This window comes from Paraburkholderia sp. (genome assembly GCF_024281035.1).
Classification (GTDB): Bacteria; Pseudomonadota; Gammaproteobacteria; order Burkholderiales; family Burkholderiaceae; genus Paraburkholderia.
In genome coordinates this window covers 1-53,565 of the sequence record NZ_JAMXLH010000047.1, presented here as the reverse complement: position 1 = coordinate 53,565, position 53,565 = coordinate 1, and the positions used below count along the sequence as shown (strand labels likewise).

Genomic DNA, 53,565 nt, shown 5'->3' with positions numbered 1-53,565 from the left:
GAGATTATGAAGAATCTTTTTCGCTTCGTCAACCCCTTTTTTGCATCGCTGCTCAAAAGCTGCTGACTGCGCGCCGCCCGTTTCTGCGGCGGCCTCCGCCGTCCGGACGCCTGTTTCATCACGTCCGCACTGCGAAGGGGGCGAATCTTACCCCTCACCACCGCCCTCGCGCAAGGGGGGCGCGTAGAAAAATTTTCTACCGGCTTCCCGTGAGCGCCGCCAGCGGCACAGCCTCCGCTATCGCCGCAGCGCAACCCGATGCCGCGCACGGAACAGTCTAGAATATGAGGCTCTCCGCATTCCAATACATAGATTTATGCGCTCGCGAATCGCCAAACGCCTCCCTCCGGACGCCGACAAACTTGTCGGCCTGTCGCTCGCCCTGTTCGCCTCGGGCAGCCGCACCGAAGACCGCTTCTGGGAAGCCAAGCTCGACACGCTGCTAGCGAAGGTCGTGCGCAACGGCAATCAAACGACCCTCGACGCCGCGCTCGATCACCTGCAGCAAAATCATCCGGACGCATACGGCGCGCTCGCCGACATGGCCGAAACGCACAGCGAATCGTTCGTCGTCGAACACGACGGTACGCAATTTGAGGCACTGCTCGTCGCCGCGCCGGTGCTTGCTTGGACACGCTATGTCATTCCCGCAGGCCCGCTGAAGGCCGACAATGCCGACGCCCTGCGCACGCACCTGCAGGCACACGTGCTCGCAAGCGGTACGCGCGTTGCGATGGCCCCCTACCTGTACAGCATCGATCAGTTGCCGCGCCATCACGTCGAAACCTGGCGTCTCGCACAGCAACTCGCGCAGGCTGCGCTGAGCGGCAGCGCCGCGAAGATCAGCTCGAGCGAATTGCCCGAAACGTCGCCCATCCTCGCCGATCCGCGCTTCCTGCTCACCGTCGTAGCAGCACCCGTCGGCGAGCCGCTCTTTCGCTGGCAAGAGGAGGAGCATGGCTCGCGCATCGAGCGCAGCCAGTGCCTCGAACAATGGGCGACGCAGGGCGGCGCCAATCTCGCAGTCGTGATGCCCGGCTGCGAGTTCGAGTGCCTGCTGCCTGACGCGTACTACTCGGCCTGCCGCGACGCCGACGAACGTGTGCGCCCGCATACGATCCGCACCGCCGTCCGTTATCTGATCGACACCACCGGCGCCTCCGCGCAGGACCTGCGCGCCGTGGTTGCGGGCTTCGGCGAGCGGCGCGTCGACGAATACCGGATCGGCTTCACACGGCGCGGCAGCAACGATGTCCTCTATGGCGTCGTCTGGCCGCTGTATGGCCGCGAGAATGGCGACGCGGACATCGACGAAGAACCGACCGAAGAAAATGGCGGCAACGGTCCGCTCGAAGAGATCGTCGCGCTGCTCAAGGAGTCGGGCATCACCGAAATCCGCCGTCACGCCGGCCGTTTCGAGCCAGAGTATTGCGATGATTGCGGCGTGCCGCTCTACGCAGACCCGCTCGGCGAAATCGTCCACGCCGAAATGCCGGAAGATTCCGAGCCCGTCCAGCCGCACTTCCACTGAGTCGCGCGTCAGATTCCTACCCAGTCCCGCCTTCGCGCGGGACTTTTTTTGCGCGGTAAGTCTTACACCTTCTGGACAGTCCACGCGATGCAAGCTTTTTGTCATCATGGCGCTGTTGGTCCAATTCCGCAGGCGAGTACAACGTGCGCGCCACGCATCCATTCGAGAGGTCGTCAGTCACAGGAGGGTATTTCATGCGGTTCGCAGTATTCAATCCGGACGCCGAAAGGCGCGAAGGACTCAAGGCACTGCTAAGACAGATCGATCGGCGCGCGCGCTTCAACGACGCTCCCGACTGGCGCAGCGCCGAACGCGTGATGCAACGCTTCACCCCGAATCTGTTCGTGATCGACTGGCATCACGGCATCCGCGCCGGCGAACTGAAGAATTTTGCGAACCACCACCGTACCCTGCCCATCGCCGTGCTCGTGGATAGTGCGGAGCCGCCCTCGGGCGTGCAGGCGCTGCTCGACGAAGGCGCACGCGGCATTATCCGGCGCACCACCGACTCGATCCTCATCGTCAAGCTGCTCGAACTCATTCTGCTAGGCGGCGATCACCTGCCCGCCGACGTCCTTCGCGAGCCGTGGCGCTCTCCGCCCTCTCTGCCCTCTCCGGCCCCACCGCGGCATCCGGGCAGGAGCGACACACTGGTGCGCGGCCGGCGCGCTGTCGTGCGCCTGTCACCCCGTCAGGAGCAGATCCTCCGCTGCGTCCACATGGGCAGCACGAACAAGATGATCGCCCGCGCGCTCGGTATCAGCGAAGGAACGGTCAAGATCCATCTGACGAGCATCTTCCAGCAGCTCGGCGCACCCAACCGCGCAGCGGCCGTCGCGATCTACAACGGCCTGCTGTCGAATCAGCTGGAGGTGTTGCGCGCCCAGGGCGAGCCGGCGCCAAAGCCCGTGCATGGGCATCACGGCGTGGTGCCGCTGCGGCCGCGCGACGCAGAGCCGTTCCGCTATCCGTTGCTGGCAGGCGACAGCGTCGAGACGCTACCTGCGCTACCAATAGCCGCAGAACCCAGCTGCCCGTGGGGCACATCCGGTCTCGCACAGTGCGCCGAGGCATCCGCCAGCAGCGCAAACGCCGAGGAGGATCCGCCCGCGACACCCCGTGCACACGTTTCGCCGCCCAACGAGTAATATTGAGACATGGGGTTCCTATATACGCCGCTGCCGTTATGGTTCGTAGTCGCCGGGTGGATTGTCGCCCTCGGCGTGCTCGCGCTCGCGTTGTGGAACAACCCGTTCAAGCGGCTTCAGGACGCGACGCTGCAGCACGTGTGGCTTGCGATCATCGTGGCCGTGGCCGTACTGTGGGCCAGCAACGCCTGGCTCGAAGACGGCACCGTGCTGCACCTGATCGGCGCCACGCTCGTCGTGACGCTCTTCGACTGGGGCCTCGCGCTCGTCGCCATGGCCGTGGTCGTCGCACTCGCGGCGCTCGTCTTCGATACACCCTGGGACGGCGTCGCGCTGACGTTCCTTCTGTTCGGCGCCGTCCCGGTCGCCATCTCCGCGCTGCTGCAGCGAGCGTGCACGGCCTGGCTGCCGCGCAACCTCCTCATGTTCATCGTCGGGCAGGGCTTCATTTCGCCCGCCATCGCCGTTTCGATCACCGCGTATCTGGCACTCGGCACCCATATCGCACTCACTGGCGGCTCGATGCTCGTCGTGCCGGCAAGCTACGCGTTCAGCGTATTTCTGCTGGCATCCGGCGAAGCATGGTTTACCGGTATGGCGACCGCGCTTATCGCCGTCTATCGGCCCGCATGGGTCACGACCTACGACGTGCGCCGATATCGACTGGGTGGCCCGCGCACTTGAGAGTCCGCTCCACGGAATCGCTGCCCACCTACGCTAAAATGCTGCTCCGACAGAACTCGCGCGACCTCGTGTCGTAGCGGGGTGGCCCGTACCACTCGCGGCAAGCCAGCGAGTCAAAGGCCAGGAAAATTATTTCAGGATTGAACTCTCCGGCACGTCGCAAGCTCTTACCGTGTCTCACGTCACACCGCACTCCTACACCAAGATGGACCGCAACTCTGCATCCCACCGGCTGCTGGTCACAGCCGGACGGCTTGCTGCATGCACCGCGAGCCTCGTGTTCGCCTTCGCACAGCCAGCCCGTGCCGATCAACTCGATCAGCACAACGACCTCGTCAACTCCTTCGTCAACCAGATGCACGCCGATCCGCTGGTCGCCGACTGCGCCGCGCACGGCCATTTCGTCGCCAGCACATCGACAGCGCTCGATCACGTGGAATTTCCGCCCACCTCGTTCGACAGCGCCCATTCGAGCGTCACGCCCTGGAACGACTCGTTCGACAACGGCAAGCAGCGCGTCAAAGTCGACACGATCGTGACCGTCGAGGGCGTCGGCATTCCGCAGAACAGCAATAACTCGCCGTACGATCTGAAATTCCGCTGCGGCTACGTCGGCAACCAGATGCTCGCGTTTAGCTGGAATGACCCGGTGCCGCCCGCGCGTGCGCACGGCGGCTCGCACGGCAAGGGCAAGCACGGAGCGAAGAAGTCGACCCACAAGGGTTCGAAGAAGGGTGTTTCGAAAAAATCGAGCCACAAGCCTGCGGCAACGAGCAGCGCCAAAAGCGGCTCGAAGCAAGCCAGGTCGGCGAAAAAGAAAACGACCAAGGCCTGATGCGCCGCATCGGCGCCGAGCGACAAAAAAGGGGAAGCGGTTCGCACCGCTTCCCCTTGTTCTTGCGTGCGTACGAGCTTACACGAACGTCTCCACGTGATGCAGGATAGCCTGCAGCATCGCGGCGCCGAGCGCGGCGCTGCGCTCGCCATTCCAGCCGACACGCTCGTCCGGCAGGTTGGCGTTGTCCTTGAACGGCATCTCCAGCGTCAGCGACAGGCACCCGTATTGGTGGCCGATGTACTTCGACGCGAGCTTGAGTGCGTCCTCGCGATAGCGGCTCGACTCGTAACCATGCTGATCCTGAAAATCGGGACTCGCGATCTTGAATGCCTCGATAAAGGCCTTTTGCTCGACGCGCTGCTGGTCGGTAAAGCCCGGCAGCATCTCCGAGCCTGCCACGAACACATAAGGCAGCGTTTCGTCGCCGTGGATGTCGAAGAAGAGATCGACGCCCGTCGCTTCGATCGCCTCGCGCACCACCAGCACTTCGGGGCTGCGCTGCGCGTCCGGCTCCATCCATTCGCGGTTCAGGTTCGCACCTGCGGCGTTGGTGCGCAGGTTGCCGTGCACGCTGCCGTCCGGATTCATGTTCGGGACGATGTGGAACACCGCACGGTCGTAGAGCTTGCGCGCGACCGGATCGCCCGCCCAGTCGCCCCAGCCCGCGAGACGCTTCACGAGCCCTTCGACGAACCATTCCGCCATCGACTCGCCCGGATGCTGGCGCGCGATGATCCAGACCGTCTTCTTCGGCTTGCCATCCGGCGTCGTGTCGCCCGCCGTGCCGAGCGTGAGCAGCGACATCGGCCGGCCCTCGACGGTCTGGCCGAGTTCAGTGAGCGTCGCGTGCGGCAGTTGCTGCAGCGCGCCGAGGAATTCTGCGTGACGCTCCTCGCTATAAGGCTCGAAATACGCGTAGTAGATGCTGTCGAAGTCCGGCGTGTGATCGATCGTGAGCTTCTGGCCGTCGTACGAAGTCGGCACGCGGAACCAGTTCACACGGTCGTAGCTCGCCGCGGCCTGGTAGCCGCGCCAGCCTTCCGCAAACGCGCAGGCCGCCGCGTTCTCGAACGTCATCACGCAACGCTCGCCGCGCGCGCCCGAGAGCCGGAAGTAGAACCATTGGGCGAACTCGGACTGATTGTCGGTGCGCACGCGCAGGCGGATATCGTCGGCGCGCTCGCACGACAGAACTTCGATCGCGCCCGCGTCGAACTGGCTGGTAATGGAAAGCGTCATGGCTGTTTTCCTCGCTTATTCGGCAATGCGCCGGCGAAATACGTAAGTCGAATCGTTCGATGCATCCGCAACGAACGTGTAACCTTCGGCGTCGAAGCCCTTGAGCCCTTGCGGCTCGGCGATGCGATGCTCGACCGCATAACGCGCCATCAGGCCGCGCGCGCGCTTCGCATGGAAGCTGATAATTTTGTACCGGCCGCCCTTCCAGTCCTCGAAGACCGGTGTGATCACGGGCGCCGCGAGCTGCTTCGGCTTGACCGACCTGAAATATTCGTTCGATGCGCAGTTCACGATCACGCGCGCGCTCTTCGCGTTGTGTTCGAGCTGCGCGTTGAGCGCATGCGTAATGCGCTCGCCCCAGAACGCATAGAGATCCTTGCCGCGCGCATTTTCGAAGCGCGTGCCCATTTCGAGGCGATACGGCTGCAGCAAATCGAGCGGACGCAGCACGCCATAGAGGCCCGAGAGCACGCGCACGTGCTGCTGCGCGTAGTCGAGGTCGGTGGCGGAGAGCGATCTGGCGTCGAAACCCTCATAGACGTCGCCATTGAAAGCGAGCACGGCCTGCTTCGCGTTGGCCTCGCTGAACTCTTTCGACCAGTCGGCATAGCGCTGGAAATTCAGGCGCGCGAGTTGATCGGAGATGCTCATGAGCGAGCCGATCTGCTGGGGTGACAAACGGCGCAGGCCGTCGATCAGTTCGGCTGCGTCTTCGACGAAAGCAGGGATCGTGTGGGTTTCGATGTGCGCCGGCGTGTCGTAATCGAGCGATTTAGCTGGCGACAGAACGATTATCATAGAGGCTTGCAGGCACGCAGTGCCGATGTTCAAGGCGAAAGCCCGATTGTAGCGAATGTCACGAATGACCGGTTTTCAGCCCCAGCCCTCCGCCACCGTACTGTCCGCGGTTCTCGATTCGAACGTGTGGCTCGACATCCTCGTGTTCGACGATCCACACACGCGCCCGATCCGCGCCGCGCTCGAAAGCGGCGCGCTACGCGCATTGATCGACGCGCGCTGTCTCGCCGAACTCACGCATGTTCTGGACTACCCGCACCTCGCGCAACGCGGGGTCGAAAAGGCCGATGCGCTCGCCAGCGTGTCGCGCCTCGCCGACCTGATCGTCCCGCCCGCCCTGCCCGACGACGCACGGCCGTTGCCGCTGTGCCGAGACCGCGACGACCAGAAGTTCCTCGAACTCGCGCGCGCAAGCGGCGCGGCATGGCTCGTCTCGAAGGATCGCGCGGTGCTCAAGCTCGCGAAGCGCATGGCACGCGACTTCGGCTTTCGCGTCGCGACACCGGGCGCTTTCATCGACGAAACCGGGCTCGCCGCCGCGCAATCCGCCTGCGCCTGATGCGCCTCGCGCACGGCAATCACGCGGGAACGCGCGGATTTGCCTGCATATGCCTACAATCAGGCTTTCCCGATTGAACGTCCACCGTCTGCCCGCGCCATGAACGCACCGCATTTGCCGCACGAATCTTCGTCCACGCCGCTCACGCCCTCATTCCCGTCGCGTCTGCCGAACGTCGGTACGACGATCTTCACCGTGATGAGCGCGCTCGCCGCAGAAAAAGGCGCCGTGAATCTGGGCCAGGGCTTTCCCGACTTCGACTGCGACGCGCGCATCGTCGACGCAGTCGCGCAGGCCATGCGCGAAGGCCACAACCAGTATCCGCCGATGGCCGGCGTGCCCGCGCTGCGCGAGGCGATCGCCGACAAGATCGCGCACGTCTACGGCCGCCGCTACGACGCGAACACCGAGATCACGGTGACGGCGGGCGCGACCCAGGCGCTGCTGACCGCGATCCTGTGCGCGGTCCATCCGGGCGACGAGGTGATCGTCGTCGAGCCGACCTACGACAGCTATCTGCCGTCCATCGAACTCGCGGGCGGCAAGCCCGTGTTCGTCACGCTGGAAGCACCCGATTACGCGATTCCGTTCGACCGGCTCGCTGCCGCGATCACGCCGAAGACGCGCCTCATCCTCATCAACACGCCGCACAACCCGACGGGTACGGTGTGGCGCGCCGAGGACATGCGCCAGCTCGAGGCGATCGTGCGCGGCACCAACGTGCTGATCCTCTCCGATGAGGTCTACGAGCACATGGTCTACGACGGCGCGCCGCACGAGAGCGTCGCGCGCTATCCGGAACTGGCGGCCCGCAGCTTCATCGTGTCGAGCTTCGGCAAGACGTATCACGTGACGGGCTGGAAAGTGGGCTACGTGGCCGCACCCGCGCCGCTCACGGCCGAATTCCGCAAGGTGCATCAGTTCAACGTGTTCACCGTGAACACGCCGATGCAAGTCGGTCTCGCGCACTATCTACGCGATCCGAAGCCGTATCTGGAACTGCCGGCGTTCTATCAGAAGAAACGCGACTTCTTCCGCGCGGGTCTCGCGAACACGCGCTTCAAGCTGCTGCCGTGCGAGGGCACCTATTTCCAGTGCGTCGATTATTCCGCGATCAGCGACCTGCCCGAAGCCGAGTTCTCGAAGTGGCTCACGACCGAGATCGGCGTGGCCGCGATTCCGGTCTCGGCGTTCTATCACGAGCCGCATGAATCGGGCGTCGTGCGCTTCTGTTTCGCGAAGCGCGAAAGCACGCTTGCCACCGCGCTCGAACGTCTCGCGCGACTCTGACGAAGCCGGCGCGATGCATCCGCGAACGACCCTGCGTTCCCGATCATCGCGCGAGGCCGCAGCGGAACGCGGCGGCATGTTGCGCATACTGCAAACGACGCCGCGCAATCGTCGCTTACGCGTTGGCCGCGATATACGCCTTGCGATCGGCGTTCACGCGCTGCGCCGAGGGCCGCTCGCCGATCAGCTTCAGGTACGCCTTCCAGTCGATCCCCGCCTCTGCCACGAGATCGACGCCATAGATCTTCTGCGTCGCCGACGCGACGAGCGGCAGGCTCACGAAGGTCGCCGCATCGGCCACGCCGAATTGCTCGCCCGCCACATACGGCGCGAACTTCGCGAGCCGCTTGAAAGCGGCGATATAGCGGCGCAGACGCTTTTGCGCCGTCGCCTTGACCTCGTCGCTCACCGTGCCGCCAAAAAACGCCTCGACGTAGAGTTCGCGCGCTTCGAGTTCCAGATGGGTTTCGACGAACGTGATGAGTTCGCGCTCCTTGGCGGCCTGCCACGGATCGGCCGAGAAAATGCGGTGCTCGGGAAAGCGCGCGTTCAGATACTCGACAATCACTTCCGATTCGCACAGAAAGCCGTTTTCAGTCTCGATGAACGGCACCTTGCCCGCGGGCGAATGCGCGCGCAGCGCCTCGTCGAGCGGCAGCTTGTCGATCACCTCCTCGAAGGCGATGCCGTACTCGAGCAGCACGAACTTGACCTTGTTGAAGTAGTTCGACAGCGCGAAACCGTGCAGCTTGATCATCCTCGTTTCTCCTTGAAGACAGCGCTGCTGCGAACAGCGCCGAAATCTGTTGCCATAGAAATGTACGACCGTGCTATTCTAGGACACTCATGGAGTGAAGTTTCCAATGACTTCCCATTATTTCTACATTGAGACAACCGGCATCGTAGTCGCGGCAGCAGCCGCGCGCGACAAACTTGCCGATACGTTCGCCCGCCTCGCAGCCGCCGGCAAGGCGCACGGCGCGTCGATCCTGCCTGGCGCCGCCCGGCGCAACGAACCGCGCGGCACACTGCGCAACCAACCAGACGAGGTCCGCGCATGAGTGCCGAACTCCGCAGCAGCCGGCCGCAAGGGCATGAATCGTCGCTCGTCCTCACGCTGTCGAACCCCGGCGCACGCAACGCGCTCCATCCCGACATGTACGCCGCCGCCATCGAAGCGCTCGACGCCGCCGAGCGCGACGCGTCGTTGCGCGCGATCGTGCTGACCGGCGCCGACAACTTCTTTTGCGCGGGCGGCAACCTCAATCGCCTGCTGGAGAACCGCGCGAAGGATCCATCGGTGCAGGCTGCCAGCATCGACATGCTCGCCGAGTGGGTCAACGCGATGCGCCAGTCGAGCAAGCCCGTGATCGCCGCGGTCGAAGGCGCTGCGGCAGGCGCAGGCTTCTCGCTCGCGCTTGCCGCCGATCTGCTGGTTGCCGCCGAGGACGCGAAATTCGTCATGTCGTATTCGCGCGTGGGCCTCACGCCCGACGGCGGCGGCTCGTGGTTTCTCTCCCGCGCGCTGCCGCGTGCGCTCGCCACCGAACTGATGCTCGAAGGCAAGCCGGTCGGCGCCGCACGGCTTGCCGAACTCGGCGTCGTCAATCGCCTCGTCAAGCCGCACACGGCGCTCGACGCCGCGCTCGCATGGGCCGACGATCTCGCCGCTGTCTCGCCGAATTCGGCTGCGCGGATCAAAGGTCTGGTCAATGTCGCCGACACGCAGCCGCTCGCCGATCACCTGATCGCCGAACGCGAGAATTTCGTCGCGTCGCTGCATCATCGCGACGCGCTCGAAGGCATCACCGCGTTCCTCGAAAAACGTCCACCGGTCTACAAGTAGATGAGCGATTTCCAGATGCCCGCGCGTCGCCGCATCTTTCTGATGCGCCACGGTGACGTCACCTACTTCGACGATTCGGGCCGCGCCATCGATCCCGATACCGTGCCGCTCAACGAGAACGGCCGCGCGCAGGCGAAGGCGGCAGGCCGCGCGTTCGCCTCGCAGGCGCGGCGCTTCGACCGTGTGATCGTGAGCGGCCTGCGCCGCACGGTCGAAACGGCGCAGCATGTGCTCGAAGAAACCGGCCAGCAGATCGAACTCGAAGTGCAGCCCGCGTGGGAAGAGATTCGCGGCGGCCGCCTCGCATCGATTCCGCCCGGCGACGTTGAGAACGCATTCCTGCGCGCGTTCGATGGCATCGTCGCCGAAGACACGCGCTTTCTCGGCGGCGAAACCATCGGCGAACTGCTCGACCGCGTGCTGCCCGCGCTCGCCGCGCTGCGCGCCGATCCGTCGTGGGACACCGCGTTGCTCGTGCTGCACGGCGGCGTGAACCGCGCGATTCTCTCGCACGCAATCACCGCAGGCGGGCGCACGTTCTTCGGCCATCTGGCGCAGGCGACGGGCTGCATCAACGCGCTCGACGTCGGCACGGCAAGCGGCGACTGGATCGTGCGCACACTCAACTATGCGCCGCCGTCGCCGCTCCATCACGAAACGCGTAACACGACCATGGAAATGCTTTACGCGCAATTCCTGCGCTTTCGCCCGCGCACCTAGCGCGCGGCATCCATAAACAAGAGGGGGAGACAAATATGGCGCAAGCCAGCCCGGATGGAGACACCCCGAAGCAGAAGTACAACCCGGCGCCGGCCCCGAGCGATTATTCGGCGTTCGAGGGCACGCGTCCCGTGGCAGAACGGCAGCGCTTCGACATCGAAGCGCTAACCGCCTGGCTCGCGGCGCACGTCGACGGGTTCGCCGGTCCGCTCACGGTCGAGCAGTTCGCGGGCGGCCAGTCGAACCCGACGTTCAAGCTCGTCACGCCGCAACGCACTTACGTGATGCGCGCCAAGCCTGGCCCGAAAGCGAAGCTGCTGCCGTCGGCGCACGCGATCGAACGCGAATACCGCGTGATGGATGCACTCGGCGCGACCGATGTCCCCGTCGCCAGGATGCTCGCGCTGTGCGAGGACGAAGCGGTGATCGGCCGGGCGTTCTACGTGATGGAGTTCGTCGAGGGCCGCGTGATGTGGGATCAGTCGCTGCCCGGCATGTCGCGCGAAGAACGCGCGGCGATCTACGACGAAATGAACCGCGTGATCGCAGCGCTGCATAACGTGTCGCCCGAAGCGATCGGCCTCGCCGACTACGGCAAGCCCGGCAATTATTTCGTACGTCAGATCGATCGCTGGAGCCGCCAGTATCAGGCGTCGCAAACCGAGCCGATCGACGCGATGAATCGCCTGATCGAATGGCTTCCGCAGCACGTGCCCGACAACGCGGGCGCGCGCATCTCGGTCGTGCACGGCGACTATCGCCTCGACAATCTCATCTTCCATCCGACCGAGCCGCGTGTGCTCGCGGTACTCGACTGGGAGCTTTCGACGCTCGGCGACCCGCTCGCCGACTTCTCGTATCACTGCATGGCCTGGCACGTCGATCCGGCGCAGTTCCGCGGCATCGGCGGACTCGACTGGGCCGCGCTCGGCATCCCCGACGAGCAGCACTACGTCGAGCGTTATTGCGCGCGCACCGGTCTCGAGATTCGCGGCGACTGGAACTTCTACCTTGCGTACAACATGTTCCGCATCGCCGCGATCCTGCAGGGCATCATGAAACGCGTCGTGGACGGCACAGCGGCCAGCGCCCAGGCCGTCGACGCAGGCGCTCGCGCACGGCCCATGGCGGAACTCGCGTGGCGTTACGCGCAAAAAGTCCGCTGAAGGTCCGAAGAAACACTATCCGCACGACAGCTATTTTCCCGGCGAGGTTATAGATGAACTTCGATTACACACCGAAAGTGCAGGCGCTGCGCGAGAAGTTGCTCGCGTTTTTCGACGAACATATTTACCCGAACGAGCACCTCTTCCATGAGGAAGTCGCACGCAATCGCGCGAACGGCAATGCATGGGTGCCCACCGAGATCGTCGAAAAACTGAAGCTCAAGGCACGCGAGGCGGGCTTGTGGAACCTGTTCCTGCCCGAGTCGACGCGCGGCGCGGGCCTCACGAACCTCGAATACGCACCGCTGTGCGAGATCATGGGCCGCGTGCACTGGGCACCCGAAGTGTTCAACTGCAGCGCGCCGGACACCGGCAACATGGAAACCATCGAGCGCTACGGCACCGAGGAGCACAAGCGCCAGTGGCTTGCGCCGCTGCTCGAAGGCCAGATCCGCTCGGCATTCCTGATGACGGAGCCCGATGTCGCTTCGTCGGATGCGACCAATATCCAGACGCGCATCACGCGCGACGGCGACGACTACGTGATCAACGGCGTCAAGTGGTGGTCCTCGGGCGCGGGCGATCCGCGTTGCGCGGTCTATATCGTCATGGGCAAGACCGATCCCGACGCACCGCGCCACGCGCAGCAGTCGATGATCCTCGTGCCCGCCAACGCCGAGGGCATCACGGTGCGCCGCCCGCTCACCGTGTTCGGCTACGACGACGCACCGCACGGCCACATGGAGATCACGCTCAAGAACGTGCGCGTGCCCGCGTCGAACGTCCTGCTCGGCGAAGGGCGCGGCTTCGAGATCGCCCAGGGGCGGCTCGGGCCGGGCCGCATTCACCACTGCATGCGCCTCATCGGCGTCGCCGAACGCGCGCTCGAATACATGACCCGACGCGCCCTCACGCGCGTGGCGTTCGGCAAGCAGATCTCGGCGCAGACGGTCACGCAGGAACGCATCGCCGAGGCGCGCTGCATGATCGAGCAGGCACGCCTGCTCACGCTCAAGGCCGCGTACATGATGGATACCGTCGGCAACAAGGGCGCGCGCGGCGAGATCGCGATGATCAAGGTCGTGGCGCCGAACGTGGCCTGCCAGGTGCTCGACTGGGCGATCCAGGTGCATGGCGGCGCGGGCGTGAGCGGCGACTTTCCGCTCGCCTATGCGTATGCGCACGCTCGCACGCTGCGCTTCGCCGACGGACCCGACGAGGTTCACCGCAACGCAATCGCCAAGCTCGAATACGGGCGCTACAAGGAACTCGACGCAGCTTCGCGGCGGTAAGTCCGCGTATGCGGGAGGGACGCGTGCTCACGTTCTGCATCCCTCATCGAACTGTGCTCTAATCTGCGCGAGTTGAGGCGCTGCGGCCGGGCCGCGGTGCTCCCCGTCCACAGTGCCATGGAGACACAATGATCGATGTCTATAGCTGGGCCACGCCGAACGGCCACAAAGTGCATATCATGCTCGAGGAAACCGGCCTCGAATACCGCGTTCATCCAGTCGATATCGGCGCGGGCGACCAGTTCCAGTCCGACTTTCTCGCCATCAGTCCGAACAACAAGATTCCCGCCATCGTCGATTCCGAAGGCCCGGTTCGCGCCGACGGCAAGCCGTTCTCGCTCTTCGAATCGGGCGCGATCCTGATTTATCTGGCGGCGAAAACCGGCCAGTTCATGCCGGAAGACCTCGCTGCGCGCTACGACGTGCTGCAGTGGACCATGTTCCAGATGGGCGGACTCGGGCCGATGCTCGGCCAGGCGCACCACTTCCGCATCTATGCGCCCGAAAAGATCCAGTACGCCGTCAACCGCTACACGAATGAAGCGAAGCGGCTCTACAACGTCATGGAAACGCAGCTCGGGAAGACCGAGTATCTCGCCGGCGACGAGTACACCATCGCCGACATCGCCGCATTCCCGTGGACGCGTTCGTGGCAGAACCAGGGCATCGATCTCGACAGCCTGCCGAACGTGAAGCGCTGGCACGAGACGATTGCGGAGCGGCCTGCGGTCAAGCGTGGCGTGGAGGTACTCGCCGCCGCGCGCAAGCCGATCAGCAGCGACAAGGAGCGCGAAATTCTGTTCGGCGCGACGCAGTACGCAAAGCACTGAGCGCACTCAAAGCGCAGCAAAAACGCTTGAAAAGCGCATAAAAGAAGGGGCGTCCGGCAACGCGTGCCGCACGCCCCTTCGATTCGATGGTGTTCCGATACGCGCCTGTGCCGATGCACAGGCGAACGCGATCAGAAGTAATGCCGCGTAATGAACTCGGCCACGCACGCGGGCCGTTCGCTGCCCTCGCACTCGATGGTCGCGTTCCACGTCACCTGCACGCTGCCGTCGGCGGCATCTTCCGCTTCCTTCACGCCAAAGCGCGCGCGCACCTTCGATCCGACCGGCACGGGTGACGTGAAGCGCACGCGATTGAGCCCGTAGTTCACCCCCATACGCTGATGGATCTTCACAGTCCGCGCGAGCAGCGCCGGCATCAGCGAAAGCGTGAGAAAACCGTGCGCGACGGGACCGCCGAACGGCGACTCGCGGCGCGCGCGCTCTGCATCGACGTGAATCCACTGGTGATCGCCGGTGGCTTCGGCGAAGTCGAGCACCTGCGGCTCACCCACCTCGATCCAGCCGCTCACGAACGGCGTGCCGCCCGCGAGCGCGCGCAGCGTCGCCACGTCGGCAATCTGGACAATGCCGCTCTCGCTCATGATGCGCTCCCCGGATGCCGCAGCCCGAACAGGGCCTTCGAACGCACCGTGACGATGGTTTCGCCGTGCTGGTTCACGCCGTCCCAGCGCGTTTCGACGATGCCGCGATCGGGCTTGCTCGACGACACGCGCTTGCTGACGATGGTGTTCGTCATGGTGAGCGTGTCGCCGACGCGCGTCGGCTTGAGCCAGCGGATCTCATCGACGCCGGGCGAGCCCATCGAGGTCGAATCGCCCAGGAAGTTGCGCACGAGCATGCCCATCATGACCGAACACGTATGCCAGCCGCTCGCGACGAGCCCGCCGAACATCGACGCTTCGGCGGCCTCCTCGCTCATATGGAACGGCTGCGGATCGAACTGCCCGGCGAACTGCACGATCTCCTCGCGCGTGAACGTATGCGAGCCGACCGTGTACGACCTGCCGACTTCGAGATCTTCGTAACTCACAGTCATCGTTGCTTTCCTCGATGTGGCCGCGCTCGTGCAGCCGCTTGTACAACCGCTTATGCAGCCGCTTGCGCGAAGCCCGGCAGCGCGGTGAAGCGCTCCAGATGATGATCGACATCGCCAAGCGTCGTTTCGATGATCGCGAGGCGCTTGAACAGGTGAGCCGCCGCGACCTCGTTGGTGACGCCCATGCCGCCATGCAATTGCACGGCCTGCTGGCCGACGTAACGCGCCGCCTGCCCCACGCGCGCTTTCGCGGCGGAGATCGCACGACGGCGCTGGTCAGGCGACTCGCTACTGTAGCGCGCCGCGGCGAGGTACGTGATCGAACGGGCCTGCTCGGCGTGAATCAGCATGTCGGCCATGCGGTGCTGCAGCGCCTGAAAACGCGCGATCGGCACGCCGAACTGCTGGCGCGTCTTCGTGTATTCGACGGTCGCACTCGTGAGCGCGTCAATCGCACCGAGCGCTTCCGCGCACAGCAGGAAGGTCGCGTAATCGGCAATGCGCTCCCACGTCGCTGCCCCAACGGACTCGCCGCCCAGCCGGCGCGCGTGCACACCGTTGAACTTGAGCGTCGCGGCGCGCTGGCCGTCGATCGTGCGGTAGTCGCTCACATCGACACCGTTCGCGCCGCGCGCGACGACGAACAGCGCAACTTCGCCCGCAACACGCGCCGGGACGATCCAGTAGTCGGCTTGCGCGCCGTGCTGCACGACCGACTTTTCGCCCGTGAGCGCAAAGCCGTCGCCCGTTTCCTTCGCCGTGGCGGCGAGCGAGAACAGGTCGTAGCGCGCATCGGGTTCGTGGAAAGCCACCGCGAGGCGCACTTCGCCAGTGGCCACGCGCTCGAGCAACGCTGCATCTTCGCCTTGCGCATCGCCCGCGAGCCGGAGCGCTTCGACGCCGACCGCCGTCGCCCAGTACGGCTCGACAACCAGCGCGCGGCCGAGCTGCTGCATGACGGCCAGCATGTCGAACGGCGTGCCGTCGAAGCCGCCGTGCGCCGACGGCACAGGCAGCGCCGTGAGACCAAGCTCGACGAACGCATTCCAGTGAGAGGCCGAGACGCCTTCGGGCGTCTTCACGATCGCCTGGCGCGCTTCGAAGCCGTAGTTCTTGTCGAGATAGCGACGCAGCGCGTCGGAAAGTTGCTGTTGCTCTTCGGTGAAATTGAAGTCCATTGCGCCGCTCCTCAGATCCCCAGAATCATCTGCGCGATGATGTTCTTCTGGATTTCGTTCGACCCGCCGTAAATCGACGTCTTGCGGTAGTTGAAGTAGTACGCCGCGAGCGGAGCCGCGTCGTCGTCGCCGCCTGCGGCGTGCGGGTGCTTGCCCTCGAGGAACGCCGGATCGAACGGCGCGGCCAGCGGACCGACCGCATCGAGCATCAGCTCGGTCAGCGCCTGCTGGATTTCGGTGCCCTTGATCTTGAGCATCGACGCTTCGGGACCCGGGCCACGGCCGTTGCCGCTGCTCGCGATCACGCGCTCGGCAGTCACTTCGAGCGCCATCAGTTCGATTTCGACGGCGGCCACGCGCGCCGCAAAGACCGGGTCGTGCAGCAGCGGTTTGCCGTTTTTCTTCTGCTTGAGCGCGACGCTCTTGAGGAATGCCAGTTCGCGGTTCGATGCGCCCACGCGCGCAATACCGGTGCGTTCATGACCGAGCAGATACTTCGCGTAGGTCCAGCCGCGGTTCTCCTCGCCGACGAGATTCTCGGCCGGCACCTTCACGTCTTCGAAGAACACTTCATTGACTTCATGGTCTTCGTCGAGCGTGATGATCGGGCGCACGGTGATGCCCGGCGTTTTCATGTCGACGAGCAGGAACGAGATGCCCTCTTGCTTCTTTGCGGCGGGATCGGTGCGCACGAGGCAGAACATCATGTCGGCGTGCTGGCCGAGCGTGGTCCAGGTCTTCTGGCCGTTCACGACATAGTGATCGCCGGAATCGTCCTTGACCCGTACGGCGCGCGTGCGCAGCGAAGCAAGATCGGAACCCGAGCCCGGTTCTGAATAGCCCTGGCACCACCAGTCGGTGCCCGCGAGGATACGCGGCAGGTAGTAACGCTTCTGCGCTTCGCTGCCGTACTTCATGAGCACGGGCGCGACCATCGACACGCCGAACGGCAGCACGATCGGCGCACCGATGCGCCCGCATTCGGCGTCCCAGATGTGGCGCTGCACTTCGGTCCAGCCCGGGCCGCCCCATTCGACGGGCCAGGCCGGCGCCGACCAGCCCTTCTGGCCGAGCAGGCGGTGCCAGCTGACGATGTCGTCGCGACTCAGGCGTTTGTGGTTGAGTACCTTGTCGCGCAGCGTTTGAGGCAGATTGGCCTCAAGCCACGCGCGGATGTCGGCGCGAAATGCGTCGTCGGCGGGGGAATAATCGAGATCCATGCGCAGTGTCTCCTCGCCGCAGCCAATGCCGCCGCGGCGAAGGCCCGCATGGTTACTGCAGCGAGCCCTTCAGCGCGGCCGGAACCGGCAGCGGCATCACATCGATGCCTTCTTCGACAAGAGCTTGCGCATCCTCCGCGGTTGCGACTCCGCGGATGTTGCGCGACGGCGCTTCGTTGTAGTGCATGCGCCGCGCCTCCTCGGCGAAACGGTCGCCCACGTTCTCCGTCTTCTCCAGGACCTCGCGCAGTGCACGCAACGCCAGACCTTGCCACTGTGCGGCCTGTTGCTCCGCAGGTTTGGCGCCCGGCTCGGTCGCACCGGACAGATTCAGCCGGGGCGCGGACGGCAGGCGGCTCACCTCGGTGGCGCCGCACATCGGGCATTCGACCAGCTTGCGCGCACGCTGCGACTCGAAGTCGTCAGCGGAGGCGAACCAGCCTTCGAACCGATGGCCGTCTGGGCACTGTAAATCAAGGACCTTCATGGGGAATCGGGGCTTAGCAGCGAGTGTAGCGCAAAATTCAGATTTGTGAACGGTCGTTCAGAAATTTTCCAGCCGCCCGGAGTTTGCCTGGAATCTGCCTGGAATTGGGCGGGTGCACGATTGTAGCGCCGTGCGGCGAGCGCCGCTGACCGCACACGTTGAGCGCCAACAAACGCAAACGGCGGCCTTGCGGGCCGCCGTCGATCGATGCCCACGCATGACAGCGTGGATTCAGCCCTTCTCGACCTCGCCGAGCGGCCAGGTACCACCACTACCGCCAAGCGCCTTCTCCAGCCAGAACGTGCCGATGATCGTCTTCACATCCGTGATCTGGCCGTTGCGCACCCAATCGAGCAATTCGGGCAGCGTCGTCGTGAAGGTTTCGAGGAATTCGCCTTCATCGAGATTGGCTTCACCGGCGATCAGACCGCGTGCGAGATAGATGTCGATGAATTCCGTCGAGTACGAAATAACCGGATGAATACGCGTCAGGTAGACATACTCGCGCGCCGTGTACCCCGTTTCCTCGCGCAATTCGCGCTTCGCACACGCGAGCGCGCCTTCCTGCGGATCGAGCTTGCCAGCAGGAAACTCGGTCATCACGCGCGACAGCGGATAGCGATACTGGCGCTCCATCAGCACGCGGCCATCGTCGAACAACGGGATCACCATCACCGCGCCGGGATGCAGCACGAACTCGCGCGTTGCGTGCTTGCCGTCCGGCAATTCCACCGTATCGCGCTTGAGCGTGAGGAAGTTGCCCGCGTAGAGGGTCGTGCTTTCGACGCACGTCTCAGTGAGCGCCCGGTCGTGTTTCAGATGTTCAGCAGCCATGTTCAACCTCTGGGATGCCGCGTGAGAGCGGATTGATGTGCGCCCGCACGAAGGCGAGCGCCTGAGAAGCTCGAAGCCTGAGCTACGCCGAACGGCGTTTGACGAGATACTGCCAGGTGAAGCCGGGGAACGCGAACACCACGAACAGGCTGAACGTGATGGCGTAGAACTGCCAGCCCTGCTCGAAACGGTTGCCGGCGCGCGCTTCCAGCAGGAAGCCGAACGCGCCGACCACGAAATACAAAACGATCAATTCGGCGATGCGCAGCCACACGCTCTTCTTCTTTGCGCGCAGCGGCACAACGCCGAACAACCGCTGGTTGGCGAACGGCAGGTTGGCGCCGACCAGCGCCAACAGCACGACAAACCAGCCTGCAGCAGACATTACAGTTGCAGCGTATGCGTGACGGCCTGCAGGCAGAGCGTCATCAGCGGACCCGGAACGATACCGAGCACGAGCACGGCCACGCCGTTGAGCGCGAGCAGCATGCGATTGCCCGCACCGCTTTCGATCGGCGAGGTGTCCTGCGGCGCATCGAAGTACATCAGCTTGACGACGCGCAGGTAGTAGAACGCGCCGAACAGCGAGGTGATCACCGCAAGCACGGCGAGCCACGTCAGGCCTGCGTTAATCGTTGCCTGGAGCACCGCGAGCTTGGCGTAGAAGCCGACCGTCGGCGGGATGCCGGCGAGCGAGAACATCATCACCATCATCACGAACGCGAACACCGGGCTGCGCTGGTTGAGGCCCTTGAAGTCGTCGAGCGTATCGGCTTCGAAGTTGCGGCGTGCGAGCAGCATCACGACACCGAACGCGCCAAGCGTCGTCAGCAGGTAGATGATGCTGTAGAACATCGCCGAGCTGTACGCGTTGGCCGCGCCGGTCGCCTTGCCGTCCACGATGCCGGCCAGCAGGCCGAGCAACACGAAACCCATGTTCGAGATCGCCGAGTACGCGAGCATGCGCTTGATGTTGCGCTGAACGATACCGGTGATGTTGCCGACGATCATCGAGAGCGCCGCGAGGATGATCAGCATTTGCTGCCAGTCGAAGGCGAGCGGCCAGAGACCCATCACGAGCAGGCGCACGCCCCACGCGAAAGCCGCAACCTTCGGGCCGCCGCCGGTGAGCAGCGTCATCGCCGTGGGCGCGCCTTGATAAACGTCCGGCACCCACATGTGGAACGGCACCGCGCCCATCTTGAACGCCACGCCCGCCACGATGAACACCACACCGAACAGCAGCACGACGTCGTTGATATGGCCCGATGCGATGGCCTTCAGCACTTCGTTCAGTTCGAGCGAACCGGTCGCGCCGTAGATCATCGAAATGCCGTACAGCAGGAAGCCGGAAGCCAGTGCGCCGAGGACGTAGTACTTCATCGCCGCTTCGTTCGACTGCGTCTGGCCGCCGCGCAGTGCGATCACCGCGTAGAGCGACAGCGACATCAGCTCGAGGCCGAGATACAGCGTGAGGAAGTTGTTGCCCGAGATCATGACGATCTGGCCAAGCAGCGAGAACAGGCCGAGCAGGAAGAACTCGCCCTTGAACATGTCGCGGTCTTCGAGGTACTTGCGCGAGTAGACGATCGTCACGGCGAAGCCGAGCGTCACGGCTGCCTTCATCGCGCTGGCGAACGGGTCGACCACGTACATGCGCGAGAAGTAGTAGTACACGTGCGGATCGAACGCGTTCACCGCGAACCACAGGCCGCCCACCAGCGTGGACAGCAGCGAGATGAAGTAAGTCGTCTTGCGGCCCGCTCGGCCCGTCAACGTGTCGTTGAGCCACGCGACGGTGATGGCGGCCATCACCAGCGCGTCGGGAAGCAGTGCGTTCATAGGGGCGTTTGGCATGATCTTTATGTCCTCCGCTCGACGTTACTGTGACAGCGGCAGTTTCGACACTGCAACATGGGAGAGGAGGTTATCCACGGAAACGTGCATCACATCGGTAAAGGGCTTCGGGTAGAGGCCCATGAAAAGCGTCATCAGTGCGAGCACACCCAGTACCAGATACTCACGGCAGTTGATGTCCTTCAGTTCGCGCACGTGGTCGTTCGCGATCGCACCGAAGTACACACGCTTGTACATCCACAACGTATAGGCCGCACCGAGAATCAGCGTGAACGCAGCGCCGAACCCGATCCAGAAGTTGAACTTCACGGCCGCGAGAATCACCATGAACTCGCCGACGAAACCCGAGGTTCCCGGCAGGCCGCAGTTGGCCATGGAGAACAGCATCACGAGTGCCGCGAACTTCGGCATCGTGTTGACCACACCGCCGTAATCGGCGATCTGGCGCGTATGCATGCGGTCGTACAGCACGCCGATACAAAGGAACATGGCGCCCGAAACGAAGCCGTGCGAGATCATCTGGACGATGCCGCCTTCAACCGCGAGCTTGCTCGATTCGCCGAACATAAAGAAGCCGAGCGTGACGAAGCCCATGTGCGCAATCGATGAGTACGCAACCAGCTTCTTCATGTCGGTCTGCACCATCGCGACGAGACCGATGTAGATCACGGCGATCAGCGACAGCGTGATGATGACCGGCGCGAGATAGTGGCTTGCGTCAGGTGCGATCGGCAGCGAGAAGCGCAGGAAACCGTACGCGCCGAGCTTCAGCATGATCGCGGCCAGCACGACGGAACCGCCGGTGGGCGCCTCGACGTGGGCGTCCGGCAACCACGTGTGGACCGGCCACATCGGCACCTTCACCGCAAAGGCGAAGAAGAATGCGATGAATAGCAGGATCTGCGGCGTCATCGCGATCTTGGCTTGCTGCCACGTCGCGAGATCGAACGTGCCGGTTTCGCGGTACAGGTACAGCAGCGCGACCAGCATCAGCAGCGAGCCGGCCAGCGTGTACAGGAAGAACTTGAAGGCTGCGTACACGCGGTTCTGACCGCCCCACACGCCGATGATGATGTACATCGGGATCAGGGTCGCTTCGAAGAACACGTAGAACAGCATGCCATCGGCAGCGCTGAAGACGCCGACCATCAGCCCCGACAGGATCAGGAACGCGGCCATGTACTGCGCGACGTTCTTCGTGATGACCTGCCAGCCCGCCACCACCACGATGACGGTGATGAGCGCGGTCAGCACGACGAACCACATCGAGATGCCGTCGACGCCGAGGTGATACGTAATATTGAAACGATCGATCCAGGAGGCCTTTTCAGCGAACTGGAGATCGGCTGTGCTCACGTCGAATCCCGAAATCAGCGGAATCGTGACGAGAAAGCCAAGCAAGGAGCCGATGAGCGCGAGCCAGCGGGCCGTGCCCGGGTTCCGGTCGGAACCCACTGCCAGAACCAGGACACCGAACAGAATCGGCAGCCAGATTGCGATACTAAGAATCGGATAAGCGTGCATGCAGTTTTCCTCGCCTCACTTGCCGCCGAGCGTTACAAACAGGGTCAGGAGCCCGAGCATACCCACGATCATCGCAAACGCGTAATGGTAGATGTAGCCGGATTGCAGGAAACGGATAACCGACGCAAACCATCCGATGAACTTCGCACTCCCGTTCACGACGCCGTCGATCACGACCACGTCGCCTTCTTTCCACAAACCACGACCGATCGCCAACGCGCCGCGAGCGAACACGACTTCGTTGATCTTGTCGAGGTAATACGCATTCGCGAGCAGCTTGTAGACCGGCGCGAATGTGCGGCGCACCACAGCCGGCAGGTCCGGGCGCTTCATATAGAAGAACCACGCAACCACGACGCCTGCGAGTGCAAGCCAGACCGGCACGCCCGAGAACGCATGCGCGCCCATGGCGACCCAGCCCTGGAATTCTTCAGCCATTTCGGCAAGACCCGCATGGTTCTGACCGATGAAAATCACCTTGTCGAACGCGACGCCATGCTGGAAGTAGCTGCCGTACAGCAGCGGCTGGATGGCCCATGCACCGGCGATCACCGAAGGAATCGCGAGCAGGACGAGCGGCACCCAGACCACCCACGGCGACTCGTGCGGCACGTGCACATGGTGATGGCCGTGGTGGTCGTCATGGTTATGCTCGTGCGAGGCCGCTTCCGCGCCCATCGGCGAATCCGGGTGCTTCGGATGGCGGAAGCGCTCTTCGCCGTGGAACACGAGGAAGTACATACGGAACGAGTACAGCGCCGTCACGAACACGCTGGCGACCACCGCGAAGTACGCGAAGCCCGAGCCTGCGAGGTGCGAGACCTTCACTGCATCGATGATCGAGTCTTTCGAGTAGAAACCCGAGAAGAACGGCGTGCCGATCAGTGCGAGCGAACCGATGAGCGACGTGATCCAGGTGATCGGCATGTACTTGCGCAGACCGCCCATGTTGCGCATGTCCTGATCGTGGTGCATGCCCATGATGACCGAGCCGGCGCCGAGGAACAGCAGCGCCTTGAAGAACGCGTGGGTCATCAGGTGGAAGATCGCAACCGGGTACGCCGAGACGCCGAGCGCGACCGTCATGTAGCCGAGCTGCGAGAGCGTCGAGTACGCGACCACGCGCTTGATGTCGTTCTGGACGATGCCGAGGAAGCCCATGAAGAGCGCGGTAATCGCGCCGATCACGACGATGAACGACAGCGCGGCTTCCGACAGTTCGAACAGCGGCGACATGCGCGCGACCATGAAGATGCCGGCCGTCACCATGGTGGCGGCGTGGATCAGCGCGGAGATCGGCGTCGGGCCTTCCATCGAATCGGGCAGCCACACGTGCAGCGGGAACTGCGCCGACTTACCCATCGCGCCGATGAAGAGGCAGATACACGCGACCGTCATCATGTTCCAGGAGGTGCCCGGGAACGTCATCGCGGCGATATCGTGGCCCTTCGTGAACACTTCGCTGTAGTTCAGCGAACCGCCGTACGCGAGCAGCAGGCCGATACCGAGCAGGAAGCCGAAGTCGCCCACGCGGTTCACGAGGAACGCCTTCATGTTCGCGTAGATCGCGCTATCACGCTTGAAGTAGAAGCCGATCAGCAGGTAAGACACGAGACCCACTGCTTCCCAGCCGAAGAACAGCTGCAGGAAGTTGTTGCTCATCACGAGCATCAACATCGAGAAGGTGAAGAGCGCGATGTACGAGAAGAAGCGCTGGTAGCCCTCTTCTTCCGCCATGTAGCCGATCGTGTAGACGTGCACCATCAGCGACACGAAGGTCACGACGCACATCATGAGCGCCGTGAGCGAGTCGACGAGGAAACCAACCTCGAACTTCAGGTTGCCCACCGACATCCATTCGTAGATGGTGGCGTGAAAGCTCGCGCCGCCCAGCACGTCGAAGAACGTGATGCACGAGAGCACGAATGCAATCGCGACGCCGAGGATGGTGACCGTGTGCGCACCGGCGCGCCCGACCGCTTTGCCAAACAGACCGGCAATCATCGAACCGGCGAGCGGTGCGAGTGGAATCGCCAGCAACAGATTTTCGTTGAGTGTCGTTGCCATTACAGCCTGCCTTAACCTTTGAGCTGATCGAGATCCTCGACGTTGATCGTGTCGAGACTACGGAACAAGGTCACGAGAATAGCCAGACCAATCGCAGCTTCCGCAGCTGCAACGGTCAGTACGAAGAACACGAAAATCTGTCCGTGCACATCACCGAGGTAATGTGAGAACGCAACGAAGTTCGTGTTCACCGCCAGAAGCATCAGCTCAATCGCCATCAGGATGATGATGACGTTGCGGCGGTTGAGAAAAATGCCGACGATCGAGATCGCAAACAGGATCGCGCCGAGGACGAGATAGTGGGCAAGGGTCAACATAAGGTCTCTCCAGCGCGATCAGCTGTTGCTGCCGGTCGCATTTTCGTTCGCGACAGGCTCTTGCGGAAGTTCCTTCGCGGCGGGCATCTTCACGAGACGCACGCGGTCCTCGCGACGCACGCGGACCTGCTTCGAAACGTTTTGGCGCTTCGCGTCCTTCGGCTCACGCGCTGTCAGCGCAATCGCCGCAACGATAGCGACCAGCAGCACGAGGCCAGCCACTTCGAAGGCGAAGATGTAGTCGGTGTAAATGATCTTGCCGATCAGATGCGCGTTCGACAGCGCCGAAGCGGCGGCGGCCGACGTATCGGGCACCGGCGTGGTCGTCGCGCCGTAGCCGTGCCAGAGGATCAGCGCGGTTTCGATCACGATGATCGCGCCCACCACGGTCGCAACCGGCACGAAGCGTTTGATGTCGCGGTTCAGTACGTCGATGTTGATGTCCAGCATCATCACCACGAACAGGAACAGCACCATCACGGCGCCCACGTAGACGAGCACCAGCAGGATCGCGAGGAATTCCGCCTCCAGCAGCATCCAGATCGCAGCCGCGTTGAAGAACGCGAGAACGAGGAAAAGCGCCGACGCGACGGGGTTGCGCGACGTGATCACCTTCAGCGCTGACAACGTCAGCAGCAGCGCGAAGATGTAGAACAAGACGGTCGTGAATTCCATGATTACTGGTTCATCGTTGAGGCCATCGTGAGGCGGGGTGCGCGGTGCAAACTGGCGGCCAGACCAGAGTGCGCCGCGCCACGGCGGTCAAGGTGCGGCGACACGCAGGCGGAAGGCACAAGCGTGTCCCGCTGTCCGGCCCGACCGCGGGCCGATGCAGCGTCAAACTGAATATCAACGGTACGGTGCATCCGCTGCCTTGTTTGCTGCGATCTGTGCTTCGTAGCGATCGCCGACTGCCAGCAGCATGTCCTTCGTGAAATACAGATCGCCGCGCTTCTCGCCGTGATACTCGAGAATGTGCGTTTCGACGATCGAGTCGACCGGGCAGCTCTCTTCGCAGAAGCCGCAGAAGATGCACTTGGTCAGATCGATGTCGTAGCGTGTCGTGCGGCGCGTGTTGTCCTCGCGCACTTCCGATTCGATCGTGATTGCAAGCGCGGGGCACACGGCCTCGCACAGCTTGCACGCGATGCAGCGCTCTTCGCCGTTTTCGTAGCGGCGCAGCGCATGCAGCCCGCGAAAACGCGGCGACATCGGGGTCTTTTCTTCCGGGAACTGCACCGTGAACTTGCGCTTGAACGCATAACGGCCGGTCAGTGCGAGCCCCTGAAGCAGCTCGGTCAGGAAGAACGTCTTGAAGAAGTTTTGGATAGCGTTCATGGTCTCGTCCGCCCTTTATTTCCAGATGCTCAGCGGCGACATGTACCAGAAGCCAACCACAATGAGCCACACCATGCACACCGGAATGAACACCTTCCAGCCGAGACGCATGATCTGGTCATAGCGATAACGCGGGAACGTCGCGCGGGCCCAGATGAACACCGACAGCAGAAGGAAGACCTTCAGCACGAGCCAGAAGATGCCCGGGATGAAATCGAGGAAGCTGAACGGCGCGCTCCAGCCACCGAGGAACAGCACCGAAGCCAGCGCCGAGATCACGATCATGTTGATGTACTCGGCGAGGAAGAACAGCGCGAAGCCCATCCCCGAGTAGTCGATCATGTGACCTGCAACGATTTCCGATTCGCCTTCCACCACGTCGAACGGGTGGCGGTTCGTTTCAGCGATGCCCGAGATGAAGTAGATGACGAACATCGGCAGCAGCGGCAGCCAGTTCCACGAGAGGAACGTGATGCCCCAGCCCGCGAACATGCCGCGCATCTGGCCCTGGACGATGTCGGAGAGATTCAGGCTGCCCGAGACCATCAGCACGACGACGAGCGCGAAACCCATCGCGATTTCGTACGACACCATCTGTGCCGCCGCGCGCATCGCGCCGAGGAACGCGTACTTCGAGTTCGAGGCCCAGCCCGCGAGAATCACGCCGTAGACGCCGACCGACGAGATCGCCATCACGTAGAGCAGACCCGCGTTGATGTTGCCGAGCACCGCGCCTGCCTGGAACGGGATCACCGCCCAGATCGCGAACGCCGGCACCACCACCATGATCGGCGCGATCATGTAAATCCAGCGGCTCGCCTGCGCCGGCTGAATCACTTCCTTCAGCAGCAGCTTCAGCACGTCGGCAATCGGCTGCAGGAGACCTGCGGGACCGACGCGGTTCGGACCGAGACGCACGTGCATCCAGCCGATGAGCTTGCGCTCCCAGAGGATCAGGTACGCGACGCACAACAGGATCACCACCGCGACGACGAGAATGCGCACCAGCGCCCACACGGTGGGCCACGCCACGCCGAGCAGCTGGCTGCCGCCTGCATTGATCGTATCGAACAAGCTCATTTAGGCCTTCTCCACCAGCAGTTCACCGAACAGGCTGCCGAGCTGCGCACCCACCGGCGTCGCCGCCGACACGCGCACCACCGTCGGCGCTAGATTCGCGTCGCGCGTTGCAGGCGCGCTCACGGACAGCTCGCCCTGGCGCACGCGTACCGCGTCGCCTTCCTTCAGGCCCAGCTGATCGAAGAGCGCTGCCGGCAGGCCGACTGCATTCGCCACGCGGGCCGCCGCCGTGAGTTGCAGCGCATCGGCGCGGCGCACGAGCGAGTCGGCGTGATAGATCGGTACGTCGGCGAGGCGTTCGAAGCTGCCCGCTGCCGCACGGGGCGCCGGACCCTTCGCTAGTTGCGCGCCCGTCTTGTTCGACAGACGCTGCGCGAAGTTGCCGTCGCCGAGCGCCTTGACGCGCACTTCTTCGGCCGTTTCGTACTCGAAGCCATGCGCGCCGAGCAGCGTGCCCAGCACGCGCAGCACCTTCCACGCCGGGCGCGTTTCGCCGAGCGGGCGCACGACGCCGTTGAAGCTCTGCACCGTGCCTTCGGCGTTCACGAACGTACCCGAGGTTTCGGTGTACGGCGCGATCGGCAGCAGCACGTCCGCGTATTCGAGACCGGTCTTGAACGGCGAGAACACCACGACCATTTCAGCCTGGCCGAGCGCTGCGCGCGCCGCGGCCGGGTTGGCCGTGTCGAATTCCGGTTCGACGTTCAGGAGCAGATAACCCTTGCGCGGCTGCTCGAACGCTTCGCGTGCGTTGAGACCGCCGTTGCCGGGGAGCGCGCCCGCGAGGTGCGCGCCGACCGTGTTGCCCGCTTCCGTGAGGAAGCCGAGCTTCGCGCCGGTCGTGTCGGCAATGAATTGCGCTGCAGCGTGCAGACGCGAGAAATCGGGATGCTGGACAACCGCGTTGCCGAGCAGCACGAAACGGCGCTCGCCGCTCGCGAGCGAGGCCGCAACCTGCTTCGCTGCGTCGCTTGCCTGCACGCCGGCGAAGGCTTCCGGCACCGCAGCGCCCTTCGCTTCGGCAACCGCAACCGCCACGCCCGCGAGTTCGTCGAACCATGCCGACGGTGCAGCAACGATGCGCTTCGCGCTGGCGATCAGCGAGTTGTCGCCCGTGGCCTGCAGCAGCGTGATCTTCGCGCCGCCCTTCGCGGCCTGACGCAGACGCGCGGCGAACAGCGCGTGATCGCGGCGCAGGAACGAGCCGACCACGAATGCGGCATCCGCGTAGGACAGATCGGCGATCTTCGTGCCGAGCCACGGCGTGCCGTTCAGCGGTGCGGAGAAGTCGCTCTGGCGCAGACGGAAGTCGACGTTCGGCGTACCGATCGCATCGGCAAACTGCTTGAGCAGATAGAGTTCTTCAGTCGTGCTGTGCGGGCTTGCGAGTGCGGCGATGGCGTTTTCGCCGTGCTCCTCGCGAATGCCCTTGATGCCCTTCACGACGTATTCGAGCGCGGCCTGCCAGTCGGTTTCGATCCACTGGCCGCCCTGCTTGATCATCGGACGGGTCAGACGCTCTTCGCTATTCAGAGCTTCATACGAGAAGCGGTCCTTGTCCGAGATCCAGCATTCGTTGATGGCTTCGTTCTCGTACGACAGCACGCGCATCACGCGGTTGTTCTTCACCTGCACGACGACGTTTGCACCGGTCGAATCGTGCGGGCTCACCGACTTGCGGCGCGACAGTTCCCACGAGCGGGCGCTGAAGCGGAACGGCTTGCTCGTGAGTGCGCCGACCGGGCACAGGTCGATCATGTTGCCCGAGAGTTCCGAGTCGACCGTCTTGCCGACGAACGACGTGATTTCCGAGTGTTCGCCGCGGCCGAGCATGCCGAGTTCCATCACGCCGGCGATTTCGTCGCCGAAGCGCACGCAGCGCGTGCAGTGAATGCAGCGCGTCATCTCTTCCATCGAGATGAGCGGGCCGACATTCTTGTGGAACACCACGCGCTTTTCTTCGCTGTAGCGCGAAGCCGACTTGCCGTAGCCCACCGCGAGATCCTGCAGCTGGCACTCGCCGCCCTGATCGCAGATCGGGCAATCCAGCGGGTGGTTGATCAGCAGGAACTCCATCACGGACTGCTGTGCCGCCACGGCCTTCTCGGACGTCGTATGCACGACCATGCCCTGGGATACCGGCGTCGCGCACGCGGGCACGGCCTTCGGCATCTTCTCGACTTCGACAAGACACATCCGGCAGTTGGCCGCGATCGACAGCTTCTTGTGATAGCAGAAGTGCGGAATATAGGTGTCCACCCGCTGCGCAGCCTGGATCACCATGCTGCCCTCGGGCACCTCCACCTTCTTGCCGTCTATTTCAAGTTCAACCATGATGGTTAATCGTCCCTAACCTGTTACCGCTCGATGATTCACGGCGGTCTACCCCGTTGCTTCGTCCTGCGCGGTACGCGCCCACCGCGCCTGCCCTTCGTTTCGCCCTCAGGCGGTCACCGTCTCCGATGCCGTATGCGAGCCGGCGGTTCCGCCGACGAGGCAACGCTTGTGTTGCACGTGATATTCGAATTCGTCCCAGTAGTGCTTGAGCATGCCGCGCACCGGCATGGCCGCCGCATCGCCGAGCGCGCAGATCGTGCGGCCCATGATGTTGCCGGCAACCGAATTCAGCAGGTCCAGATCTTCCTGGCGGCCTTCGCCGTGCTCGATGCGCTTCACGACGCGATACAGCCAGCCCGTGCCTTCGCGGCACGGCGTGCACTGACCGCACGACTCTTCGAAATAGAAGTACGACAGACGCATGAGCGAGCGCACCATGCAGCGCGTTTCGTCCATGACGATGACCGCGCCCGAGCCCAGCATCGAACCCGCCTTCGCGATCGAGTCATAGTCCAGATCGGTCTGCATCATCAGATCGCCCGGAATGACCGGCGCCGACGAACCGCCCGGAATCACGGCCTTGAGCTTCTTGCCGTCGCGCACGCCGCCGGCGAGTTCCATGAGCGTTGCGAACGGCGTGCCGAGCGGAACTTCGTAGTTGCCCGGACGCGCAATGTCGCCGCCGATCGAGAAAATCTTCGTGCCGCCGTTGTTCGGCTTGCCGAGTTCCATGTAGGCCTGCGGGCCGATGGCCAGCAGGAACGGCACCGCGGCGAACGTCTCGGTGTTGTTGATCGTGGTGGGCTTGCCGTAGATGCCGAAGCTCGCCGGGAACGGCGGCTTGAAGCGCGGCTGGCCCTTCTTGCCTTCGATCGATTCGAGCAGCGCGGTTTCTTCGCCGCAGATGTACGCGCCGTAACCGTGGTGCGCGTGCAGCTGGAACGTGAAGTCCGTGCCGAGGATGTTGTCGCCGAGGTAGCCCGCCTGGCGCGCTTCTTCCAGCGCAGCCTCGAAGCGGCGATAGACCTCGAAGATCTCACCGTGAATGTAGTTGTAGCCGACGGTGATGCCCATCGCGTACGCGCCGATGGCCATGCCCTCGATCACCGAGTGCGGGTTCCAGCGCAGGATGTCGCGATCCTTGAACGTGCCGGGTTCGCCCTCGTCCGAGTTGCACACGAGATACTTCTGGCCCGGGAACTGACGCGGCATGAAGCTCCACTTCAGGCCGGTCGGGAAGCCCGCGCCGCCGCGACCGCGCAGACCCGACGCCTTGACGTCGGCGATCACCTGCTCGGGCGGGATTTTTTCTTCGAGAATACGGCGCAGCTGCTTGTAGCCGCCGCGCGCGACGTAGTCTTCGAGATGCCAGTTGTCGCCGGTGAGGCCGGCGAGAATCAGCGGTTTGATGTGACGGTCGTGCAGTGAGGTCATTTCGAAAGTTCCTCGAGCAGCTGGTCGATCTTCTCGCGGCTCATGAAGCTGCACATGCGATGGTTGTTCACGAGCATCACCGGTGCGTCTCCGCACGCGCCCATGCATTCGCCCTCTTTCAGGGTGAACATGCCGTCGGGCGTGGTTTCGCCGAAGCCGATACCGAGCTTCTGCTTCAGATACTCGGCAGCGCTTTCTGCGCCGCCGTCCGGGCCGAGCTGGCACGGCAGGTTCGTGCAGAGCGTGATCTTGTGCTTGCCTACCGGTTTCGTCTCGAACATCGTGTAGAACGTAGCGACTTCCTGGACCGCGACCGGCGGCATGCCAAGGTAGTCGGCGACGAACTGCATGAGTTCGGGCGACAGCCAGCCATGCTCTTCCTGAGCCACGGCCAGTGCCGCCATCACGGCAGACTGCTTCTTATCGGCGGGATACTTCGTCAACGCGCGATCGATTTCTTTCAGGCCTTCAGCTGAGATCATTTTCAGACACGACTCTTTCAATTCCTACCGAACGAAAACCTGCCGCGCATGCTGCATGACTGCGTGCTGCGACAGACGTGGCGTTCCCGGCATGTTGCGCGGCGCGCACCCGAGCCATCGGGGCGCGCCAGATGTTGCTGACTTAGCGATCGATCTCGCCGAACACGATGTCCTGTGTACCGATGATCGTCACCGCGTCGGCAATCATGTGGCCGCGCGCCATCTCGTCGAGTGACGAGAGGTGGGCATAGCCCGGTGCGCGGATTTTCAGACGATACGGCTTGTTGGCGCCATCCGACACCAGATAGATGCCGAACTCGCCCTTCGGATGCTCGACGGCGGCGTATGCTTCGCCTTCGGGCACATGGAAGCCTTCCGTGAAGAGCTTGAAGTGGTGAATCAGCTCTTCCATGTTCGACTTCATGTTCACGCGCGAGGGCGGCGCGACCTTGTAATTGTCAATCATCACAGGGCCAGGATTCTTGCGCAGCCACTCAATGCATTGTTTCGCGATACGCGTGGATTGGCGCATCTCTTCGATACGCACGAGATAACGGTCGTAGCAGTCGCCGTTCACGCCAACCGGAATGTCGAAATCGATCCGGTCGTAGACTTCGTACGGCTGCTTCTTGCGCAGATCCCACTCGACGCCCGAACCGCGCAGCATCGCACCCGTCAGGCCGAGCTGCAGTGCACGCTCGGGGCTCACCACGCCGATGCCGACGAGACGCTGCTTCCAGATGCGGTTGTCGGTCAGGAGCGTTTCGTACTCGTCGACGCAACCCGGGAAGCGCGTGAAGAAATCGTCGATGAAGTCGAGCACCGAACCTTCGCGGGCTTCGTTGAGCCTCGCGATCGCGCGCTCGTTGCGGATCTTCGATGCCTTGAATTTCGGCATGGCGTCCGGCAGGTCGCGATAGACGCCGCCCGGACGGTAATAGGCTGCGTGCATGCGCGCGCCCGAGACCGCCTCGTAGACGTCCATCAGGTCTTCGCGCTCGCGGAACGCGTAGAGGAAGACCGCCATGGCGCCGACGTCGAGCCCGTGCGAGCCGATCCACATCAGGTGGTTCAGCACGCGGGTAATTTCATCGAACAGAACGCGGATGTACTGCGCACGCACCGGCACTTCGATGCCGAGCAGCTTTTCGATCGCGAGGACATAGCCGTGCTCGTTGACCATCATCGACACGTAGTCGAGACGATCCATGTACGGCACCGACTGGATGAACGTCTTGTTTTCGGCGAGCTTTTCGGTGGCGCGATGCAGGAGGCCGATATGCGGATCGGCGCGCTGGATCACTTCGCCATCGAGCTCGAGCACGAGGCGCAGCACGCCGTGCGCTGCCGGGTGCTGGGGGCCGAAGTTGAGCGTGTAGTTCTTGATCTCTGACATGCGACCCTCTTAGTGTTTCTTCAGACCGCCGTACTGATCCTCGCGGATCACACGCGGCGTGATTTCCCGCGGCTCGATGGTCACCGGCTGATAGACCACGCGCTTTTGCTCCGGGTCGTAACGCATTTCGACGTAACCCGAAACCGGGAAGTCCTTGCGGAACGGATGGCCGATGAAACCGTAATCGGTGAGAATCCGGCGCAGATCAGGATGGCCTTCGAACACGATGCCATACAGATCGAACGCTTCACGCTCGTACCAGTTCGCCGAATTCCAGATCTCGACGAGCGACGGCACGATCGGCATGTCGTCGTCCGGCGCAAACACGCGCAGACGCAGACGCCAGTTGTTCGTAACGGAGAGCAGATGCGTCACGGCGGCGAAGCGCGGACCTTCCCAGGCGCCGTCACCGTAGGTCTGATAATCCACGCCGCACAGGTCGACGAGCTGCTCAAAACACAGCGCGCGATTGTCCCGCAATTGCTTTGCGACGTACAGAGAATCGGCCGCCTTGACGACGAGGGTCAACTCGCCAAGCGCCTCGGTGAGGCTAACGATGCGCGCACCAAGGGCCGCTTCGAGGTTCGCTTTCAGGGTCTCGAGTTTGCTTGCCATATTGTGGGGAGGCTCGCGCCTTTATTGACGGGCGATGGTATTGGTGCGGCGGATCTTCGCCTGCAACTGGATGATCCCGTAGATCAGGGCTTCGGCAGTGGGCGGGCAACCCGGCACGTACACGTCGACCGGCACAACGCGATCGCAGCCGCGCACGACCGAGTACGAATAGTGGTAATAGCCGCCACCATTGGCGCACGAACCCATCGAGATCACCCAACGCGGCTCGGCCATCTGGTCGTAGACCTTGCGCAGTGCGGGCGCCATCTTGTTGCACAGCGTGCCGGCAACGATCATCACGTCGGACTGGCGCGGGCTCGGGCGGAACACCACCCCGAAGCGGTCGAGGTCATAGCGGGAAGCACCCGCCTGCATCATCTCCACCGCGCAACACGCAAGACCGAACGTCATCGGCCACAGCGAGCCCGTACGCGTCCAGTTGATCAGTTTGTCAGCCGTCGTGGTGACAAACCCCTCCTTCAATACCCCTTCGATACTCATGTGCTTTCCACTCCAGACGGACGACCATCCCGGCCACCCATGCTATCCGGCGATTAACCCATCATTCCCAGTCAAGACCGCCTTTCTTCCAGATGTAGGCAAAGCCCAGCAGGAATTCGAGCAGAAACACCATCATCGAAATAAAACCGGGCCAGCCGATATCGCGCAGGGCAACGCCCCACGGAAACAGAAACGCGGTTTCGAGATCGAAGATGATGAAGAGAATGGCGACCAGGTAGTAGCGTACGTCGAACTTCATGCGCGCGTCTTCGAAGGCTTCGAAGCCGCACTCGTACGGCGAATTCTTTTCGCTATCTGGCCGATTGGGACCGAGGATCTTGCCGATGGTGACCAGCGCTATGCCCAGACCGATACCCACCAGGAGGAACAACAGGACGGGGAAATAGGCTGCGAGGTTCAAGGCTTTCCTCTATCGGTTAGTTCAGGGTTCCGCAGGCGCGCTTCGCGCCGCGGGCATCACTACACGTACACGTACCTGGCGCTGCAAACTAAAAACAAATACGGAACAGATGACAAAAAAATACCAGCCGGAGCTGAAGCAAGCGGCTGGTATTTTTAGATAACATTGGTGCCGACGGCGAGACTCGAACTCGCACAGCTTTCGCCACTACCCCCTCAAGATAGCGTGTCTACCAATTTCACCACGTCGGCACTACATGCAATCCGGGAGAACAATCTTATTTATACCCGCGAATCGCTTCAAGACTTAAATTCTAACTTGTTTTCGAGATTTGTTCAACGCACAAAACAAGTTTTTCGAACTTTTTCAAACAATTTATTTCGGCACTTCATTGCCATGATTCGGCGCCGCATTTGACGCTGAAGTGGCAGCAGCAGCCGGGGTTGCAGCCGTCGCAGGCGAAGCAGCGACAGGTGCCGAAACGACCGGAGCCGAAGCTACAACCGGGGCAGGAGCCGAAGCGCCAAGCACGCCAGCCGAAGGTTTGGCATGATACGAGCCGATGTAAGTTAATGCAAGAGTTGAAACAAAAAATACTGTTGCAAGCACTGCAGTCGTACGCGAAAGGAAGTTCGCGGAGCCGCTCGCGCCGAACAGGCTACCCGATGCGCCACTGCCGAAAGCCGCGCCCATATCCGCGCCTTTGCCGTGCTGCAGCAACACGAGGCCGATCACCCCGAGCGCCGACAGAAGCTGAATGACGATCACCAACGTTTTCAAATACAGCATGACACTCACCTGAGTCCTTGTTGAGCACGTGCCTCAGGTACCTGTAGTCACCTCAAGACACACGCATACGAAGCCTGCACGCCCCGATCAAGGGCACGTGCGAGGCTCTTAGCTCACCACATCCGCGCCCGCTCCAGCGGCCGCGCAAATCGCGAGAAAATCCCCTTCCTTCAACGACGCGCCGCCAATCAGGCCGCCATCGATATCGGCTTGACGGAACAGCTCCGCCGCATTCTCCGGCTTCACGCTGCCGCCGTAGAGCAGCGGCACGTTAGCAGCCTGTGCGCCCTTGGCAGCAAGACGCGCACGCAAGAACGCGTGAACCTGCTGCGCCTGCTCCGAGCTTGCGCTCTTGCCGGTGCCGATCGCCCAAACGGGTTCGTAAGCCACGACGATGCGCGCCGCTTCTTCAACCGACAGCACGGCGAGCACCGCATCGAGCTGCGCGCCGACTACGCGCTCGGTCGCGCCGGATTCGCGCTCTTCGAGCGTCTCGCCCACGCAAACGATGGGCGTAAGCCCTGCCGCCAGCACGCGCTGCGCCTTCGCCGCAACGACCTCGGAGCTTTCGCCATGATAAGCGCGCCGTTCCGAGTGCCCGACGATCGCATACGCAGCCTCGAAGTCGGCGATCATGCCCGCCGCAACTTCGCCGGTGAATGCGCCCTGTTCGTGCGCCGAGACATCCTGCGCGCCCCAGGCCACCCGGCTTCCGCCAAGCAGCGCCTGCGCCTGCGCAAGATACGGATGCGGCACGCACACGCCAATACCCACGCCGTGCGGCAATGCCTGCGCGCCGCGTGCGACGCCCTGCAAAAGCACTGCGTTGGCCGCGAGACGGCCGTGCATCTTCCAGTTACCGACTACAAGCTTGGATCGTTGATTCGACATTGTTTCGGTTGCCGTTAAAAGCGGGCGCAAAACGCACAATTTTACTTCGTCAAGCGGAAGCGGGTCAAACCGCGAGGAATGATTCGCGCGCCCGGCCGCGTAAAAGTCAAGCCTTTCGACCCCAATCAAGCACGATCTTGCCGACGTGCTCGCTGCTTTCCATCAGCGCATGCGCCTGCGCGGCCTGCTCCGCAGGGAACACGCGGAACACCACCGGCTTGATGCTGCCCGCTTCGATCAGCGGCCACACACGCTCCTTCAGCTCCCGCGCGATGTTCGCCTTGAATTCAACCGGCCGCGCACGCAGCGTCGAACCCGTGATCGTGAGGCGTCGCCGCAGAATCTCGTGCACGTTGACTTCGGCCTTCGATCCGCCGAGCGTCGCGATCAGCACGATGCGGCCGCCGTCCGCGAGCGCCGAAAGTTCGCGCGGCACATAGCCGCCGCCCACCATATCGAGAATCACGTCGACGCCGCGATTTTGCGTAAGCGCCTTCACGACTTCGACGAAATCCTCGCTGCGATAGTTGATCGCGCGTTCCGCACCCAGTTGCTCACAGGCGCGGCACTTGTCGTCGGAGCCCGCGGTCGCGAACACGCGATAGCCGAGCGCGTGCGCCATCTGGATCGCCGTCACGCCGATGCCGCTCGAACCGCCCTGCACGAGCAGCGTCTCGTTCTCGCCGCCCTCACCCGCGCCGAGCCGGCCGCGCTGGAACACGTTGCTCCAGACCGTGAAAAACGTTTCGGGCAACGAAGCAGCCTCGATATCGGAGAGCCCCGCCGGGACCGGCAGGCACTGGCCGAGCGGCGCCGCCGCATATTCGGCGTAGCCGCCGCCCGCGATCAGCGCGCATACGCGGTCGCCGATCTTCAGGCCAAACGGGTTGTTCTTCTCGTCGATCGTGCCGCCGACGATCTCGCCCGCGACTTCCAGCCCCGGCAGATCCGAAATGCCCGGCGGCGGCGCATACGCGCCCTTGCGCTGGAACACGTCCGGCCGGTTCACACCCGACGCCGCGACCTTGATGAGCACTTCACCCGCTTTCGGTTCGGGCATTGCGCGCTCGGTCAGCCTGAGCACGTCCGGTGCGCCGAATTCGGTGATCTCGACTGCATTCATATCTCGTCTCCGTTTGTCCGGATGGTGCTGCGCACGCGGTGCATGCGCAAGGCCATCCAGGCACTGCTCCAGGCAACCCATCAGAAAAAACGGCCGGTGCGCATGCTGCGCCGCCGGCCGTTTCAGGCTGCCGCGTTACTGCTGCGGCTCGCCCTGCGGCGCACCGCCGCCATTGGCTGCCTCGTTCAGCAGCGCCTTGGCCGACAGGCGCACGCGGCCCTTCTCGTCCGTCTGGATGACCTTGACCTTCACGATCTGGCCTTCCTTCAGATAGTCGTTGATGTCCTTGATGCGCTCGTTGGCGATCTCGGAGATGTGCAGCAGACCATCCTTGCCCGGCAGCAGGTTCACGATCGCGCCGAAGTCCAGCAGCTTGAGGACCGGACCCTCGTACACCTGGCCCACTTCGATTTCGGCCGTGATGTTCTCGATGCGCTTCTTCGCTTCGGCCATGCCTTCGCTCGACGTGCTCGCGATGGTCACGACGCCGTCGTCGGAGATGTCGATGGTCGTGCCGGTTTCTTCCGTCAGTGCGCGGATCACCGAACCGCCCTTGCCGATCACGTCGCGGATCTTCTCCGGGTTGATCTTGATGGTGATCATGCGCGGTGCGAACTCCGACAGTTCCGTGTTCGCGCCCGAAACAGCTGCGGTCATCTTGCCGAGGATGTGCATGCGGCCTTCCTTCGCCTGTGCGAGCGCGACCTGCATGATTTCCTTGGTGATGCCCTGGATCTTGATGTCCATCTGCAGCGCCGTCACGCCTTCCGACGTACCGGCCACCTTGAAGTCCATGTCGCCGAGGTGATCTTCGTCGCCGAGAATATCGGTCAGCACCGCGAACTTGTTGCCTTCGAGAATCAGGCCCATCGCGATGCCCGCGACGTGCGCCTTCATCGGCACGCCGGCGTCCATCAGCGCGAGGCAGCCGCCGCACACCGATGCCATCGACGACGAACCGTTCGACTCGGTGATTTCCGAGACGACGCGGATCGAGTAGCCGAATTCTTCGGCGCTCGGCAGGCACGCGACGAGCGCGCGCTTCGCGAGACGGCCGTGGCCGATTTCACGACGCTTCGGCGAGCCGACGCGGCCCGTTTCGCCGGTCGCGAACGGGGGCATGTTGTAGTGAAGCATAAAGCGGTCGCGGTACTCGCCTTCGAGCGCGTCGATGATCTGCTCATCGCCCTTGGTGCCGAGCGTCGCGACGACGAGCGCCTGCGTTTCGCCGCGCGTGAAGAGCGCCGAGCCGTGCGTGCGCGGCAGAACGCCGGTGCGGATCTCGATCGGGCGCACCGTGCGCGTGTCGCGGCCGTCGATGCGCGGCTCGCCGTTCAGGATCTGCGAGCGGACGATCTTCGCTTCGAGGTCGAACAGCACGTTGCCGACGCTCGCCTTGTCGGCTGCCGTCGTGCCCGCTGCTGCGGCTTCTTCCTCGAGCTTGGCCGACGTGGCTGCGTAGACTTCCTTCAGCTTCGCCGAACGCTGCTGCTTGTCGCGCAGTTGATAGGCGGCGAGCAGTTCGTTGTAGGCGATGTCGGTGATGCGGGCGATCAGCGCTTCGTCCTTCGGCGCCGGCTGCCAGTCCCATTCGGGCTTGCCGCCGTCACGCACGAGTTCGTGGATCGCGTCGATGGCGGTCTGCATCTGCTCGTGGCCGAACACCACGGCGCCGAGCATCACGTCTTCCGGCAGCTGTTCGGCTTCCGATTCCACCATCAGCACGGCGCGCTCCGTACCGGCCACGACGAGGTCGAGGCTCGATTCCTTGATTTGCGCGCGCGTCGGGTTCAGCACGTATTCGTTGTTGATGTAGCCGACGCGAGCCGCGCCGACCGGGCCGTTGAACGGCAGACCCGAGACGGCCAGTGCTGCCGACGCGCCGATCAGCGCGGGGATGTCAGCCGGGACTTCCGGGTTGATCGACAGCACGTGAATGACAACCTGCACTTCGTTGTAGAAGCCTTCCGGGAAGAGCGGGCGCAGCGGGCGGTCGATCAGGCGCGAGATCAGCGTCTCGCCTTCGGACGGACGGCCTTCGCGGCGGAAGAAGCCGCCGGGGATCTTGCCGGCCGAATAGGTCTTTTCGATGTAGTCGACGGTCAGCGGGAAGAAATCCTGACCGGGCTTGGCGGTCTTCGCGCCGACGACGGTGGCGAGCACGACGGTATCTTCGACATCGACGATGACGGCGCCGCCTGCCTGACGGGCGATCTCACCCGTTTCGAGGCGCACATTATGCTGGCCCCATTTGAACTCTTTCACGACTTTGTTGAACATGGTCATGTCTAGTCACTCCTTACTCATTGTTATGCTGCGTGGCGCGCCGTGGGCGTGCGACACGGCAATACACGGACCGGCACCGCGCAAGAAGAGGTGTGGTTATGCCATTCCAGCGAATCGCGCATGACGGCGTACCGACACGCGATCTGATGGAATGACACAAAGCTCTGCTCCGTGGTCCGGCCCCGCTGATACTGCAATTACGGCCTGTGCTGCATTGTGCCGCGCTTCGGTACGCCTGATGCGAAGCGTACCGTTCAAAAACAAAATGCCTGCATCAGCGAAACTGACACAGGCATCGTGCTGGAAGAACTTCCGGTTACTTGCGCAGACCCAGCTTCTCGATCAGCGAGCGGTAACGGTCAGCGTCCTTGCCCTTCAGGTAGTCGAGCAGCTTGCGGCGGCGGCTCACCATGCGCAGCAGACCGCGGCGGCTGTGGTGATCCTTCGCGTGCGACTTGAAGTGCGAGGTCAGTTCGTTGATACGCGACGTCAGGAGTGCAACCTGAACTTCGGGGGAACCCGTGTCGCCAGTGCCGCGCGCGAATTGCGCGACGATGTCGGACTTCTTGATATCTGCTACGGACATTTTGCTTTTCCTTTAAAACTAACGGGCGGTCACGGAAGAAAGGCCGTGCCGTGGGTTACGACGAAGCGCGTATTGTAGCACAAGCCCGATTCGCCGCGAACGCGGCGCCCTGGGCGGGGATACGGGGTGGATTCGGCGGAAAGCCGGCGCGGCGGACGAACGCTCGCGGTCGGGCTGCAAACCTGCCGAAAGCGCTCCAGCCGAGCCAGGAACAGCGCTCAGGGCCGCTTCATGCGGCACGTCATTGCAGGCACGGTGCGCTGCGGCGGCAGCGCGAGCACGGTGCGAAAACCGTATCCCGATCCCTCGTTGTCGAAGCGCACGCCCGGCGTGCCCGCCTTGTCCATCTGCATCACATAAAGGGGCTGGATTACCTGATGGTCATCGGCGCGCATCCACATCGGATGGAAACCGCTTTCGTCGCCCGTGAAGCGCATGCCCTCCAGCGCTTTTGCCACCGCAGCCGGATCGGCGGAACCCGCGTTCGTCAGCGCCTGCCCGAGCATCTCGACGAGCAAGACCATGCGCAGCACCGAATAGTCGTCCTGCGGCGCCGGAAAGCGCGCGCGGAATGCCGCGTACCAGGCGTCGGACGCTGCGCCGCCCGCGTTCGGATGCCACTCGGCGACGGCAATCACGCGCTTCACGCCCGCCTCGCCAAGCGCCGCCGGCGCGCCAAGGCTGTTGCCGTAGAACGTGTAGAACTTCGTGTCGAGGCCCTGCTCTCGTGCGGCCTTGACCAGCAACGCGAGGTCGTTGCCCCAGTTGCCCGTGATCACGGCGTCCGCGCCCGATGCGCGAATCTTCGAGACGTACGGCGCAAAATCCTTCACGCGGCCAACCGGATGGAATTCGTCGCCGACCACTGCGATATCGGGACGCTGCTTCGCGAGCGCCGCACGTGCGAGCGCGCTCACGTCGTGGCCGAAGCTGTAGTCCTGATTCAGCAGGTAAACCTTCTTGACCGACTGATCGGCGGCAATCACATCCGCGAGCGCGTCCATGCGCATGCCCGCATGGGCATCGAAACGGAAGTGCCAGAAGCTGCAATCCGCGCCGGTGAGCGCGGGATCGACGGCGGAGTAGTTGAGGAACAGCGCGCGATTGTCGGGATCGCGCGCATTCTGACGATCGATCGCCTTCACGAGCGCAGCCGCCACCGCCGAGCTATTGCCCTGCAGGACGAAGCCGATATGGCGGTCGGCGGCGGCGCGCAACTGCATCAGCGCCGTCTCGGTGCTGCCCTTGCTGTCGAGCACGACGAGTTCGAGCGGATGCCGCCCGTCGCGCAGCACGACGCCGCCGTGCGCGTTCACGCGCTCGACACCGAAACGCAGATTGCGCTCCACTGCAGCGCCCGCGTCGGCGAACGGGCCGGACATGCCCTCGATCAACGCGAGCCGCACAGGCGCGAGCGTCGGCTGGCTGCCCGGCGCATTGCCGGCCTGCTTCGTCTGTGTCGCCTGCGCCGCCGCGCCCGCGGCCATCGCGAGACCAAGAGCCAGCGCCCCCAGCAGGGCTGCCGCGCGGCCCCATCGTGAACTGCGTTTGCTTCGTTCGCTTCGTGCTCTCATGCCCTCTTCCTTTTGCTCTCGTCGGTTCGCGATGATCCGAAGCGCGGATCATAGGTCGGCAAGCGCCGCCGCGGCAAGTCCGCTGGACGCCCGTCGCACGCCGCACATTGCATGTCAAAATATCGGCTCGACAATTACTGCGGTCGTCGGGACCTTGCCGTCGGCGAACTCCATGCTCAACCGTTTTCTTGCCACTGCCCTCGCTCCTTTCCTCGCATCTCGCCTGTCACGCGGCGCACGACGCGCGCTGGCTGCCGCCCTCGGCGCGCTCGCGCTCGCCGGCTGCGCGCAGCCGTGGACGCAGTTCCACACGGGCGACGACGCCCAGGCCGTGATCGCGCGCTTCGGCCCGCCGCGCGAAACCTACGACCTGCCCGACGGCGGCAAGCGCCTGATGTGGCCCACCCAGCCGATGGGCGAAACCACCGTCGCCGCCGATATCGACAGCCACGGCAAGGTCGTCAACGTGCGCCAGGTGCTGGAGGACAACGAGTTCTACCGCGCCGAGATCGGCAAGTGGACGCGCGCCGACGTGCTCGTGAATTTCGGCCGCCCGATGGACACCTCGTATTTCCCGTTGATGAAGCGTGAAGTGTGGACCTATCGCTATCTGGAAACGGGTGTCTGGTACATGCTCTACAGCTTCTACTTCGACGACAACGGCATCCTGCGCCTCACGCAGAAGACGCCCGATCCGCTGCACGACCCGGACCGCCGCAACATGTTCTGAACCGCTGCGCGGTACAAGACGCCGCAAACAGGACAGCACAAAGATAAAACCCCCGCGCTCCTGCGAGCGCGGGGGTTTTTCGTTGTGGAGCCTGCCGCTTACGAACGCTGCGGATTGAGCTTGTCGCTGTCCGACGAGTACAGCTTGTTCAGCGCCGCGATATACGCCTTCGCCGAAGCGGCGACGATATCCGGATCGGTGCCGACGCCGTTCACGATGCGCCCTGCCTTGGACAGACGCACCGTCACTTCGCCCTGCGCCTGCGTGCCGGTCGTGATTGCGTTCACCGAATAGAGCAGCAGTTCCGAGCCGCTGCCCACCTCGGTTTCGATGGCATTCAGCGTGGCGTCCACCGGGCCGTTGCCCGCGGCTTCGCCCGTGACTTCCTTGCCGTCGGCCGAGAACACGACGCGCGCGTGCGGACGCTCGCCCGTCTCCGAGTGCTGCGCCAGCGAGATGAACTTGTAGTGTTCCTTCTCGTGCGCTTGCGCCGACTCCTCAGTAACGATCGCGATGATGTCTTCGTCGAAGATTTCCGCCTTGCGGTCGGCGAGTTCCTTGAAGCGCGCGAATGCCTGGTTCAGTTCGCCTTCGCTGTCGAGCTGGATGCCCAGTTCCTGCAGACGCTGCTTGAACGCGTTGCGGCCCGAAAGCTTGCCGAGCACGATCTTGTTCGCGCTCCAGCCCACGTCTTCCGCGCGCATGATTTCGTAGGTATCGCGCGCCTTGAGCACGCCGTCCTGGTGGATGCCCGACGCGTGCGCAAACGCGTTCGCGCCGACCACCGCCTTGTTCGGCTGCACGACGAAACCGGTGATCTGCGAGACGAGCTTCGATGCCGGCACGATCTGCGTCGTGTCGATGCCGAGGTCGAGGCCGAAGTAGTCCTTGCGGGTCTTCACGGCCATCACGATTTCTTCGAGCGACGTATTGCCCGCACGCTCGCCAAGACCGTTGATCGTGCACTCAACCTGGCGCGCGCCGCCCGTGTGCACGCCGGCCAGCGAATTCGCCACGGCCATGCCGAGGTCGTTGTGACAGTGCACCGAGAACACCGCCTTGTCGGAGTTCGGGATGCGCTCGCGCAGCGTCTTCACGAGGTTGCCGTACAGCTCGGGCACGCCGTAGCCGACCGTATCGGCGATGTTGATCGTGGTCGCGCCTTCATTGATGACGGCTTCCAGCACGCGGCACAGGAAATCCATGTCCGAGCGGCTGCCGTCTTCCGGCGAGAACTCCACGTCGTTGGTGAACTTGCGCGCGAAGCGCACGGCGAGCTTCGCCTGCTCCAGCACCTGCTCCGGCGACATGCGCAGCTTCTTCTCCATGTGCAGCGGAGAAGTGGCGATGAACGTGTGGATGCGGAAGTGATCGGCGGGCTTGAGGGCGTCGGCGGCGCGCTGAATGTCCTTGTCGTTCGCACGGGCGAGCGAGCAGACCGTGCTGTCCTTCACCAGGCCCGCGATCGTGTGGATCGCGTCGAAGTCGCCGTTCGAACTGGCGGCGAAGCCCGCTTCGATCACGTCGACCTTCATGCGTTCGAGTTGCTTCGCGATGCGGATTTTCTCTTCCTTCGTCATCGACGCACCGGGCGACTGCTCGCCGTCGCGCAACGTCGTATCGAAGATGATGAGCTTGTCTGCTGCCATTTCGTGTCTCCAGGGGGAACTTGTTCAGTGTCTACAAACGGAATTCGGGTGTTCGCGCCACCGTTGGCGACGCTGACAATGAACGAAGCAGACGGAGGGCGAGCGAGATCAGCGCGGCAGGCGCGCTAGCGCTAGTGCACGTAGCGGCGCACCGGCTTGAAGAGAAAAGAGGGGGAACTGGATCGTTACCATGTCGCCGAATATAGCGGGATTCCGCCGATAGCGCAATTGGCGCCGCCCCGCAGCGCAAACCGTTTGCAGCCTCTCGCGGCCTCGCGCTCAACGCCGCGCCATACCACGCCATACCACACGAAACAGCTCAAAACGCCGGCGCCAAAAGAATGGGGCCGCATGGAAGCGGCCCCTGCAATCACGGCGGGCGGCGCAGTTGCCCGCTTACCGCCTGGCGCCTCGCGACTAGCGCTCGCGCGGTGACGAGCGTGCGGGGTTGCTGCGGCCGCGCATCGCCTGGTAGGCCCAGAATACGTAGCCGGAGAGGCCGTAGAGCACGAACAGGCAGAACAGCATGAGCGGCGGATCGGACGATACGAGCACGAACGCCATGACGACGAGCAGGATCGCTGCGAACGGCACGCGGTGGCGCACGTCGAGCGCCTTGCCGCTGTAAAACGGCGCGTTCGACACCATGGTCACGCCCGCATAGATCGTCAGCACGAACGCGACCCACGGCAGCCACGAGAGCTTGACGGGCACACGGTTGTCGGTGGCGAGCCACACGAAGCCCGCGATCAGCGCCGCCGCCGCCGGGCTCGGCAAGCCCTGGAAGTAGCGCTTGTCGACCACGCCGATGTTCGTATTGAAACGTGCGAGCCGCAGTGCGGCGCCCGAGCAGTAGACGAACGCCGCAAGCCAGCCCCAGCGCCCGAGATCCTTGAGCACCCACTCGTACATCACGAGTGCGGGCGCAACGCCGAACGAAACCATGTCCGAGAGGCTGTCGAACTGCTCGCCGAATGCGCTCTGCGAGTGCGTCATGCGCGCGACGCGGCCATCCATGCCGTCGAGCACCATCGCCACGAAGATCGCGATGGCCGCGATCTCGAAGCGCACGTTCATCGCCTGCACGACGGCGAAGAAGCCGCAGAACAGCGCGGCAGTCGTGAACGCGTTCGGCAGCAGATAGATGCCGCGCTTTCTGAGGAACTGCTGGCGCGCGGCGCGGCGGGTCGCGGCGACGCTTACCTGCTCCTGCACCGACTTGTTACGCCGAAACGGCCGGGGCAAAGATGAGCCGGCGCTATTGCGGGGACGACGCGATTTGAATCCGGCCATCGCACCCCTCCTTAAGCCGATTGCGTTTGTAGTTCGGCGAGGATCGTCGACGAGGCAGACACCTTCTCGCCGATCGATACGCGCGGGCGGCTGCCGAGCGGCAGGTACACGTCGACGCGCGAGCCGAAGCGGATGAAGCCGTAGCGCTGGCCGCGCGTGAGCGGCTCGCCCGAGCGCACGTAGCACAGAATGCGGCGCGCGATGAGACCGGCGATCTGCACGGAGGTCACCACCGTGCCGTCGGCCATCGTGAGGACGACGGCGTTGCGCTCGTTCTCGGTGGACGCCTTGTCGATCGCGGCGTTCAGATACGAGCCCGGGAAGTACTCGACCTTGGCGACGGCGCCGTCGACGGGCGAGCGTTGCGAGTGGACGTTGAAGACGTTCATGAACACGCTGATCTTCAGCGCTTCACGGTTTGCATACGGATCGTGCGCGGTCTCGACGGCGACGATGCGGCCATCGGCGGGACACAGTACGGCATTGGCCTGCTGCGGAATGGGCCGCGGCGGATCGCGGAAAAACTGGACGACGAAGATGAGGATCAGCCAGAACGGCCACGCGAGGCCGAACCCTGCGATTGCCTGGATCAAGAGCACCACGACGGCCGCAATGGCGATGAACGGCCAGCCTTCGCGGGCGATGATCGGATGAGGGTAATTCATATTGGCTTCGGTATTTTTTCGAAAACCGTAGGATAGCAAAAGCCGCCCTGGGTTCATCCCCACCTGGGCGGCTTTTGTTGATGCTTGCCGCGGCGCGGCGGCGGCATGAATGCCCGACCGAACGCGCCGCTGAAGTGGCAAATCAGCAGCGAACTTAGTTCTTCGACTGGTCGACGAGCTTGTTCTTCGCGATCCACGGCATCATCGCGCGCAGCTTCGCACCGACCGTTTCGATCTGGTGCTCGGCGCCAAGGCGGCGGCGCGACTGCAGCGTCGGCGCGCCGGCCTTGTTTTCGAGGATGAAGCTCTTCGCGTATTCGCCGGTCTGGATGTCCTTCAGGACTTCCTTCATGACCTTCTTCGTTTCGGCGGTGATGACGCGCGGACCCGTCACGTACTCGCCGTACTCGGCGTTGTTCGAGATCGAGTAGTTCATGTTCGCGATGCCGCCTTCGTAGATCAGGTCGACGATCAGCTTGAGCTCGTGCAGACACTCGAAGTACGCCATTTCCGGCGCGTAGCCCGCTTCGACCAGCGTTTCGAAGCCGGCCTTGATCAGGTCGACCGTACCGCCGCACAGCACGGCCTGCTCGCCGAACAGGTCGGTTTCGGTCTCTTCGCGGAAGTTCGTTTCGATGATGCCGGCACGGCCGCCGCCGTTTGCCGCAGCGTACGACAGCGCGATGTCACGCGCTGCGCCCGACTTGTCCTGGTGGACGGCGATCAGATGCGGAACGCCGCCGCCTTGCGAGTAGGTGCCGCGGACCGTGTGGCCGGGGGCCTTCGGGGCGATCATGATGACGTCGAGGTCGGCGCGCGGGATCACCTGGCCGTAGTGGACGTTGAAGCCGTGCGCGAACGCGAGCGCGGCGCCTTGCTTCAGGTTTGCGTGGACTTCCTTCGCATAGACGTCGGCGATCTGCTCGTCCGGCAGCAGCATCATCACGACGTCGGCGTTCTTGACGGCTTCGGCGACTTCCTTGACCGTGAGGCCGGCGTTCTCAGCCTTGCTCCACGAAGCGCCGCCGCGGCGCAGGCCGACGGTGACATTCACGCCGCTGTCCTTCAGGTTCAGTGCGTGCGCGTGGCCCTGCGAACCGTAACCGATGATGGTGACCTGCTTGCCCTTGATGAGGGAGAGGTCGGCGTCCTTGTCGTAAAAAACTTTCATGTCTGTTCCCTGGCGATATGCAAAAAATGGAGAGTTCCGGTACTGCGTTAGGTAAGCAGCGTTTGGCTGCGCCGGGCGCGCTCTTGTTTAAACGTCAAGCGCCGCGCCCGGCCGGGTTCCGGCGGTCGATCGTCGAACCGGATCGACGCATGCTGCCGGGCGTCACACTTTCAGAATGCGCTCGCCGCGTCCGATGCCCGAGCCGCCCGTGCGGACGGTTTCGAGAATCGACGTGGAGTCGATTGCCTCGATGAACGCGTCGAGCTTCTCGCTCGCACCCGTCAGTTCGATCGTGTAAGTCTTTTCGGTAACGTCGATGATGCGGCCGCGGAAAATATCCGCCATCCGCTTCATCTCCTCGCGTTCCTTGCCGACCGCCCGAACCTTGATCAGCATCAGCTCACGCTCGATGTGGGCGCCCTCGGTCAGGTCGACCACTTTCACCACCTCGATCAGGCGGTTCAGATGCTTCGTGATCTGTTCGATCACGTCGTCAGAGCCAATGGAAACGATGGTCATACGCGACAGCGACCGGTCTTCGGTCGGCGCCACGGTCAAGGTTTCGATGTTGTAGCCGCGTGCGGAGAAGAGGCCGACCACGCGCGACAGCGCGCCCGGCTCGTTTTCCAGCAAAACGGAAATAATGTGTCTCATGATGTGTTCCGCGATTTATCCAGTTTGAGCGTGGCTGCCGCCCTGCCCCCGCGAATTCGCGCGCCCTTTGTGAAGACGCGCGCCGCGCGAAGTGGGAGCGGCGCCGTTCAATGACCGTTACAGTTCTTCCGAACCGAGCAGCATGTCGGTGATGCCCTTGCCGGGCTGTACCATCGGCCACACGTTTTCGGAGGGGTCGGTCTGGAAATCGAGGAACACGGTGCGGTCCTTCAGTCGCAGTGCTTCCTTGAGCGCGGGTTCCACATCGGCCGTCTTGTCGACGCGGATGCCCACGTGGCCGTACGCTTCGGCGAGCTTCACGAAGTCGGGCAGCGCATCCATGTACGAATGCGAATAGCGCTTGTCGTATTCGATCTGCTGCCACTGGCGAACCATGCCGAGGTAGCGGTTGTTGAGCGAGATGATCTTCACGGGCGTGTCGTACTGCTTGCAGGTCGACAGTTCCTGAATGCACATCTGGATCGAGCCTTCGCCCGTGATGCAGACGACGTCCTCATCCGGGTGCGCCATCTTCACGCCCATCGCCGCCGGCAGGCCGAAGCCCATCGTGCCGAGGCCGCCCGAGTTGATCCAGCGGCGCGGCTGGTTGAAGCGGTAGAACTGCGCGGCCCACATCTGGTGCTGGCCAACGTCAGAGCAGACGAACGCATTGCCGCCCGTCAGCTCCCACAGTTTCTCGACGACATACTGCGGCTTGATGATCTCCGTGCCGCGGTCGAACTTCAGGCAGTTCTTCTCGCGCCAGCCTTCGATGTCCTTCCACCAGGCTGCGAGCGCCTCGGTGTCGGGACCGTGCTCGGCGTGCTGAAGCTGCTCAATGAGTTCCTTGAGCACTTCCTTCACGTCGCCGACGATCGGGATGTCGACCTTCACGCGCTTCGAAATCGACGAAGGATCGATGTCGATGTGAATGATCTTGCGCGGACGCGAGGTGAAGTGTGCGGGGTTGCCGATCACGCGGTCGTCGAAGCGCGCGCCGATCGCGATCAGCACGTCGCAGTGCTGCATCGCCATGTTGGCTTCGTACGTGCCGTGCATGCCGAGCATGCCGAGGAACTTGCGATCGCTTGCGCGATAGCCGCCGAGCCCCATCAGCGTGTTCGTCACCGGGTAGCCGAGCAGGTCGGCGAACTGGTTCAGCTCGCGCGCCGCATCGGCGAGGATGATGCCGCCGCCGGTGTAGATGTACGGACGCCTGGCCGAGAGGAGCAGCGAGACTGCCTTGCGGATCTGCCCCGAGTGGCCCTTGGTGACCGGGTTGTAAGAGCGCAGCGACACGCTCTTGAGCGGTTCATAGGCGCACGGAGCCTTCGACACGTCCTTCGGAATGTCGATCAGCACGGGACCGGGACGGCCGGTGCGCGCAATGTAGAAGGCTTTCTTGACGGTCGCCGCGAGGTCGCGCACGTCCTTCACGAGGAAGTTGTGCTTGACGCAGGGGCGCGTGATGCCCACCGTGTCGCACTCCTGGAAGGCGTCCTGACCGATCGCGGCAGTGGGCACCTGCCCGCTGATGACGACCATCGGGATCGAATCCATATACGCCGTCGCGATGCCGGTCACCGCGTTGGTGACGCCGGGGCCGGAGGTCACGAGGCACACGCCGACCTTGCCGCTCGAACGGGCATAGCCGTCGGCAGCATGCACGGCAGCCTGTTCGTGGCGCACGAGGATGTGCTGGATCTTGTCCTGCTTGTAGAGCTCGTCGTAGACGTAGAGTACGGAGCCGCCGGGGTAGCCCCAGATGAATTCGACCTGCTCGTCGGCGAGCGCCTTCATCAGCACAGTTGCGCCAATAGAAGGGCCGTTTTGGCCTTCGGGATCAGATTCAGCGGAGATGGGGGGAATCGACGTGGAGAATTCCGCGCTGGGAATATTCATCATTCACCTTTCGAATTTTCGGCAAAAAATTGATCGGGTGCTCTCCGCCGGGCTTGTGGCTCGGGTTCAAGCGGCGCGTCCAGTTGACAGATGAGCCTCATGGGCCACACCTGAATTGAGACAGAGTCACTTATATATCGCGAACCGTCGAAGATAGCGATTCGCACGCAACCGGTCAAGCAAATCTTGGCGCCGATGTGTATATGCAGATACATGCCGGCAAACCGGCAGGGAAACGGGCAGAAAAGCGGGCAGAAAAGCGGGCAGGAAAACAGACTGGAAAACGGACTGAAAAGCGCGCTCGCATGCGGCCACGGGCGGGCGCGCCGAGCCTTCAGCCGGGCCGTGCGGAGACGGCGCGCGACAGCCCGGCCGAGCGATCCATTACCCCGGCGAGGCAAAAATTTGCTAGCATCCGCGAGTTTTTACGACATTTTTCGAACGGTTACGCGTACGCTGGTGGCGGCGCCCTGCAACGGATGGCATCAGACAAGGAACTCGCCGACTTCCTGGCGGGCGTCGAAAGACGCGCGTTCAAGCAGACGGTCTACGCCGTGCGAGACGACGACTCCGCGCTCGACATCGTGCAGGACGCGATGATCAAGCTCGCCGAAAAATATGGCGACCGGCCCGCGGCCGAGCTGCCCCTGCTTTTTCAGCGCATCCTTCAAAACACAACGCACGATTATTTCCGGCGGCAGAAAGTACGCAATACGTGGGTGAGCCTGTTCTCGTCGCTCGGCAACGCCGATGACGAGGATTTCGACCCACTCGAAACCATCGAGGTGGAGCAGGGATCGGCCGGCGCCGAAAGCAGCGAGCAGCAGCTCGAACGGGAACAGGTCCTGAACCTGATCGACGAAGAAGTCCAAAAATTACCGGCGCGTCAACGGGAAGCGTTTCTGATGCGTTACTGGGAGGATATGGATGTCGCCGAAACCGCCGCCGCCATGGGCTGCTCCGAAGGCAGCGTGAAAACGCACTGCTCGCGAGCCACGCACACGCTGGCACAAGCGCTCAAGGCGAAAGGAATCACCCTATGAGTTCCGCTCTCGACAACAAAGAATCAGAGTTCGTGCGGGAGCTGCGCCGCGCGCTCGACGAGAGCGCGGCCAGCCTGCCCGTTTCCACTGCCGATCGACTCGCCGTCGCCCGCCAGGCCGCGCTCGCGCGCAAAAAGCCTGAGCCGGAGTTCGTGCGCGTCCCGGCTCTCGCGCCTGCCGGCGTGCCGGCCGACTTTGCCGCGCCGCGCCGCCGTTCGCGCCTCGGGCGCTTCGCGCTCGCATGGCCGCTCGCGGCGCTCGTCGCCGGGCTCTTTGCCATCGCGTATTTCGAGGATCAGCAACGCACGGCCGAGCTGGCCGATATCGATGCCGCCATGCTGAGCGACGACCTGCCGCTCACGGCGTATCTCGATCACGGTTTCAACGCGTATCTGTCGCGTTCTCACTGACCGGGAGGCTCGCGGGGTGAGTTACAAGCGCGGCCTCGCCGTAGTAGCTGGATCGGTCATCGCGGTACTGGTGTCTTATGCGGCGACCTACCCGCGTTTTCATCCTGGACACGCAACCAGCGCCGTCCAGAGTGCACCGGCCAGCACCCCTTCCGTCGAAACGTCGATCGCCACGGCGTTTGCGCCGTTGCCCGGCCCAAGCGACCGGCTCGCGTGGGCGAACCTTTCGGACGCGCAGCACGTCGCGCTCGCGCCGTTCGCGAACGAATGGGACCATTTCAGCGACGAGCGTCGACGCAAATGGCTGAGGATCGCCTCGCGTTACCCGAAGATGTCTCCGGAAGCGCAAGAACACCTGCACGCACGCATGGCCGAATGGGTCGAGATGACGCCCGAGCAGCGCCGTGTCGCGCGCGAGAATTATCAAGTCTCCAAAGCACTGCCCGCGCAGGCTCGCCAGCGTGCATGGAAGGACTATCAGCAACTTCCCCCTGACCAGAAAGCGCGCCTCGCCGCGAGCGAGCGCAAGCGCCGCACGGTCGTGAGCGCGCCGCCCTCGGGCGGCAAGAGCGAAATTCGCGGCATCGAGCACCTCGTCGAGCGCGAACGCCGCTTGACGCATCCATCGGCGGCTTTCCCCGCTTCCGGCCCGGCTGGCGCATCCGCGGCCCACGGCGCGTCCGGCGCGATGAACGCGCCGGCATCCGCGACGGCGGGCACGGCGGCGACGGCAGGCACGGCGCCCGCCGCCAGTTTCGTTCCGGCAACGCCGATTCCGGTTTCGCCCGCCGAAGCGCCCGCGGCGTTCAAGGGCTCCTGAACCGCCCTGTCCAGGTACAAGCGCTGGGACAATCGCTGGGACGAACGCCGGGACATGCGCCGCGACAAACGGCTTATGCCGCATCGGCGGCGTTCGCGGTTATCCTTACGGCCTTCCGCACCAATACCGACGTACACGTGAACACACGCGCTCCCGCCGCCGCGCCACAGAGCGCCCCCTCCGCACCGCAGCCCGCCACGATCCGCCGGCGCCTTGCCGCGCTCGTCTACGAGTCCGTGCTGCTCTTCGGCGTGATCTTTCTCGCCGCGCTCGCGTTCAGTCTCATCTTGCACGCCCGCAACGGGTTCACGTACCACAACCTGATGTCGGCGTGGATCGCGATTGTCGCGGGCGTGTACTTCGTCGGCTTCTGGCATAGCGGCGGCCAGACGCTGCCGATGAAAACATGGCGCATCCGCGTGATCGGCCCGAACGGGAAACCGCCGTCACTGTCGCGCGCCACGGTGCGGTATTTCGCCGCGTGGCTCTGGTTCCTGCCGCCGCTCGCGCTGCACACGATTTTCCATTTCACGGTTCCGCACACGCTCGTGCTCGTCGCCGTGTGGTTCGTGCTCTGGGTTGCAAGCGCCCGCTTCATTCCCGGCCGGCAACTCCCGCACGACCGCATCGCCGGTACATGCGTCGTCGCGGTGCCGCGCTAAACGCCGCACCGCCGCGGCTGCATAAGCCGCATAAGCCGCATAGGCCGCAAAGGGCGCGAACGCCTCTGCGGTCGTAGCGCACACATCAAAAGCGCCTCGCCTCGACGGCGCGCGCAAATCCGCGCGCAAATCTTTCGTCGCAACCAAACCACAGCCACGGACGGCGTAACACGCCGTTCTTGTGACTGTCATGGCACGGTCACGCCTGCATGGCGCAATGCACGCATTACAACCCGCCGCGTGAGCCATGGCCTCAAACACGTCCGCGACCACTCTTTTCCGGCAGACCACCGGAACGGCTACCGACCCCGCCGCATTCCACCCTGGCCCTGCCGACGGCTCGTTCTCCCCGCCACCGCCGCTGCCCCTGAACGACTCCGCGTCACCCGGCTCCCACGACGACGATCATCCCGCCCCGCATCGCTACCGCACCATCTGGCTCTCCGATATTCACCTCGGCTCAAGTGGTTGCCAGGCCAACTATCTGCTCGATTTCCTGCGCCATAACGATTCGGACTACCTGTACCTCGTCGGCGACATCATCGACGGCTGGCAGCTCAAGAAGGGCTGGTACTGGCCGCAGGCGCACAACGACGTCGTGCAGAAGGTGCTGCGCAAGGCGCGCAAGGGCACGCATGTCGTGTACGTCCCGGGCAATCACGACGAAGCGGCGCGCCAGTTCTGCGACCTCTCGTTCGGCGACATCCAGGTGCGCGAGGAAGCCTTCCACACGACGCTCGCGGGCAAGCGCATGTGGGTCGTGCACGGCGATCTCTTCGACGGCGTGATCCAGCATGCGAAGTGGCTCGCCTATCTCGGCGACTCGGCGTACACGGTGATCCTCGTGCTGAACCGCTGGTTCAACCGGATCCGCTCGCGGCTCGGCTTTCAGTACTGGTCGCTCTCGCAGTACCTCAAGCACCAGGTGAAAAACGCGGTGAACTTCATCTCGTCGTTCGAGCGCGTGATGACCGACGAAGCACGCCGCCGCGGCTGCGACGGGGTCGTCTGCGGGCACATTCACAACCCCGAGATACGAGACATCGACGGCATGCTCTATTGCAACGACGGCGACTGGGTGGAAAGCCTCTCGGCGCTCGTCGAGACCCTCGAGGGTGAACTGCGCATCGTCTACTGGACCGTGATGCAGGCGCCCGAGGCGCAGAGCGCGACGCGCAAGGCGCGCGTGAGCGCCGCCTGAGTTGCCCACTGAGTTGCCCAACACTATCCC

At 63.5% G+C, this 53,565-nt stretch carries 54 protein-coding genes and 1 tRNA gene; 18 read left to right on the top strand and 37 right to left on the bottom strand.

What is annotated here, in order from left to right:
• Window positions 1–316: 316 nt before the first annotated feature.
• The 4 genes from Q0L30_RS14730 to Q0L30_RS14715 all read left to right on the top strand — a co-directional run bounded on the left by Q0L30_RS14730 (window position 317) and on the right by Q0L30_RS14715 (window position 4,198).
• Window positions 317–1,531, top strand: a complete 1,215-nt coding sequence (locus tag Q0L30_RS14730; protein ID WP_296657602.1) for a DUF2863 family protein — start codon at window positions 317–319, stop codon at window positions 1,529–1,531.
• Between the two features lie 194 nt (window positions 1,532–1,725).
• A complete protein-coding gene (locus Q0L30_RS14725) occupies window positions 1,726–2,679 on the top strand; it encodes a response regulator transcription factor (RefSeq protein ID WP_296657600.1) in 954 nt (317 codons plus the stop codon).
• Between the two features lie 9 nt (window positions 2,680–2,688).
• The gene (locus Q0L30_RS14720; protein ID WP_296657597.1) at window positions 2,689–3,363 is read left to right on the top strand and encodes an energy-coupling factor ABC transporter permease; all 675 of its coding nucleotides are present in this window, start codon (window positions 2,689–2,691) and stop codon (window positions 3,361–3,363) included.
• 205 nt (window positions 3,364–3,568) lie between these two features.
• Window positions 3,569–4,198 carry a hypothetical protein gene (locus Q0L30_RS14715; RefSeq protein ID WP_296657609.1) on the top strand — a complete coding sequence of 210 codons (630 nt, stop codon included), beginning with the start codon at window positions 3,569–3,571 and terminating at the stop codon, window positions 4,196–4,198.
• A gap of 78 nt (window positions 4,199–4,276) precedes the next feature.
• Here Q0L30_RS14715 and Q0L30_RS14710 read toward each other — a convergent pair whose 3' ends face one another.
• Both Q0L30_RS14710 and yaaA read right to left on the bottom strand, forming a co-directional pair.
• On the bottom strand, window positions 4,277–5,440 hold the full coding sequence (locus Q0L30_RS14710) for a M14-type cytosolic carboxypeptidase (protein ID WP_296657594.1): 1,164 nt from the start codon (window positions 5,438–5,440) through the stop codon (window positions 4,277–4,279).
• A gap of 15 nt (window positions 5,441–5,455) precedes the next feature.
• Entirely contained in the window at window positions 5,456–6,238 is a 783-nt protein-coding gene (yaaA, locus tag Q0L30_RS14705; RefSeq protein WP_296657590.1) for a peroxide stress protein YaaA, read from the bottom strand.
• Window positions 6,239–6,293: 55 nt separating this feature from the next.
• Here yaaA and Q0L30_RS14700 point away from each other — a divergent pair, with 55 nt between their 5' ends.
• Window positions 6,294–6,797, top strand: a complete 504-nt coding sequence (locus Q0L30_RS14700; RefSeq protein ID WP_296657589.1) for a putative toxin-antitoxin system toxin component, PIN family — start codon at window positions 6,294–6,296, stop codon at window positions 6,795–6,797.
• A 99-nt stretch (window positions 6,798–6,896) separates the two neighbouring features.
• Window positions 6,897–8,087 carry a pyridoxal phosphate-dependent aminotransferase gene (locus Q0L30_RS14695; RefSeq protein WP_296657586.1) on the top strand — a complete coding sequence of 397 codons (1,191 nt, stop codon included), beginning with the start codon at window positions 6,897–6,899 and terminating at the stop codon, window positions 8,085–8,087.
• 115 nt (window positions 8,088–8,202) lie between these two features.
• On the opposite strand, the gene Q0L30_RS14690 is transcribed toward Q0L30_RS14695, so the two are convergent.
• The gene (locus Q0L30_RS14690) at window positions 8,203–8,844 is read right to left on the bottom strand and encodes a glutathione S-transferase (RefSeq protein WP_296657583.1); all 642 of its coding nucleotides are present in this window, start codon (window positions 8,842–8,844) and stop codon (window positions 8,203–8,205) included.
• Between the two features lie 106 nt (window positions 8,845–8,950).
• On the opposite strand from Q0L30_RS14690, the gene Q0L30_RS14685 reads away from it, so the two are divergent.
• From Q0L30_RS14685 to Q0L30_RS14660, 6 genes are all read left to right on the top strand, one after another.
• Window positions 8,951–9,148, top strand: coding sequence for a hypothetical protein (locus Q0L30_RS14685; protein WP_296657580.1), 198 nt, complete (start codon window positions 8,951–8,953; stop codon window positions 9,146–9,148).
• On the top strand, window positions 9,145–9,933 hold the full coding sequence (locus tag Q0L30_RS14680) for an oxepin-CoA hydrolase, alternative type (protein ID WP_296657578.1): 789 nt from the start codon (window positions 9,145–9,147) through the stop codon (window positions 9,931–9,933). The genes Q0L30_RS14685 and Q0L30_RS14680 overlap by 4 nt, the downstream gene beginning before the upstream one ends.
• Window positions 9,934–10,653 carry a histidine phosphatase family protein gene (locus tag Q0L30_RS14675; protein ID WP_296657575.1) on the top strand — a complete coding sequence of 240 codons (720 nt, stop codon included), beginning with the start codon at window positions 9,934–9,936 and terminating at the stop codon, window positions 10,651–10,653.
• 35 nt (window positions 10,654–10,688) lie between these two features.
• Window positions 10,689–11,819, top strand: coding sequence for a phosphotransferase (locus Q0L30_RS14670; RefSeq protein ID WP_296657573.1), 1,131 nt, complete (start codon window positions 10,689–10,691; stop codon window positions 11,817–11,819).
• A gap of 53 nt (window positions 11,820–11,872) precedes the next feature.
• Complete coding sequence (locus Q0L30_RS14665; RefSeq protein WP_296657571.1) at window positions 11,873–13,111, top strand: acyl-CoA dehydrogenase family protein; 1,239 nt, start codon at window positions 11,873–11,875, stop codon at window positions 13,109–13,111.
• Between the two features lie 128 nt (window positions 13,112–13,239).
• Complete coding sequence (locus tag Q0L30_RS14660; protein WP_296657568.1) at window positions 13,240–13,941, top strand: glutathione binding-like protein; 702 nt, start codon at window positions 13,240–13,242, stop codon at window positions 13,939–13,941.
• Window positions 13,942–14,072: 131 nt separating this feature from the next.
• On the opposite strand, the gene Q0L30_RS14655 is transcribed toward Q0L30_RS14660, so the two are convergent.
• From Q0L30_RS14655 to Q0L30_RS14520, 28 genes are all read right to left on the bottom strand, one after another.
• The gene (locus tag Q0L30_RS14655; RefSeq protein WP_296657565.1) at window positions 14,073–14,543 is read right to left on the bottom strand and encodes a MaoC family dehydratase; all 471 of its coding nucleotides are present in this window, start codon (window positions 14,541–14,543) and stop codon (window positions 14,073–14,075) included.
• Window positions 14,540–14,998 carry a MaoC family dehydratase gene (locus Q0L30_RS14650; RefSeq protein ID WP_296657564.1) on the bottom strand — a complete coding sequence of 153 codons (459 nt, stop codon included), beginning with the start codon at window positions 14,996–14,998 and terminating at the stop codon, window positions 14,540–14,542. The genes Q0L30_RS14655 and Q0L30_RS14650 overlap by 4 nt, the downstream gene beginning before the upstream one ends.
• Window positions 14,999–15,048: 50 nt before the next feature.
• Window positions 15,049–16,176, bottom strand: coding sequence for an acyl-CoA dehydrogenase (locus Q0L30_RS14645; protein ID WP_296657561.1), 1,128 nt, complete (start codon window positions 16,174–16,176; stop codon window positions 15,049–15,051).
• A gap of 11 nt (window positions 16,177–16,187) precedes the next feature.
• On the bottom strand, window positions 16,188–17,396 hold the full coding sequence (locus Q0L30_RS14640; protein WP_296657559.1) for an acyl-CoA dehydrogenase family protein: 1,209 nt from the start codon (window positions 17,394–17,396) through the stop codon (window positions 16,188–16,190).
• Between the two features lie 52 nt (window positions 17,397–17,448).
• Complete coding sequence (locus tag Q0L30_RS14635) at window positions 17,449–17,883, bottom strand: DUF1178 family protein (protein WP_296657557.1); 435 nt, start codon at window positions 17,881–17,883, stop codon at window positions 17,449–17,451.
• Between the two features lie 231 nt (window positions 17,884–18,114).
• Window positions 18,115–18,717 carry an NUDIX domain-containing protein gene (locus tag Q0L30_RS14630; protein ID WP_296657555.1) on the bottom strand — a complete coding sequence of 201 codons (603 nt, stop codon included), beginning with the start codon at window positions 18,715–18,717 and terminating at the stop codon, window positions 18,115–18,117.
• A gap of 82 nt (window positions 18,718–18,799) precedes the next feature.
• Window positions 18,800–19,102: a DUF2818 family protein gene (locus Q0L30_RS14625; RefSeq protein ID WP_296657553.1), complete on the bottom strand. Its 303-nt coding sequence runs from the start codon at window positions 19,100–19,102 to the stop codon at window positions 18,800–18,802.
• Window positions 19,102–20,574: an NADH-quinone oxidoreductase subunit NuoN gene (gene nuoN / locus Q0L30_RS14620; RefSeq protein ID WP_296657548.1), complete on the bottom strand. Its 1,473-nt coding sequence runs from the start codon at window positions 20,572–20,574 to the stop codon at window positions 19,102–19,104. The genes Q0L30_RS14625 and nuoN overlap by 1 nt, the downstream gene beginning before the upstream one ends.
• 24 nt (window positions 20,575–20,598) lie before the next feature.
• The gene (locus Q0L30_RS14615) at window positions 20,599–22,098 is read right to left on the bottom strand and encodes an NADH-quinone oxidoreductase subunit M (RefSeq protein WP_296657546.1); all 1,500 of its coding nucleotides are present in this window, start codon (window positions 22,096–22,098) and stop codon (window positions 20,599–20,601) included.
• 15 nt (window positions 22,099–22,113) lie between these two features.
• Entirely contained in the window at window positions 22,114–24,165 is a 2,052-nt protein-coding gene (nuoL, locus tag Q0L30_RS14610) for an NADH-quinone oxidoreductase subunit L (protein ID WP_296657543.1), read from the bottom strand.
• 11 nt (window positions 24,166–24,176) lie between these two features.
• On the bottom strand, window positions 24,177–24,482 hold the full coding sequence (nuoK, locus tag Q0L30_RS14605; RefSeq protein WP_006052894.1) for an NADH-quinone oxidoreductase subunit NuoK: 306 nt from the start codon (window positions 24,480–24,482) through the stop codon (window positions 24,177–24,179).
• Window positions 24,483–24,500: 18 nt separating this feature from the next.
• Window positions 24,501–25,157 carry an NADH-quinone oxidoreductase subunit J gene (locus Q0L30_RS14600; protein WP_296657505.1) on the bottom strand — a complete coding sequence of 219 codons (657 nt, stop codon included), beginning with the start codon at window positions 25,155–25,157 and terminating at the stop codon, window positions 24,501–24,503.
• 174 nt (window positions 25,158–25,331) lie between these two features.
• On the bottom strand, window positions 25,332–25,820 hold the full coding sequence (gene nuoI / locus Q0L30_RS14595) for an NADH-quinone oxidoreductase subunit NuoI (protein WP_296657503.1): 489 nt from the start codon (window positions 25,818–25,820) through the stop codon (window positions 25,332–25,334).
• A 15-nt stretch (window positions 25,821–25,835) separates the two neighbouring features.
• Window positions 25,836–26,900, bottom strand: a complete 1,065-nt coding sequence (gene nuoH / locus Q0L30_RS14590) for an NADH-quinone oxidoreductase subunit NuoH (protein ID WP_296657501.1) — start codon at window positions 26,898–26,900, stop codon at window positions 25,836–25,838.
• Window positions 26,901–29,234 carry an NADH-quinone oxidoreductase subunit NuoG gene (gene nuoG, locus Q0L30_RS14585; protein WP_296657500.1) on the bottom strand — a complete coding sequence of 778 codons (2,334 nt, stop codon included), beginning with the start codon at window positions 29,232–29,234 and terminating at the stop codon, window positions 26,901–26,903.
• A gap of 108 nt (window positions 29,235–29,342) precedes the next feature.
• Entirely contained in the window at window positions 29,343–30,671 is a 1,329-nt protein-coding gene (nuoF, locus tag Q0L30_RS14580) for an NADH-quinone oxidoreductase subunit NuoF (RefSeq protein WP_296657498.1), read from the bottom strand.
• Entirely contained in the window at window positions 30,668–31,153 is a 486-nt protein-coding gene (nuoE, locus tag Q0L30_RS14575) for an NADH-quinone oxidoreductase subunit NuoE (protein WP_296657495.1), read from the bottom strand. Before nuoE ends, nuoF begins: the two co-directional genes overlap by 4 nt.
• Before the next feature lie 142 nt (window positions 31,154–31,295).
• On the bottom strand, window positions 31,296–32,549 hold the full coding sequence (locus Q0L30_RS14570; RefSeq protein ID WP_296657493.1) for an NADH-quinone oxidoreductase subunit D: 1,254 nt from the start codon (window positions 32,547–32,549) through the stop codon (window positions 31,296–31,298).
• 9 nt (window positions 32,550–32,558) lie between these two features.
• The gene (locus tag Q0L30_RS14565) at window positions 32,559–33,164 is read right to left on the bottom strand and encodes an NADH-quinone oxidoreductase subunit C (RefSeq protein ID WP_296657489.1); all 606 of its coding nucleotides are present in this window, start codon (window positions 33,162–33,164) and stop codon (window positions 32,559–32,561) included.
• 21 nt (window positions 33,165–33,185) lie between these two features.
• Window positions 33,186–33,665 carry an NADH-quinone oxidoreductase subunit B family protein gene (locus tag Q0L30_RS14560; RefSeq protein ID WP_293039567.1) on the bottom strand — a complete coding sequence of 160 codons (480 nt, stop codon included), beginning with the start codon at window positions 33,663–33,665 and terminating at the stop codon, window positions 33,186–33,188.
• A 61-nt stretch (window positions 33,666–33,726) separates the two neighbouring features.
• Window positions 33,727–34,086, bottom strand: coding sequence for an NADH-quinone oxidoreductase subunit A (locus tag Q0L30_RS14555; protein WP_293046616.1), 360 nt, complete (start codon window positions 34,084–34,086; stop codon window positions 33,727–33,729).
• Between the two features lie 166 nt (window positions 34,087–34,252).
• Window positions 34,253–34,337, bottom strand: a tRNA-Leu gene (locus Q0L30_RS14550).
• A 124-nt stretch (window positions 34,338–34,461) separates the two neighbouring features.
• A complete protein-coding gene (gene secG / locus Q0L30_RS14545; protein ID WP_296657486.1) occupies window positions 34,462–34,875 on the bottom strand; it encodes a preprotein translocase subunit SecG in 414 nt (137 codons plus the stop codon).
• 108 nt (window positions 34,876–34,983) lie between these two features.
• Window positions 34,984–35,766 (bottom strand): triose-phosphate isomerase, encoded by a 783-nt coding sequence (tpiA, locus tag Q0L30_RS14540; RefSeq protein ID WP_296657484.1) that lies wholly within the window; start codon window positions 35,764–35,766, stop codon window positions 34,984–34,986.
• 106 nt (window positions 35,767–35,872) lie between these two features.
• The gene (locus Q0L30_RS14535) at window positions 35,873–36,889 is read right to left on the bottom strand and encodes an NAD(P)H-quinone oxidoreductase (RefSeq protein ID WP_296657481.1); all 1,017 of its coding nucleotides are present in this window, start codon (window positions 36,887–36,889) and stop codon (window positions 35,873–35,875) included.
• Between the two features lie 135 nt (window positions 36,890–37,024).
• Window positions 37,025–39,175 carry a polyribonucleotide nucleotidyltransferase gene (pnp, locus tag Q0L30_RS14530; RefSeq protein WP_296657478.1) on the bottom strand — a complete coding sequence of 717 codons (2,151 nt, stop codon included), beginning with the start codon at window positions 39,173–39,175 and terminating at the stop codon, window positions 37,025–37,027.
• 316 nt (window positions 39,176–39,491) lie between these two features.
• A complete protein-coding gene (rpsO, locus tag Q0L30_RS14525) occupies window positions 39,492–39,761 on the bottom strand; it encodes a 30S ribosomal protein S15 (RefSeq protein ID WP_293041694.1) in 270 nt (89 codons plus the stop codon).
• A gap of 218 nt (window positions 39,762–39,979) precedes the next feature.
• Window positions 39,980–41,335 carry a branched-chain amino acid ABC transporter substrate-binding protein gene (locus Q0L30_RS14520; protein ID WP_296657473.1) on the bottom strand — a complete coding sequence of 452 codons (1,356 nt, stop codon included), beginning with the start codon at window positions 41,333–41,335 and terminating at the stop codon, window positions 39,980–39,982.
• A 172-nt stretch (window positions 41,336–41,507) separates the two neighbouring features.
• On the opposite strand from Q0L30_RS14520, the gene Q0L30_RS14515 reads away from it, so the two are divergent.
• Complete coding sequence (locus Q0L30_RS14515) at window positions 41,508–42,065, top strand: hypothetical protein (protein WP_296657471.1); 558 nt, start codon at window positions 41,508–41,510, stop codon at window positions 42,063–42,065.
• A 98-nt stretch (window positions 42,066–42,163) separates the two neighbouring features.
• On the opposite strand, the gene Q0L30_RS14510 is transcribed toward Q0L30_RS14515, so the two are convergent.
• From Q0L30_RS14510 to Q0L30_RS14485, 6 genes are all read right to left on the bottom strand, one after another.
• Window positions 42,164–43,714 (bottom strand): 2-isopropylmalate synthase, encoded by a 1,551-nt coding sequence (locus Q0L30_RS14510; RefSeq protein WP_296657469.1) that lies wholly within the window; start codon window positions 43,712–43,714, stop codon window positions 42,164–42,166.
• A gap of 417 nt (window positions 43,715–44,131) precedes the next feature.
• Window positions 44,132–45,007, bottom strand: coding sequence for a CDP-diacylglycerol--serine O-phosphatidyltransferase (gene pssA, locus Q0L30_RS14505; protein ID WP_296657466.1), 876 nt, complete (start codon window positions 45,005–45,007; stop codon window positions 44,132–44,134).
• Window positions 45,008–45,018: 11 nt separating this feature from the next.
• Window positions 45,019–45,672: a phosphatidylserine decarboxylase gene (locus Q0L30_RS14500; protein WP_296657463.1), complete on the bottom strand. Its 654-nt coding sequence runs from the start codon at window positions 45,670–45,672 to the stop codon at window positions 45,019–45,021.
• Window positions 45,673–45,826: 154 nt separating this feature from the next.
• Window positions 45,827–46,843 carry a ketol-acid reductoisomerase gene (gene ilvC / locus Q0L30_RS14495; protein ID WP_296657462.1) on the bottom strand — a complete coding sequence of 339 codons (1,017 nt, stop codon included), beginning with the start codon at window positions 46,841–46,843 and terminating at the stop codon, window positions 45,827–45,829.
• A gap of 162 nt (window positions 46,844–47,005) precedes the next feature.
• On the bottom strand, window positions 47,006–47,497 hold the full coding sequence (ilvN, locus tag Q0L30_RS14490; RefSeq protein ID WP_296657459.1) for an acetolactate synthase small subunit: 492 nt from the start codon (window positions 47,495–47,497) through the stop codon (window positions 47,006–47,008).
• A 117-nt stretch (window positions 47,498–47,614) separates the two neighbouring features.
• Window positions 47,615–49,399, bottom strand: a complete 1,785-nt coding sequence (locus tag Q0L30_RS14485) for an acetolactate synthase 3 catalytic subunit (RefSeq protein ID WP_296657606.1) — start codon at window positions 49,397–49,399, stop codon at window positions 47,615–47,617.
• Window positions 49,400–49,878: 479 nt separating this feature from the next.
• Between Q0L30_RS14485 and Q0L30_RS14480 the strand changes: the two genes are divergently transcribed.
• The 5 genes from Q0L30_RS14480 (at window position 49,879) to Q0L30_RS14460 (ending at window position 53,535) form a co-directional block, all read left to right on the top strand.
• The gene (locus Q0L30_RS14480) at window positions 49,879–50,442 is read left to right on the top strand and encodes an RNA polymerase sigma factor (protein WP_296657604.1); all 564 of its coding nucleotides are present in this window, start codon (window positions 49,879–49,881) and stop codon (window positions 50,440–50,442) included.
• Window positions 50,439–50,852, top strand: a complete 414-nt coding sequence (locus Q0L30_RS14475) for a DUF3619 family protein (RefSeq protein ID WP_296657457.1) — start codon at window positions 50,439–50,441, stop codon at window positions 50,850–50,852. The genes Q0L30_RS14480 and Q0L30_RS14475 overlap by 4 nt, the downstream gene beginning before the upstream one ends.
• Window positions 50,853–50,868: 16 nt before the next feature.
• Complete coding sequence (locus Q0L30_RS14470) at window positions 50,869–51,672, top strand: DUF3106 domain-containing protein (protein ID WP_296657454.1); 804 nt, start codon at window positions 50,869–50,871, stop codon at window positions 51,670–51,672.
• A 137-nt stretch (window positions 51,673–51,809) separates the two neighbouring features.
• Window positions 51,810–52,334 carry an RDD family protein gene (locus tag Q0L30_RS14465; protein WP_296657452.1) on the top strand — a complete coding sequence of 175 codons (525 nt, stop codon included), beginning with the start codon at window positions 51,810–51,812 and terminating at the stop codon, window positions 52,332–52,334.
• Window positions 52,335–52,581: 247 nt separating this feature from the next.
• Entirely contained in the window at window positions 52,582–53,535 is a 954-nt protein-coding gene (locus tag Q0L30_RS14460) for a UDP-2,3-diacylglucosamine diphosphatase (protein ID WP_296657450.1), read from the top strand.
• Window positions 53,536–53,565 lie beyond the last annotated feature (30 nt).

What these genes read in the sequence shown, in the direction of transcription:
- Q0L30_RS14730 (WP_296657602.1), top strand. Translation starts at nt 317, where the DNA reads ATGCGCTCGCGAATCGCCAAACGCCTCCCTCCGGACGCCGACAAACTT.
- Q0L30_RS14725 (WP_296657600.1), top strand. Translation starts at nt 1,726, where the DNA reads ATGCGGTTCGCAGTATTCAATCCGGACGCCGAAAGGCGCGAAGGACTC.
- Q0L30_RS14720 (WP_296657597.1), top strand. Translation starts at nt 2,689, where the DNA reads ATGGGGTTCCTATATACGCCGCTGCCGTTATGGTTCGTAGTCGCCGGG.
- Q0L30_RS14715 (WP_296657609.1), top strand. Translation starts at nt 3,569, where the DNA reads ATGGACCGCAACTCTGCATCCCACCGGCTGCTGGTCACAGCCGGACGG.
- Q0L30_RS14710 (WP_296657594.1), bottom strand. Translation starts at nt 5,440, where the DNA reads ATGACGCTTTCCATTACCAGCCAGTTCGACGCGGGCGCGATCGAAGTT.
- yaaA (WP_296657590.1), bottom strand. Translation starts at nt 6,238, where the DNA reads ATGATAATCGTTCTGTCGCCAGCTAAATCGCTCGATTACGACACGCCG.
- Q0L30_RS14700 (WP_296657589.1), top strand. Translation starts at nt 6,294, where the DNA reads ATGTCACGAATGACCGGTTTTCAGCCCCAGCCCTCCGCCACCGTACTG.
- Q0L30_RS14695 (WP_296657586.1), top strand. Translation starts at nt 6,897, where the DNA reads ATGAACGCACCGCATTTGCCGCACGAATCTTCGTCCACGCCGCTCACG.
- Q0L30_RS14690 (WP_296657583.1), bottom strand. Translation starts at nt 8,844, where the DNA reads ATGATCAAGCTGCACGGTTTCGCGCTGTCGAACTACTTCAACAAGGTC.
- Q0L30_RS14685 (WP_296657580.1), top strand. Translation starts at nt 8,951, where the DNA reads ATGACTTCCCATTATTTCTACATTGAGACAACCGGCATCGTAGTCGCG.
- Q0L30_RS14680 (WP_296657578.1), top strand. Translation starts at nt 9,145, where the DNA reads ATGAGTGCCGAACTCCGCAGCAGCCGGCCGCAAGGGCATGAATCGTCG.
- Q0L30_RS14675 (WP_296657575.1), top strand. Translation starts at nt 9,934, where the DNA reads ATGAGCGATTTCCAGATGCCCGCGCGTCGCCGCATCTTTCTGATGCGC.
- Q0L30_RS14670 (WP_296657573.1), top strand. Translation starts at nt 10,689, where the DNA reads ATGGCGCAAGCCAGCCCGGATGGAGACACCCCGAAGCAGAAGTACAAC.
- Q0L30_RS14665 (WP_296657571.1), top strand. Translation starts at nt 11,873, where the DNA reads ATGAACTTCGATTACACACCGAAAGTGCAGGCGCTGCGCGAGAAGTTG.
- Q0L30_RS14660 (WP_296657568.1), top strand. Translation starts at nt 13,240, where the DNA reads ATGATCGATGTCTATAGCTGGGCCACGCCGAACGGCCACAAAGTGCAT.
- Q0L30_RS14655 (WP_296657565.1), bottom strand. Translation starts at nt 14,543, where the DNA reads ATGAGCGAGAGCGGCATTGTCCAGATTGCCGACGTGGCGACGCTGCGC.
- Q0L30_RS14650 (WP_296657564.1), bottom strand. Translation starts at nt 14,998, where the DNA reads ATGACTGTGAGTTACGAAGATCTCGAAGTCGGCAGGTCGTACACGGTC.
- Q0L30_RS14645 (WP_296657561.1), bottom strand. Translation starts at nt 16,176, where the DNA reads ATGGACTTCAATTTCACCGAAGAGCAACAGCAACTTTCCGACGCGCTG.
- Q0L30_RS14640 (WP_296657559.1), bottom strand. Translation starts at nt 17,396, where the DNA reads ATGGATCTCGATTATTCCCCCGCCGACGACGCATTTCGCGCCGACATC.
- Q0L30_RS14635 (WP_296657557.1), bottom strand. Translation starts at nt 17,883, where the DNA reads ATGAAGGTCCTTGATTTACAGTGCCCAGACGGCCATCGGTTCGAAGGC.
- Q0L30_RS14630 (WP_296657555.1), bottom strand. Translation starts at nt 18,717, where the DNA reads ATGGCTGCTGAACATCTGAAACACGACCGGGCGCTCACTGAGACGTGC.
- Q0L30_RS14625 (WP_296657553.1), bottom strand. Translation starts at nt 19,102, where the DNA reads ATGTCTGCTGCAGGCTGGTTTGTCGTGCTGTTGGCGCTGGTCGGCGCC.
- nuoN (WP_296657548.1), bottom strand. Translation starts at nt 20,574, where the DNA reads ATGCCAAACGCCCCTATGAACGCACTGCTTCCCGACGCGCTGGTGATG.
- Q0L30_RS14615 (WP_296657546.1), bottom strand. Translation starts at nt 22,098, where the DNA reads ATGCACGCTTATCCGATTCTTAGTATCGCAATCTGGCTGCCGATTCTG.
- nuoL (WP_296657543.1), bottom strand. Translation starts at nt 24,165, where the DNA reads ATGGCAACGACACTCAACGAAAATCTGTTGCTGGCGATTCCACTCGCA.
- nuoK (WP_006052894.1), bottom strand. Translation starts at nt 24,482, where the DNA reads ATGTTGACCCTTGCCCACTATCTCGTCCTCGGCGCGATCCTGTTTGCG.
- Q0L30_RS14600 (WP_296657505.1), bottom strand. Translation starts at nt 25,157, where the DNA reads ATGGAATTCACGACCGTCTTGTTCTACATCTTCGCGCTGCTGCTGACG.
- nuoI (WP_296657503.1), bottom strand. Translation starts at nt 25,820, where the DNA reads ATGAACGCTATCCAAAACTTCTTCAAGACGTTCTTCCTGACCGAGCTG.
- nuoH (WP_296657501.1), bottom strand. Translation starts at nt 26,900, where the DNA reads ATGAGCTTGTTCGATACGATCAATGCAGGCGGCAGCCAGCTGCTCGGC.
- nuoG (WP_296657500.1), bottom strand. Translation starts at nt 29,234, where the DNA reads ATGGTTGAACTTGAAATAGACGGCAAGAAGGTGGAGGTGCCCGAGGGC.
- nuoF (WP_296657498.1), bottom strand. Translation starts at nt 30,671, where the DNA reads ATGACCTCACTGCACGACCGTCACATCAAACCGCTGATTCTCGCCGGC.
- nuoE (WP_296657495.1), bottom strand. Translation starts at nt 31,153, where the DNA reads ATGATCTCAGCTGAAGGCCTGAAAGAAATCGATCGCGCGTTGACGAAG.
- Q0L30_RS14570 (WP_296657493.1), bottom strand. Translation starts at nt 32,549, where the DNA reads ATGTCAGAGATCAAGAACTACACGCTCAACTTCGGCCCCCAGCACCCG.
- Q0L30_RS14565 (WP_296657489.1), bottom strand. Translation starts at nt 33,164, where the DNA reads ATGGCAAGCAAACTCGAGACCCTGAAAGCGAACCTCGAAGCGGCCCTT.
- Q0L30_RS14560 (WP_293039567.1), bottom strand. Translation starts at nt 33,665, where the DNA reads ATGAGTATCGAAGGGGTATTGAAGGAGGGGTTTGTCACCACGACGGCT.
- secG (WP_296657486.1), bottom strand. Translation starts at nt 34,875, where the DNA reads ATGCTGTATTTGAAAACGTTGGTGATCGTCATTCAGCTTCTGTCGGCG.
- tpiA (WP_296657484.1), bottom strand. Translation starts at nt 35,766, where the DNA reads ATGTCGAATCAACGATCCAAGCTTGTAGTCGGTAACTGGAAGATGCAC.
- Q0L30_RS14535 (WP_296657481.1), bottom strand. Translation starts at nt 36,889, where the DNA reads ATGAATGCAGTCGAGATCACCGAATTCGGCGCACCGGACGTGCTCAGG.
- pnp (WP_296657478.1), bottom strand. Translation starts at nt 39,175, where the DNA reads ATGACCATGTTCAACAAAGTCGTGAAAGAGTTCAAATGGGGCCAGCAT.
- rpsO (WP_293041694.1), bottom strand. Translation starts at nt 39,761, where the DNA reads ATGTCCGTAGCAGATATCAAGAAGTCCGACATCGTCGCGCAATTCGCG.
- Q0L30_RS14520 (WP_296657473.1), bottom strand. Translation starts at nt 41,335, where the DNA reads ATGAGAGCACGAAGCGAACGAAGCAAACGCAGTTCACGATGGGGCCGC.
- Q0L30_RS14515 (WP_296657471.1), top strand. Translation starts at nt 41,508, where the DNA reads ATGCTCAACCGTTTTCTTGCCACTGCCCTCGCTCCTTTCCTCGCATCT.
- Q0L30_RS14510 (WP_296657469.1), bottom strand. Translation starts at nt 43,714, where the DNA reads ATGGCAGCAGACAAGCTCATCATCTTCGATACGACGTTGCGCGACGGC.
- pssA (WP_296657466.1), bottom strand. Translation starts at nt 45,007, where the DNA reads ATGGCCGGATTCAAATCGCGTCGTCCCCGCAATAGCGCCGGCTCATCT.
- Q0L30_RS14500 (WP_296657463.1), bottom strand. Translation starts at nt 45,672, where the DNA reads ATGAATTACCCTCATCCGATCATCGCCCGCGAAGGCTGGCCGTTCATC.
- ilvC (WP_296657462.1), bottom strand. Translation starts at nt 46,843, where the DNA reads ATGAAAGTTTTTTACGACAAGGACGCCGACCTCTCCCTCATCAAGGGC.
- ilvN (WP_296657459.1), bottom strand. Translation starts at nt 47,497, where the DNA reads ATGAGACACATTATTTCCGTTTTGCTGGAAAACGAGCCGGGCGCGCTG.
- Q0L30_RS14485 (WP_296657606.1), bottom strand. Translation starts at nt 49,399, where the DNA reads ATGAATATTCCCAGCGCGGAATTCTCCACGTCGATTCCCCCCATCTCC.
- Q0L30_RS14480 (WP_296657604.1), top strand. Translation starts at nt 49,879, where the DNA reads ATGGCATCAGACAAGGAACTCGCCGACTTCCTGGCGGGCGTCGAAAGA.
- Q0L30_RS14475 (WP_296657457.1), top strand. Translation starts at nt 50,439, where the DNA reads ATGAGTTCCGCTCTCGACAACAAAGAATCAGAGTTCGTGCGGGAGCTG.
- Q0L30_RS14460 (WP_296657450.1), top strand. Translation starts at nt 52,582, where the DNA reads ATGGCCTCAAACACGTCCGCGACCACTCTTTTCCGGCAGACCACCGGA.